57 protein-coding genes (2 of these 57 running past the window's edge) are annotated in these 56,347 nt (G+C 68.2%); 24 read left to right on the top strand and 33 right to left on the bottom strand.

All coding sequences use genetic code 11. The annotated features are described in order from the left end of the window. Positions 1 to 659 carry the 3' portion of a polysaccharide deacetylase family protein gene (locus G3I17_RS05730; RefSeq protein ID WP_164594788.1) on the top strand. It extends 148 nt beyond the left edge of the window, so 659 of the gene's 807 nt are visible here — the last part of the coding sequence; its start codon lies off the left edge, out of view; its stop codon occupies positions 657 to 659. Positions 660 to 673: 14 nt separating this feature from the next. Here the strand turns inward: G3I17_RS05730 and G3I17_RS05725 are convergent, their stop codons facing one another. Further along, complete coding sequence (locus G3I17_RS05725; protein ID WP_164594787.1) at positions 674 to 1,300, bottom strand: hypothetical protein; 627 nt, start codon at positions 1,298 to 1,300, stop codon at positions 674 to 676. 294 nt (positions 1,301 to 1,594) lie between these two features. Beyond that, positions 1,595 to 2,785 (bottom strand): homogentisate 1,2-dioxygenase domain-containing protein, encoded by a 1,191-nt coding sequence (locus tag G3I17_RS05720; protein WP_164594785.1) that lies wholly within the window; start codon positions 2,783 to 2,785, stop codon positions 1,595 to 1,597. 90 nt (positions 2,786 to 2,875) lie between these two features. On the opposite strand from G3I17_RS05720, the gene G3I17_RS05715 reads away from it, so the two are divergent. The 3 genes from G3I17_RS05715 (at position 2,876) to G3I17_RS05705 (ending at position 8,853) form a co-directional block, all read left to right on the top strand. Beyond that, positions 2,876 to 3,727 carry a hypothetical protein gene (locus G3I17_RS05715; RefSeq protein WP_164594784.1) on the top strand — a complete coding sequence of 284 codons (852 nt, stop codon included), beginning with the start codon at positions 2,876 to 2,878 and terminating at the stop codon, positions 3,725 to 3,727. Then, positions 3,724 to 4,923 (top strand): fumarylacetoacetase, encoded by a 1,200-nt coding sequence (gene fahA, locus G3I17_RS05710; RefSeq protein WP_164594782.1) that lies wholly within the window; start codon positions 3,724 to 3,726, stop codon positions 4,921 to 4,923. The genes G3I17_RS05715 and fahA overlap by 4 nt, the downstream gene beginning before the upstream one ends. A gap of 144 nt (positions 4,924 to 5,067) precedes the next feature. Further along, positions 5,068 to 8,853 (top strand): endo-alpha-N-acetylgalactosaminidase family protein, encoded by a 3,786-nt coding sequence (locus tag G3I17_RS05705; RefSeq protein ID WP_203589784.1) that lies wholly within the window; start codon positions 5,068 to 5,070, stop codon positions 8,851 to 8,853. Positions 8,854 to 8,919: 66 nt separating this feature from the next. On the opposite strand, the gene G3I17_RS05700 is transcribed toward G3I17_RS05705, so the two are convergent. The 7 genes from G3I17_RS05700 to hppD all read right to left on the bottom strand — a co-directional run bounded on the left by G3I17_RS05700 (position 8,920) and on the right by hppD (position 15,442). Next, positions 8,920 to 9,348, bottom strand: a complete 429-nt coding sequence (locus tag G3I17_RS05700; protein WP_164594780.1) for a hypothetical protein — start codon at positions 9,346 to 9,348, stop codon at positions 8,920 to 8,922. A gap of 83 nt (positions 9,349 to 9,431) precedes the next feature. Beyond that, entirely contained in the window at positions 9,432 to 10,607 is a 1,176-nt protein-coding gene (locus G3I17_RS05695; protein ID WP_203589783.1) for a HAMP domain-containing sensor histidine kinase, read from the bottom strand. Between the two features lie 70 nt (positions 10,608 to 10,677). Continuing rightward, positions 10,678 to 11,343 (bottom strand): two-component system response regulator CseB, encoded by a 666-nt coding sequence (gene cseB, locus G3I17_RS05690; RefSeq protein ID WP_203589858.1) that lies wholly within the window; start codon positions 11,341 to 11,343, stop codon positions 10,678 to 10,680. A 39-nt stretch (positions 11,344 to 11,382) separates the two neighbouring features. Continuing rightward, the gene (locus tag G3I17_RS05685; RefSeq protein ID WP_164594774.1) at positions 11,383 to 12,012 is read right to left on the bottom strand and encodes a hypothetical protein; all 630 of its coding nucleotides are present in this window, start codon (positions 12,010 to 12,012) and stop codon (positions 11,383 to 11,385) included. A 150-nt stretch (positions 12,013 to 12,162) separates the two neighbouring features. Further along, entirely contained in the window at positions 12,163 to 13,536 is a 1,374-nt protein-coding gene (locus G3I17_RS05680) for an FAD-linked oxidase C-terminal domain-containing protein (protein ID WP_164594772.1), read from the bottom strand. 40 nt (positions 13,537 to 13,576) lie between these two features. Further along, positions 13,577 to 14,047 carry a DUF2690 domain-containing protein gene (locus tag G3I17_RS05675; protein WP_164594770.1) on the bottom strand — a complete coding sequence of 157 codons (471 nt, stop codon included), beginning with the start codon at positions 14,045 to 14,047 and terminating at the stop codon, positions 13,577 to 13,579. Between the two features lie 192 nt (positions 14,048 to 14,239). Then, positions 14,240 to 15,442, bottom strand: a complete 1,203-nt coding sequence (hppD, locus tag G3I17_RS05670) for a 4-hydroxyphenylpyruvate dioxygenase (protein WP_164594768.1) — start codon at positions 15,440 to 15,442, stop codon at positions 14,240 to 14,242. A 152-nt stretch (positions 15,443 to 15,594) separates the two neighbouring features. Between hppD and G3I17_RS05665 the strand changes: the two genes are divergently transcribed. Further along, the gene (locus G3I17_RS05665; protein ID WP_164594766.1) at positions 15,595 to 16,065 is read left to right on the top strand and encodes an Lrp/AsnC family transcriptional regulator; all 471 of its coding nucleotides are present in this window, start codon (positions 15,595 to 15,597) and stop codon (positions 16,063 to 16,065) included. 31 nt (positions 16,066 to 16,096) lie between these two features. Here the strand turns inward: G3I17_RS05665 and G3I17_RS05660 are convergent, their stop codons facing one another. Continuing rightward, positions 16,097 to 16,741: a helix-turn-helix domain-containing protein gene (locus G3I17_RS05660; protein WP_012919439.1), complete on the bottom strand. Its 645-nt coding sequence runs from the start codon at positions 16,739 to 16,741 to the stop codon at positions 16,097 to 16,099. Positions 16,742 to 16,795: 54 nt separating this feature from the next. Between G3I17_RS05660 and G3I17_RS05655 the strand changes: the two genes are divergently transcribed. Beyond that, positions 16,796 to 17,530 (top strand): hypothetical protein, encoded by a 735-nt coding sequence (locus G3I17_RS05655; protein ID WP_203589782.1) that lies wholly within the window; start codon positions 16,796 to 16,798, stop codon positions 17,528 to 17,530. Between the two features lie 73 nt (positions 17,531 to 17,603). Here the strand turns inward: G3I17_RS05655 and G3I17_RS05650 are convergent, their stop codons facing one another. Both G3I17_RS05650 and G3I17_RS05645 read right to left on the bottom strand, forming a co-directional pair. Beyond that, on the bottom strand, positions 17,604 to 18,839 hold the full coding sequence (locus G3I17_RS05650) for an MFS transporter (protein WP_164594762.1): 1,236 nt from the start codon (positions 18,837 to 18,839) through the stop codon (positions 17,604 to 17,606). Positions 18,840 to 18,888: 49 nt separating this feature from the next. Continuing rightward, a complete protein-coding gene (locus G3I17_RS05645; protein WP_164594760.1) occupies positions 18,889 to 19,611 on the bottom strand; it encodes an SDR family oxidoreductase in 723 nt (240 codons plus the stop codon). Positions 19,612 to 19,724: 113 nt separating this feature from the next. Here G3I17_RS05645 and G3I17_RS05640 point away from each other — a divergent pair, with 113 nt between their 5' ends. Further along, the gene (locus tag G3I17_RS05640) at positions 19,725 to 20,600 is read left to right on the top strand and encodes a helix-turn-helix transcriptional regulator (protein ID WP_164594758.1); all 876 of its coding nucleotides are present in this window, start codon (positions 19,725 to 19,727) and stop codon (positions 20,598 to 20,600) included. A 144-nt stretch (positions 20,601 to 20,744) separates the two neighbouring features. On the opposite strand, the gene G3I17_RS05635 is transcribed toward G3I17_RS05640, so the two are convergent. After that, a complete protein-coding gene (locus G3I17_RS05635) occupies positions 20,745 to 22,526 on the bottom strand; it encodes a DEAD/DEAH box helicase (RefSeq protein ID WP_343238215.1) in 1,782 nt (593 codons plus the stop codon). Positions 22,527 to 22,598: 72 nt separating this feature from the next. Continuing rightward, a complete protein-coding gene (locus G3I17_RS05630) occupies positions 22,599 to 23,168 on the bottom strand; it encodes a Uma2 family endonuclease (RefSeq protein ID WP_164594754.1) in 570 nt (189 codons plus the stop codon). A gap of 191 nt (positions 23,169 to 23,359) precedes the next feature. Here G3I17_RS05630 and G3I17_RS05625 point away from each other — a divergent pair, with 191 nt between their 5' ends. Further along, positions 23,360 to 23,581, top strand: a complete 222-nt coding sequence (locus G3I17_RS05625) for a DUF3039 domain-containing protein (protein ID WP_239062274.1) — start codon at positions 23,360 to 23,362, stop codon at positions 23,579 to 23,581. A 48-nt stretch (positions 23,582 to 23,629) separates the two neighbouring features. Here G3I17_RS05625 and G3I17_RS05620 read toward each other — a convergent pair whose 3' ends face one another. The 4 genes from G3I17_RS05620 to G3I17_RS05605 all read right to left on the bottom strand — a co-directional run bounded on the left by G3I17_RS05620 (position 23,630) and on the right by G3I17_RS05605 (position 27,286). Continuing rightward, positions 23,630 to 24,187: a YqgE/AlgH family protein gene (locus G3I17_RS05620; RefSeq protein ID WP_164594750.1), complete on the bottom strand. Its 558-nt coding sequence runs from the start codon at positions 24,185 to 24,187 to the stop codon at positions 23,630 to 23,632. Between the two features lie 7 nt (positions 24,188 to 24,194). Beyond that, a complete protein-coding gene (locus G3I17_RS05615; RefSeq protein WP_203589780.1) occupies positions 24,195 to 24,593 on the bottom strand; it encodes a hypothetical protein in 399 nt (132 codons plus the stop codon). A gap of 25 nt (positions 24,594 to 24,618) precedes the next feature. Continuing rightward, on the bottom strand, positions 24,619 to 26,055 hold the full coding sequence (locus G3I17_RS05610) for an NAD-dependent malic enzyme (RefSeq protein ID WP_164594748.1): 1,437 nt from the start codon (positions 26,053 to 26,055) through the stop codon (positions 24,619 to 24,621). An 85-nt stretch (positions 26,056 to 26,140) separates the two neighbouring features. Continuing rightward, complete coding sequence (locus G3I17_RS05605) at positions 26,141 to 27,286, bottom strand: CoA transferase (RefSeq protein WP_164594746.1); 1,146 nt, start codon at positions 27,284 to 27,286, stop codon at positions 26,141 to 26,143. Between the two features lie 55 nt (positions 27,287 to 27,341). On the opposite strand from G3I17_RS05605, the gene G3I17_RS05600 reads away from it, so the two are divergent. Continuing rightward, complete coding sequence (locus G3I17_RS05600) at positions 27,342 to 27,740, top strand: DUF6855 family protein (protein ID WP_164594744.1); 399 nt, start codon at positions 27,342 to 27,344, stop codon at positions 27,738 to 27,740. Here G3I17_RS05600 and G3I17_RS05595 read toward each other — a convergent pair. The 3 genes from G3I17_RS05595 to G3I17_RS05585 are packed head-to-tail and all read right to left on the bottom strand — an operon-like array spanning position 27,737 to position 31,385. Continuing rightward, entirely contained in the window at positions 27,737 to 28,759 is a 1,023-nt protein-coding gene (locus tag G3I17_RS05595) for an alpha/beta hydrolase (protein WP_203589779.1), read from the bottom strand. The genes G3I17_RS05600 and G3I17_RS05595 overlap by 4 nt on opposite strands. Continuing rightward, positions 28,756 to 29,577 (bottom strand): SDR family NAD(P)-dependent oxidoreductase, encoded by an 822-nt coding sequence (locus G3I17_RS05590; protein WP_164594743.1) that lies wholly within the window; start codon positions 29,575 to 29,577, stop codon positions 28,756 to 28,758. The genes G3I17_RS05595 and G3I17_RS05590 overlap by 4 nt, the downstream gene beginning before the upstream one ends. Then, positions 29,574 to 31,385 (bottom strand): hypothetical protein, encoded by a 1,812-nt coding sequence (locus tag G3I17_RS05585; protein ID WP_164594741.1) that lies wholly within the window; start codon positions 31,383 to 31,385, stop codon positions 29,574 to 29,576. Before G3I17_RS05585 ends, G3I17_RS05590 begins: the two co-directional genes overlap by 4 nt. Before the next feature lie 115 nt (positions 31,386 to 31,500). Here G3I17_RS05585 and G3I17_RS05580 point away from each other — a divergent pair, with 115 nt between their 5' ends. Continuing rightward, complete coding sequence (locus tag G3I17_RS05580; protein WP_164594739.1) at positions 31,501 to 32,259, top strand: MerR family transcriptional regulator; 759 nt, start codon at positions 31,501 to 31,503, stop codon at positions 32,257 to 32,259. On the opposite strand, the gene G3I17_RS40435 is transcribed toward G3I17_RS05580, so the two are convergent. Beyond that, the gene (locus G3I17_RS40435) at positions 32,211 to 32,825 is read right to left on the bottom strand and encodes a TetR/AcrR family transcriptional regulator (RefSeq protein ID WP_343238214.1); all 615 of its coding nucleotides are present in this window, start codon (positions 32,823 to 32,825) and stop codon (positions 32,211 to 32,213) included. The two genes, G3I17_RS05580 and G3I17_RS40435, sit on opposite strands and share 49 nt — an antisense overlap. 53 nt (positions 32,826 to 32,878) lie before the next feature. Between G3I17_RS40435 and G3I17_RS05570 the strand changes: the two genes are divergently transcribed. Further along, positions 32,879 to 33,448 (top strand): GNAT family N-acetyltransferase, encoded by a 570-nt coding sequence (locus G3I17_RS05570; protein WP_164594729.1) that lies wholly within the window; start codon positions 32,879 to 32,881, stop codon positions 33,446 to 33,448. A 47-nt stretch (positions 33,449 to 33,495) separates the two neighbouring features. Continuing rightward, complete coding sequence (locus G3I17_RS05565) at positions 33,496 to 35,049, top strand: fibronectin type III domain-containing protein (protein WP_164594727.1); 1,554 nt, start codon at positions 33,496 to 33,498, stop codon at positions 35,047 to 35,049. On the opposite strand, the gene G3I17_RS05560 is transcribed toward G3I17_RS05565, so the two are convergent. The 3 genes from G3I17_RS05560 to G3I17_RS05550 form a co-directional block, all read right to left on the bottom strand. Then, a complete protein-coding gene (locus tag G3I17_RS05560; protein ID WP_164594725.1) occupies positions 35,012 to 35,215 on the bottom strand; it encodes a hypothetical protein in 204 nt (67 codons plus the stop codon). The two genes, G3I17_RS05565 and G3I17_RS05560, sit on opposite strands and share 38 nt — an antisense overlap. Beyond that, on the bottom strand, positions 35,212 to 36,528 hold the full coding sequence (locus tag G3I17_RS05555) for a hypothetical protein (protein WP_203589778.1): 1,317 nt from the start codon (positions 36,526 to 36,528) through the stop codon (positions 35,212 to 35,214). The genes G3I17_RS05560 and G3I17_RS05555 overlap by 4 nt, the downstream gene beginning before the upstream one ends. A 91-nt stretch (positions 36,529 to 36,619) precedes the next feature. Then, positions 36,620 to 38,068, bottom strand: a complete 1,449-nt coding sequence (locus G3I17_RS05550; RefSeq protein WP_164594723.1) for an NAD(P)/FAD-dependent oxidoreductase — start codon at positions 38,066 to 38,068, stop codon at positions 36,620 to 36,622. A gap of 72 nt (positions 38,069 to 38,140) precedes the next feature. Between G3I17_RS05550 and G3I17_RS05545 the strand changes: the two genes are divergently transcribed. The 10 genes from G3I17_RS05545 (at position 38,141) to G3I17_RS05500 (ending at position 47,171) form a co-directional block, all read left to right on the top strand. Beyond that, positions 38,141 to 38,791: a TetR/AcrR family transcriptional regulator gene (locus G3I17_RS05545; RefSeq protein WP_203589777.1), complete on the top strand. Its 651-nt coding sequence runs from the start codon at positions 38,141 to 38,143 to the stop codon at positions 38,789 to 38,791. Between the two features lie 70 nt (positions 38,792 to 38,861). Continuing rightward, complete coding sequence (locus tag G3I17_RS05540) at positions 38,862 to 39,716, top strand: EamA family transporter (RefSeq protein ID WP_343238213.1); 855 nt, start codon at positions 38,862 to 38,864, stop codon at positions 39,714 to 39,716. 268 nt (positions 39,717 to 39,984) lie between these two features. Beyond that, complete coding sequence (locus G3I17_RS05535) at positions 39,985 to 41,394, top strand: glycosyl hydrolase family 18 protein (RefSeq protein WP_164594719.1); 1,410 nt, start codon at positions 39,985 to 39,987, stop codon at positions 41,392 to 41,394. Between the two features lie 172 nt (positions 41,395 to 41,566). Continuing rightward, positions 41,567 to 42,466, top strand: a complete 900-nt coding sequence (locus tag G3I17_RS05530) for an ABC transporter ATP-binding protein (protein WP_164594717.1) — start codon at positions 41,567 to 41,569, stop codon at positions 42,464 to 42,466. Beyond that, entirely contained in the window at positions 42,463 to 43,197 is a 735-nt protein-coding gene (locus tag G3I17_RS05525; RefSeq protein WP_164594715.1) for an ABC transporter permease, read from the top strand. The genes G3I17_RS05530 and G3I17_RS05525 overlap by 4 nt, the downstream gene beginning before the upstream one ends. Before the next feature lie 24 nt (positions 43,198 to 43,221). After that, positions 43,222 to 44,364, top strand: a complete 1,143-nt coding sequence (locus tag G3I17_RS42000; protein ID WP_203589776.1) for a histidine kinase — start codon at positions 43,222 to 43,224, stop codon at positions 44,362 to 44,364. After that, positions 44,361 to 44,969, top strand: coding sequence for a response regulator transcription factor (locus G3I17_RS05515; protein ID WP_164594713.1), 609 nt, complete (start codon positions 44,361 to 44,363; stop codon positions 44,967 to 44,969). Before G3I17_RS42000 ends, G3I17_RS05515 begins: the two co-directional genes overlap by 4 nt. 53 nt (positions 44,970 to 45,022) lie before the next feature. Continuing rightward, positions 45,023 to 46,117, top strand: a complete 1,095-nt coding sequence (locus G3I17_RS05510; protein WP_164594711.1) for a sulfite oxidase — start codon at positions 45,023 to 45,025, stop codon at positions 46,115 to 46,117. A gap of 93 nt (positions 46,118 to 46,210) precedes the next feature. Continuing rightward, complete coding sequence (locus G3I17_RS05505; protein WP_203589775.1) at positions 46,211 to 46,450, top strand: hypothetical protein; 240 nt, start codon at positions 46,211 to 46,213, stop codon at positions 46,448 to 46,450. Positions 46,451 to 46,616: 166 nt separating this feature from the next. Beyond that, positions 46,617 to 47,171 (top strand): TetR/AcrR family transcriptional regulator, encoded by a 555-nt coding sequence (locus tag G3I17_RS05500; protein ID WP_164594707.1) that lies wholly within the window; start codon positions 46,617 to 46,619, stop codon positions 47,169 to 47,171. Here G3I17_RS05500 and G3I17_RS05495 read toward each other — a convergent pair. Further along, positions 47,152 to 47,493, bottom strand: coding sequence for a hypothetical protein (locus G3I17_RS05495; RefSeq protein ID WP_164594705.1), 342 nt, complete (start codon positions 47,491 to 47,493; stop codon positions 47,152 to 47,154). The two genes, G3I17_RS05500 and G3I17_RS05495, sit on opposite strands and share 20 nt — an antisense overlap. A 37-nt stretch (positions 47,494 to 47,530) precedes the next feature. Further along, the gene (locus G3I17_RS05490; protein WP_164594703.1) at positions 47,531 to 48,097 is read right to left on the bottom strand and encodes a GNAT family N-acetyltransferase; all 567 of its coding nucleotides are present in this window, start codon (positions 48,095 to 48,097) and stop codon (positions 47,531 to 47,533) included. Between the two features lie 230 nt (positions 48,098 to 48,327). Here G3I17_RS05490 and G3I17_RS05485 point away from each other — a divergent pair, with 230 nt between their 5' ends. After that, a complete protein-coding gene (locus G3I17_RS05485) occupies positions 48,328 to 49,107 on the top strand; it encodes an ABC-2 family transporter protein (RefSeq protein WP_164594701.1) in 780 nt (259 codons plus the stop codon). Between the two features lie 4 nt (positions 49,108 to 49,111). Here G3I17_RS05485 and G3I17_RS05480 read toward each other — a convergent pair whose 3' ends face one another. The 6 genes from G3I17_RS05480 to G3I17_RS05455 form a co-directional block, all read right to left on the bottom strand. Further along, positions 49,112 to 50,473 (bottom strand): extracellular solute-binding protein, encoded by a 1,362-nt coding sequence (locus G3I17_RS05480; protein ID WP_164594699.1) that lies wholly within the window; start codon positions 50,471 to 50,473, stop codon positions 49,112 to 49,114. Between the two features lie 10 nt (positions 50,474 to 50,483). Continuing rightward, complete coding sequence (locus G3I17_RS05475) at positions 50,484 to 51,365, bottom strand: carbohydrate ABC transporter permease (protein ID WP_164594697.1); 882 nt, start codon at positions 51,363 to 51,365, stop codon at positions 50,484 to 50,486. After that, positions 51,362 to 52,204 carry a sugar ABC transporter permease gene (locus G3I17_RS05470; RefSeq protein ID WP_164595118.1) on the bottom strand — a complete coding sequence of 281 codons (843 nt, stop codon included), beginning with the start codon at positions 52,202 to 52,204 and terminating at the stop codon, positions 51,362 to 51,364. The genes G3I17_RS05475 and G3I17_RS05470 overlap by 4 nt, the downstream gene beginning before the upstream one ends. 115 nt (positions 52,205 to 52,319) lie before the next feature. Further along, a complete protein-coding gene (locus tag G3I17_RS05465) occupies positions 52,320 to 54,446 on the bottom strand; it encodes an alpha-galactosidase (protein WP_164594695.1) in 2,127 nt (708 codons plus the stop codon). Positions 54,447 to 54,544: 98 nt separating this feature from the next. Beyond that, on the bottom strand, positions 54,545 to 54,691 hold the full coding sequence (locus G3I17_RS05460; protein ID WP_203589774.1) for a hypothetical protein: 147 nt from the start codon (positions 54,689 to 54,691) through the stop codon (positions 54,545 to 54,547). A 36-nt stretch (positions 54,692 to 54,727) separates the two neighbouring features. Continuing rightward, entirely contained in the window at positions 54,728 to 55,708 is a 981-nt protein-coding gene (locus G3I17_RS05455) for a nucleotidyltransferase domain-containing protein (protein WP_343238212.1), read from the bottom strand. A gap of 136 nt (positions 55,709 to 55,844) precedes the next feature. Here G3I17_RS05455 and G3I17_RS05450 point away from each other — a divergent pair, with 136 nt between their 5' ends. Further along, on the top strand, positions 55,845 to 56,347 hold the 5' portion of the coding sequence (locus tag G3I17_RS05450) for a helix-turn-helix domain-containing protein (protein WP_164594693.1). It continues 100 nt past the right edge of the window; the window shows 503 of its 603 coding nt (coding positions 1-503); it begins with the start codon at positions 55,845 to 55,847; its stop codon lies off the right edge, out of view.

Below are 56,347 nucleotides of genomic sequence, written 5' to 3'. Positions count from 1 at the left end.
TTTCGGCGAAGTTCTCGCGGCAGAAGCTGACGTCTACGCGCGGGCACCGGACCACCGCCGCTGGGCGGAAGAACCAGCGGACGGGCACAGCGGCCACCGCGGACGACTGGACGCTGGGCAACGACGGCAAGGTCATCTACCTGACCTTCGACGACGGGCCGCAGGAGGAATGGACGCCGAAGGTGCTTAGCGTGCTGGCCCGGCACCACGCGAAGGCGACGTTCTTCGTCCTCGGCCGGGAGGCGGCCGCTCACCCGGAGCTGGTCGAGATCGAGCGGAGCCTCGGGCACCACGTCGGCAACCACACCTGGGACCACCCGATGCTCACCCACCTGACCCCTCAGCGGGTCAAGGAGGAGATCTTCAGCGGCGTGAAGTCCAAGTGCTTCCGCCCGCCGTACCGCGACACGAACGCGCTGGTCGAAGCAGTCGCCACGGCCAACCACCAGCGGCAGGTGCTCTGGGACGTCGACACGAACGACTGGAAGAAGCCCGGCGCGGCCAAGATCGAGCGCGCGATCCTCCGCGGCGCCTACCCCGGCGCCATCATCCTGATGCACGACGGCGGCGGCAACCGCGCCGAGACCGTCGCGGCGCTGGAGCGGTCCCTGACCCAGCTGACGGCCCGCGGCTACACCTTCCGCGCGCTCCCCTGCTAGCTAGCTAGCTGGCTCTAGCTGGCGACTGAGGCTTTGCCTCCGGAGAAGTGTTTCAAGGCTTGATCTATGACATGGACCGGCTGGTCGAGGGACTTCACCAGGTAGAGACCGGTCGGTTTGAGCAGCGGGCTCGGCTTGACTACCGAGCGGACGGCCGGCTGATCGAGCCCGCGTACGCCGGCGGTGGTCGCCCCGATCCCCGGCTGCAACTGCAACTCGAGCACGAACTGCCCGAAGATCTTCACCTGCTTGAACCCCTTGACCGCAGTCCACGGCAAGATCACCGGGTACGCCGCCCCCTCGCAGGCCAGCTCCAGCCCCTTGGGCGACATCCGCATCGCCACCGGCGGCAACTCGTTCGCCGCGAACCAGTGTTGCCGCTCCTTGTCCAGCTTGAGCGCCAGCAGCGTACTGAGCACCAGCGGGACCATTGCCGCAATCAACAACAACGAGAACGGCCACATCCCGGCCCCCCGGAAGGCGATCAGCGCGAACAGCGCCAGCCCGATGCCCAAGGCCCCGATCACCAGCGTCGCCCACGCCCCCCGCCGCTGCACCTTACTGACCACGGCCCGACGCTGCACCACAGCATCCCGATCGATGCTGACGACGAACGTCTGCACCGGAACTTGATCGCTCATCCCCCAACCCTCTCAGCCCCGAGGTCCGCCTGCCCCTCGACACCTACAACTCCTCACCCTCTGATACTCCCCACGCCCGTTCCTACGCCGCTCCCTCCGCGACTGACTCCCACCCGAGCGCAGGCTCCTCCGTCGCCCGCTGACCTCTGAAACCGGCGACTTTGTGCACGGCGTGAGTGTTTTTTGGGGTTGCTGGTGCTCAGGTGGCGCACAAGGTGGGCTGACAGGTTGGTGTGGGTGGCGACTTTCGCGAGCTCGACGCAGGCGCGAGCGTTGCGGCAGGCGTGGGGGTTGTTACAGGTGGCGGCCGGCCCACGTCCACGCGTAGACGCCGTCGTCTACTGCTGCGCCGCCTTCGCCTAGTTCGAGGGGGCGGAAGGTGTCGACCATGACTGCTAGCTCTTCGAAGGATTCGGCGCCGAGGGAGGCTTCGATGGCTGACGGCTGGGGGCCGTGGGCGTAGCCGCCGGGGTGGAGGGAGATGGAGCCTAGGGCGATACCGGAGCCCTTGCGGGCTTCGTAGTCGCCGCCGCAGTAGAACATGACCTCGTCGGAGTCGACGTTGGAGTGGTAGTAGGGCACCGGAACCGAGAGCGGGTGGTAGTCGACCTTTCGGGGGACGAAGTTGCAGATGACGAAGTTGTTGGCTTCGAAGACCTGGTGGACCGGTGGTGGCTGGTGGATCCGGCCGGTGATCGGTTCGAAGTCACTCACGTTGAAGGTGTAGGGGTAGAGGCAACCATCCCAGCCGACCACGTCGAAGGGGTGCGTCGCGTACGTCATCCGGCTGCCGACGATGCCGCTCGCGCCGTGCCCGCGATGCTTGACGAGCACCTCGATATCGTTGCCATCGACAACAAACGTCGATCCCGGTGCGTGCAGGTCGCGTTCGCAGTACGGGGCGTGTTCGAGGAACTGGCCGAAGCGGCTCAGGTAGCGCTTCGGCGGGGCGATGTGGCTGTTCGCCTCGATGCAGTACGCCTGTACGCCGTCCGCGCCCGGCAGCCAGCGATGCGTGGTGGCGCGCGGGATGATCACGTAGTCACCCTCGGCCGCCTCCAGGACGCCGAAGACGGTCTCGACGGTCGCCGAGCCGCGCTCGATGTAGACGCACTCGTCGCCGATCGCGTTGCGGTAGTACGGCGAGACGGCGGCGGCGATGACGTACGAGATCCGGACGTCGCCGTTGCCGAGGACCAGCCGGCGATGCTCGACCACGTTGTTGCCCTCACCGGACAGGAACAGGTCGTGCAGCTTCAGGTGCCGGGGCGTCAGCGGGTGGTTCGCCGTCGTGGCCAGGTCGGGCAGCTCCCAGATCTGTGAGTCGACGATCGCCGACGGCACACCCGCGTGGTAGAGCAGCGACGAGTCCGACGAGAACCCCTCCTCGCCCATCAGCTCCTCGTAGTACAGCCCGCCGTCCGGTTTGCGGAACTGCGTGTGCCGCTTCGGCGGAATCTGCCCTGCCTGCCGGTAGAACGCCATGCCTCTACTTCCCCTGCGCTAAATGTCTTCTGGCTCCGATTATCGAACACATGTGTCCGCTTACCGAAAGCATCCGTTAGGCTCGGGGCCATGTCAACCATCCCTGCCCTGTTCCGGCACCTGGTCGACGACGCGGCGATGTTCCCGCCCGGCGACCTCCCGCTGGTGGAGGCGGTCGCCGCCCACCGTGCCCACCGCCAGGCGCCGTACGCCGATCTCGTCGGTCCCCTGATCTGTACCGACGACAACCTGATGAAGGTCGCCGCCGAGGCCGCCAAGGGCGGGTCCCCGCTCGAGGTCGCCGTCGTGATCACCGGCGGCGCCGGCGGGATCGAGCCGGCCATCCGGTACGGCGACCGCTCGGCCGACCTCGTCGTCAAGACCATCGAGGTGCGCCTGCGCGACGAGGACGACCTGTCCCGCAACGCGCTGCGCGTGGTTCGCGCCTGCGACGACTGCCTGGACGAGGAGACCGCCTTCGTCGAGATCGGTCTGAACGGCGCCTGGGAGCGCGCGCTCGACGTCGTCGCCGACGCCGGGTACGCCGCCAAACTGCGCACCGGCGGCCTCGACGCGTCGCTCTTCCCGACAGCCGGCCAGATCGCAGCCTTCATCACTGCCTGCCTCGATCGCGAAGTCGCCTTCAAGTGCACGGCGGGCCTGCACAATGCCGTTCGCCACACCGCCACGGACACCGGTTTCGAGCATCACGGTTTCCTCAACGTGCTGCTCGCCACCCGCGCCTCCCTCGATGGCGCCGGCCAGGACGAGGTGGCCGCAGTACTGGAGAGCCGCGAGGGTGAAACCCTGGCGGCGACGGCGGCGGAGCTGTCCGAGGAGCAGGCGAACGGGACCAGGCGATGGTTCACGAGCTTCGGTTCCTGCAGCATCGACGAGCCCCGCCACGACCTGACCGCACTGAAGCTGCTGGAGACCCCGTGACCTGGATCGACATCCCCGCGAACTCCCAGTTCGGCGCCGAGAGCCTGCCGCTGGGCATCTTCCGGGTCGGCGACGAAGAGCCCAGGATGGGCGCGGCGATCGGCGACCAGGTGATCGACCTGGCCCCGGTCGCGTCGGCGCAGATGCTCGACGGCGCACACTTCGCCGAGCCGACGCTGAACGCCTTCCTCGCACTCGGCCGGCCGGCCTGGCACGCGACCCGGGAGTGGCTGCTCGACCTGGTCCGCAACGAGAACAACCGCGACGCCGTCGAGCCACACCTGATCCCGCAGTCCCAGGTGACCATGCAGCTGCCGTTCGAGGTCGCCGACTACGTCGACTTCTACGCCTCGGAGCACCACGCGAGCAACGTCGGCAAGCTGTTCCGCCCCGACGCCGAGCCACTGCTGCCGAACTGGAAACACCTCCCGGTCGGGTATCACGGCCGGGCCGGCACGGTGGTTGCCAGTGGCACCGACATCATCCGCCCGAGCGGTCAGCGCAAGGCGCCTGCCGACAGCGACCCGACGTACGGGCCGTCACTGCGGCTCGACATCGAGGTGGAGCTCGGGTACGTCGTGGGCGTGCCGTCGACGCTCGGCAGCCGGGTCGCCGTCGACGACTTCAAGGATCACGTGTACGGCGTGGTCCTGCTGAACGACTGGTCGGCGCGCGACATCCAGGCCTGGGAGTACGTCCCGCTCGGCCCGTTCCTCGGCAAGTCCTTCGCCACCTCGATCTCCCCGTGGGTCGTCTCGCTGGAGGCACTCGAACCGGCCGAGGTTGCCCTGGGCAAACAAGAGCCCGCCGTACTTCCGTACCTGGCGAACGATCGCCTGACCAATCTCGACATCACCTTCGAGGTCTACTGGAACGGCGAGCTGGTCAGCAGCCCGCCGTACCGGGAGATGTACTGGTCGGCCGCGCAGATGCTCGCCCACCTCTCCGTGAACGGCGCCTCGGTCCGGACCGGCGATCTGTTCGCCTCGGGCACCGTCTCGGGCGCGGAGAAGAACCAGCGCGGATCGTTCCTCGAGCTCAGCTGGGGCGGCCGCGAGCCGATCACCGTGAAGGGCGAGGAACGCACCTTCCTCGCCGACGGCGACGAGGTCACCATCACCGCCACCGCCGCCACTCCCGGCGGCACCACGATCGGCCTCGGCTCGGTCACCGGCCGGATCCTCCCGGCGATCTGAGTCGTGCAAGCACTGGATCATTCAAGCGACTGAGCTACTTAATCGTTCACCAATTTTGTTCATTAGTGTTCGTTTCTCTTGACTTGTTAGCGGTTACGAACGCAGAATCCGTGGCACAGTGACCCGCCCGTCAGGAGTCCTACCGTGTCCCGACCCGTACTTCCGTCCTTGGCGGCAGCCGCGCTGGCTGCCGGCCTGCTAGTCGCCGTCCCGCCGTCCGCGGCCACCGCAGGGCCCTCAGCGGCCGGCACAGCGGCGGCCGACCTCACGCTGGCTTCAGCCGAGCTCACCGTGACCGTCGCCGCCGACTTCCCCCGCGTCATCCGGTACGCCGACAACGCGTCCGGCAAGGCGCTCGGCGGTCAGCCCGACGCCATCTCGACCGTCACCGTCAACGGTGTCGCCCGAGCCGCCCACCTCACCGGCCCGCCGACGGTCGCCACCGGCAAGGCGCAGTACCGGCTCGCCTTCGACGCGCTGCCCGGCGTCGAACTCGACGCCAGCCTCGCGCTGAGCGGACGAGTGACCACCTTCAGCATCGACGCGGTCCGCGACACCGAGGCCTCCCGCGTCAAAACGATCGACATCCCCGACCACGACCTGGTTTCCGTCGCAAGCAGCGATCCGGGCGCGACCACCGCGTTCACCACGCTCGACCCGGACTCGACCCGGACCGCCGACAAGATCACCCCGGTGACTTCGGCGACCGCGGCCGAGCCCGCCGCCACCGGAGCGGCGTACGCGTTCGTGAACACGAGCGGCCTGGCCGCCGGTATCGAGTCGAACTCGACCTACGACAAGCCGTCCGGGCAGTCCGTCGACGACGGCGCGCGGTTCTGGCACCGGGCCCGTAAGGCGGCCGACGGTACCAGCCGGGTCGGCGTCTGGAGCGGTCAATGGACCTACCGCGCCGACACCTCGCCGTACACAGAACCGTTGCCGTGGGCAAAGGTCGTGGTGACACCGGACGCCAACGCCGACCAGACCGTCGACTGGCAGGACGGCGCGATCGCGTTCCGCTCGATCATGGTCGAGCCGAAGGGTGGTGACCAGGTCAAGGACCGGGTGATCACGCACATCCCGTTCAACTTCGCCAGCCAGGCGACGCACCCGTTCCTGCGCACGCTGGACGACGTCAAGCGGATCTCGCTGGCGACCGATGGCCTCGGGCAGCTGGCAGTACTCAAGGGGTACGGGTCCGAAGGCCACGACTCGGCGCACCCGGACTACGGCGGCAACTACAACGTGCGCGCCGGTGGTCTCACCGATCTCAACACGCTGCTGAAGCAGGGCAAGGGCTACAACGCCGCGTTCGGCGTGCACGTGAACGCGACCGAGTCCTACCCCGAGGCCAACGCCTTCAGCGAGGACCTCGTCGACAAGACGAGCAAGGGCTGGAACTGGCTGAACCAGAGCTACTACATCAAGCAGCGCCCTGACCTTGCCTCCGGCAACATCGTCCAGCGGTTCCAGCAGTTGCGCGACGAGACGGACAAGAACCTGCAGGAGCTGTACATCGACGTGTACTACCAGTCCGGCTGGCTGGCCGACGGCCTGACCCGGCAGCTCGCCGGCCAGGGCTGGCAGATCGCCACCGAGTGGGCCGACCGGCACGAGCGCACCTCGCTGTGGTCGCACTGGGCCAACGACCTGGACTACGGCGGTCCCACCAACAAGGGGCTGAACTCGCAGATCATCCGGTTCGTTCGCAACCACGAGAAGGACGTCTGGAACGCCGACCCGATCCTCGGCCAGTCGTCGATCGTCGAGTTCGAGGGCTGGACCGGCGAGACCGACTGGAACGCCTTCTACCAGAACATCTGGCAGCGCAACCTGCCGGCCAAGTTCCTGCAGCAGCAGCAGATCCTGGACTGGAACACCAACCAGATCAGCTTCACCGGCGGCGTCAGCGGCGCTGTTGCCAACGGCAAGCGCAGCCTCAGCGTCAGCTCTGCCAAGGTGCTCGACGGCGACAAGTACCTGCTGCCGTGGGACGGCAACAAGAAGCTCTACCACTACAACCCCGCCGGCGGCACGACCACCTGGCAGGTCCCGGCGGCCTTCACCACGGACCGTTTCACCGTCTACAAGCTGACCGACACCGGCCGCGTCCGGATCGGCACTGCGCCCGTCCGCAACGGCGCCGTGACGCTGACCGCCGTCGCCGGCCAGCCGTACGTCCTGTACCCCGAGCAGGCACCGCGTCTCGCGGACGCGAAGTGGGGCGAGGGCAGCCACCTGGAGGACCCCGGGTTCAACGCCGGTGACCTGAGGGCCTGGAAGCCGACCGGCAACGCGTCGATCGCCACCCTCGAGAACGGTCAGCACGTCGCCGAACTCGGCCCGGAGCAGACCACGCTCAACCAGCGGATCCACGACCTCACCCCGGGCCGCACCTACAGCGCCTCCGCGTGGATCGAGGTCGAGCCGGGCAAGTCCCGTCAGACCACGCTCGACGTCAACGGCACCTCGGTGGTCGTCAACCGGTCGACCGCGATGAACCGGGTCGCCTCCGACGACAAGCAGGGCCTGTACTACCAACGCGCCCGGGTTGTCTTCGAAGCCAAGGGCACGACGGCCGACTTGACCCTTGGTGCGGTGAGCGGAGCGGCCAAGGTACGTCTGGACGACGTACGCGTGGTCGAGACGAAGCGTCCGGGTGCCGGGCTCGTGGACGACTTCGAGAACGTCGACCAGGGGTGGGGCCCGTTCACGAAAGGCGACGCGGGTGGCACCACGGATCCCCGGACCGTCCTGGCGAAGAAGCACGCGCCGTACACGCAGGCCGGCTGGAACGGGAAGCTCGTCGACGACGCGCTCGACGGCGACTGGTCGCTGAAGTCGCATGAGGAGAACGAGGGGCTCGTCTACCGGACGACCCCGGCGACCGTGCCGTTCACTCCGGGCCACAAGTACAAGGTCAGCTTCGACTACGAGAGTGGTCTGGCCGGTCAGTACACCTGGGTGCAGGGCGTGGACCGGCCGCAGTCAGTCGAGGTGAAGGCGACTCCGATCGGTGCGCAACGGACCAAAGCGACCTTCAGCCAGGAGTTCGTGGCCGGTTGCGGCGGCGACTACTGGGTCGGTCTCCGCAAGCTCTCTTCGGGCGGCGACCAGGCCGACTTCGTGCTTGACGACTTCGCCGTCACCGACCTGGGCGCATCGAGCGAAGCAGCAGACTGTACTTCGCTGAGCCTGGCCGGCGCCGGTCTGAACGGCATGGTCTCCGGCGAGGAGAACACCGTCGTCAGCACCTTCACCAACAACGACGTGGTTGCCGTCGACAACATCACGCTGGCGCTCACCGCGCCGGCCGGCTGGACGGTCGAGGCGACCACTCCAGCCACGCACGCGACGGTTCCCGCTGGTACCAGTGTCACGACTTCGTGGTCGGTCACTCCGCCTGCCGGGACGCCCGAGGGCAAGTACGTGCTCACGGCAACGGGTGGCCAGGCGACCACGTCAGCCGAGGCGACCCTGCTGCCGCCGGGGATCGTCCCGCAGTCCCGGATCAAGGTGGCCGACGTCAGCAGCGAGGACGTCGCCACCGACGGCGCCGCCACCGAAGCACTGGACGGAAACCCTTCCACACTTTGGCATTCGGCCTGGTCGCAGGTTTCGACGCCTGCCGCCTACCCGCACCACATCACGCTGGACCTCGGTACGACGTACCAGGTGAACGGGTTCAGTTACCTGCCCCGGCAGAGTGGGACGAACGGGATGTTCAAGGGTTACGAGCTCTATGTCAGCACGGACGGGCAGAACTGGGGTGCGCCGGTGAAGACCGGGCAGTTCCCCAACTCCACCGCGGTCCAGCGGGTGGACTTCACCGCGAAGCCCGGCCGGTACCTGAAGTTCGTCGGCACCAGTTCGCTGAACGGCGCCGTCTTCGGCTCCGCGGCCGAGCTGAACGTCTACGGCGTCAAGTAACCGGAAGCGAGGAAAGCGGCGCCATCTCCCCCGAGGGTGGCGCCGCTTTCCCTTGTTGCACTGGGATCACTTGGTGATGTTGACCGAGACCGCAGCGCTGGTGGCCTTGGCGGTGATGACGCGGAACTTGTTCACGCCGACCCGGCCGCTCTGCACCCAGACCGAGTAGGTCGACTTGCTGGTCACCTTGGTGGTGGCCGGGAAGTTGACCCACTTGCCGGCCTGCAGGCGCTGGACCTGGACGACCGAGTTCTTCGCGATACCGGTGGTCTTGCCGGTGAAGGAGACCTTGGCCCACGCCTTCGCGGTGGCCTTGTCCGACTTGATCGTGATCGCCGGCTTGGCCGCGACGGTGCCGGCGGCAACGGTACCGACGTGGGTGTCCGGCGTCGCGTTGGCCTGCAGGGCGCCGGCGATGCCGACCCCACCGGCGGCCAGAGCGATGCCCGCGACGACGGCGGCGGAACGGCGAACGACCTGAGAGCGAGTGCGCATGATGTGGTGGTTTCCCCTCGTGTGTATGGGGTTCTGGTGAACCCGACATCATGGGAGACGCCGCCACTTCGCGAAAGGTTGTGTTACGACTCCATCTCAGGACTATCGGGCAGAACCAGCCGCGCACAGGCACCGCCGCCGGGTGCCGTGCCGAAGGTCAGCTCGGCGCCGAGCACCTTCGCGTGGCCGGCCGCGATGGTCAGGCCGAGGCCATGGCCGACGCCGCGCTCGGCCATCCCGGACCGGAACCGACGGGGGCCCTCGGCAATCAACTCCTCGGGGTAGCCGTTGCCGTGGTCGACCACCTCGATGGTCCGGCCGTGCACGGTCACCTCGATCGGCGGCTTGCCGTGCCGCAGGCCGTTGACGATCAGGTTCGCCAGGATCCGCTCGATCCGGCGGGAGTCGGTCGAGATGGTCTCCTCCCGGCCGATCCGGTGGACGACGACGCTGTCCGGCGCCAGCGACTGCTGCATCCGCAACCGGCCGACCGCCGAGCCGACGAAGGCGCCGATCCCGACGTGCTCGAGATCGGCCTGCTCGACGCCCGAGTCGAACCGGGCGATCTCGAGCAGATCCTCGACCAGCCGCCGCAGGACCTTGGCGCGGTCCCTGACGAGCTCGCTGGGGCGTCCTGGGGGCAACAGCTCAGCGGCGGTCAGCAGGCCGGTGACCGGCGTCCGGAGGTCGTGGGCGACGTCCGCGGTGAAGCGCCGCTCGGCTTCCAGTTGACCGCGCAACGAACTGGCCATCGTGTCGAGAGCCGTGGCCAGCGCCTGGACCTCGTCCTTGCCCTTACCCGCGGCGCCCGCGGCCGAGGCGTCCAGGTCCCCCGCCGCGATGCGGCGCGCAGTACCGGCGACGGCGACGATCCTCCGGGACAGGCTGCCCGCCGCGATGACGCTGCCAAGGGCGACCAGCGCGACCGTACCGATGCCACCGAGGATCAGGGCCTGGCGCAGCGCGTTCATCGACGGGTCATTGGCGTCGTAGTCCTGGACGATCGACAGGATCTTGCCGTCCTTGACGCCCACCGCCGCCCACATCTTGGCGTTCGGCGACGCCGTCTTGAAGGTCGCTCGCTTACCGTTCATGACAGCGTCCCGCAACGACGGCGGCAGATCCGGATCGTCCAGCCGCGCCCCGAACACCGGGATCTCGTTGCTTTCGTAGCTCTGCGCCGCCGCCTGGATCCGCTCGTCGGCGAAGCTGCGCGTACGGTCCAGCCGGGCCGACTGGGCCTGGGTATAGACCGCCACGCACAACACCAAAATCGCCAGCGACGAAACCAGAACGAAGATCAGGCCTAGTTTGCTTCTAAGGCCCACATCAGGCCCGCAGCTTGTATCCGAATCCGCGCACGGTTTCGATCCGGTCCGCGCCGATCTTCGTCCGGAGCCGTTGCAGGTGGACGTCGACCAATCGGCCGTCGCCGCCCCACTCGTAGTCCCAGACGCGTTGCAGCAGGGTGGACCTGCTCAGCACTACGCCGGGGTTGTTGGCGAACTCGATCAGCAGCTTGAGCTCGGTCGGGGTTAGCTGGACGGTAGTACCGGCCCGCCGCACCTCGAGCGCCTCGCGATCCAGCTCCAGATCGCCGAACGACTCCACGCTCGCGCCGGTCGCCTGGGTCGGCCGTTCGGGATCGGCCACCGCACGCCGCATCACCGCGCGCAACCGGGCTACCAGCACCTGGGTGTCGAACGGCTTGGTGACGTAGTCGTCGGCGCCGGCCTCCAGGCCGAGCACCACGTCCAGCGCGTCACCGCGGGCGGACACCATCACGATCGGGACCGTGCTGGTCTCCCGGATCCGGCGGCACACGGAGATGCCGTCCAGGCCGGGCAGCATGATGTCGAGCATCACCGCGTCCGGATGGATCTTCTCGAAACTCTCGATTGCCTCGAGGCCGTCCTCGGCCGTCGTGACGTCGTACCCATGGCGTTCAAGGGTGAGTTGGGTCGCCTCACGGATCACCGCGTCGTCCTCGACCATGAGGATGCGCGCTGCCGGTTCTTCCGGTACCACTGAAGTTCAGTCTCCCTTTTGTTCCTTCGTGCTCACCTTGGTCACCTGCCCACCGGCCCAACGGTAGACCTCGACCAGGCGTCCGGACGGACAGCAAGGCGCGTCCTCCGGGTTGAATATCTCCGATTCGGCCACCAGATCGCCCTGTCGGCTGGGAATGATCTTCAACTGCTCGGCCTTCAAACTCCAAACCCGCCGCGGTCCCTTCGGCGAGTCGGCCATCAGAACGGCCCCGACGACGAAGCTCTCGACCGTGTGGATCAGCACCACCAGTTGCGGCTGACCGCTCTTCAACACGTCGACGGAGGCGCCCCGGGTGAGGCAGCGCTCGACGATCGTGCACTTAGCGACGATGGTCTTGAAGAACGGGTCCAGGGCCGTGTCGGCCTGGAGGCTGCTGCGGACCTGCGGCAGCGTCATCTTCGACTCCGCGACCTTGACCGCGGGCGTCGGCGCGGCCGTGGGCGTGGGCGTCTGGGCCGGCCCGAAGCCGCGGTTCGTCGATACCGAAGGCCTCGCCGGGGTCGCGGCCGGCTCGGCGCCCTCGACCCGCAGGCCACTGCCGTTCGCGCAGCCGGACAGCACGACGAGGACGGTCAGCGCCAGCGCGGCCGGCAGCAACTGCCTTGCTCGCATGGGTGACCTCCAGCCTCGCCTCACGGTATCTCCCCCGGTTTCAGACAACTGCCTTCCATAGTGCGGCCGGCACGTCACATTCGACGGCCGTGAACGTCGAATGGCCTCGGCAGTTGCGTTGCGGTTGAGTCACAGAACTTAGAAGAACCCTCACGAAACGACCTTGCCCGGATTCAGGACGTTTTTCGGGTCCAGCGCGGCCTTGATCGCGCGGTGCACCGAGACCGCCACCGGACCGATCTCCCGGACCAGCCAGTCGCGCTTGAGCATCCCGATCCCGTGCTCGCCGGTGATCGTGCCGCCGAGCTCCAGACCGACCTCCATGATCTTGTCGAAGGCCACCTGGGCGCGCGCCGCCTGGTCGGGATCGTCCGCGTCGAACACGACGGTCGGGTGCATGTTGCCGTCACCCGCATGGCCGAGCACGCCGACGGTGATGTCCAGGTCGACCGCGATCTGCTCGACCGCGCCGATGAAGTCCGCCAGCCGGGAGCGCGGGACGCACACGTCGTCGATCATCGTCGTACCGAGCTGCTCCAGCGCGACCAGTGCGGCCCGCCGAGCCTCCAGCAGGAGCTCGCCCTCGGCCGGGTCGTCCGCCTCGATGCACTCGATCGCGCCGTACTGGCGGCAGAGCTTGGCCACGGTCGCCACGTCGGCGGCACCTGCCTCGCCGCCTGCGTCCGACTGGGCGATCAGCATCGCCGCGGCCTCGGTCGGCAGGTCCATCCGCTTGTAGTCGTTGACCGCCTTGATCGTGGTCCGGTCCATGATCTCCAGCAATGAGAGCGAGACGCCGCTGCGGATGATCTCGACGATCGCCTCGCCGGCCGCGACGCCGGAGTCGAACAGCGCCGCCATCGTCCGCGGCCGGGCTGTCTCCGGGCGCAGCGCGAGCGTGGCCTCGGTGATGATCCCGAGCGTGCCCTCGCTGCCGACGATCAGCTTGGTCAGGTCGTAGCCCGCGACGCCCTTGACGGTGCGCCGGCCGGTTCGCAGGATCTGGCCGTCGGCCAGCACCACCTCGAGCGCGAGCACGTAGTCGGTGGTCACCCCGTACTTGACGCAGCACAGCCCGCCCGAGTTGGTCGACAGGTTGCCGCCGATCGAGCAGAACTCCCAGCTCGACGGGTCGGGCGGGTAGAACAGGCCCTGCTCGGCGACCGCGCGCGACAGGACGGCGTTGAACACGCCGGGCTGGGTCACGACATACCGGTCGACGGGCTCGATCTCGAGGATCTTGTCCATCTTCTCGAGGGAGATCACGATGCAGCCGTCGAGCGCGTTCGCCGCGCCCGACAGCCCCGAGCGGGCACCTTGGGGCACGACGGGGACGCCCGCGTCGGCGGCGATCTTCACCGCCGCCTGGACGTGGGCCGTCTCCCGCGCGAGCACCACCGCGATCGGCTCGCCGGCCGGGCAGAACATCGCCCGGTCGTACCGATAGCTCTGGATCCGGTCGTGATCGGTCACCAGCGCCTCCGGCGGCAGCGCTTGCCGGAGACGCTCGACTAGATCGTTCATATGACCGAGCCTAGGCGGTTTTCTGTTGTGTGGCAGGTGCTCAGCGGGTCCGGGAGGTGGCGTTCTCCGAGATCTCCGTGAAGCCGCTGCCGTAGTTCTGGAACTCGCGGGCGATCGAGACGAACGTGACGCCACCGTCGGTGGACTTCACCTTCGGCGTCCGGCAGGTTCGCTGCCCGGCGGTCACGGCGCCGTTGCCACCGCTGCTGTCACACGACAGCGAGCGGCCGGCGTTGTTGCCGCCGTACTGGACCAGGTAGGCGTTCGCCTTCTGGTTGCTCTTCAGCCGCGGGTTCATGGTGATCTCGGCCCAGTACTGCGAACAGCTGTCGCGGACGAGCCGGACACTGCCCCAGGTGGGTGGTCGGTGGTCGCGCAAGATACTTGCGGACGAGATGGATGTCGCACCCCGGCAGCTCGCGGCTGGTGCCGCCTGAGCTGATGTGGCCAAGGCGATCACGCCTACCCCGGCCAGTCCCGCGGTGCTGAGCACAATGCCCAGTGTCTTCATCGGAAAACCCTTCCTGAGCGTACGCCCCGACGCACACTCATTGGGCACAGTACGCGAACCTCCCCTGACCTGACAGTCAATCCGGTAATCGGACGCACATACGCGTCCGTACGGTGTGTCGCGGGCGTGTCACAGTGGGTATAAGAAACCTGCCCCTCACCCCGAGAGGGTGAAGGGCAGGTCGTTGCGGCCTCAGAGGTTGCCGCGGCGCTCCTGCTCGCGCTCGATCGCCTCGAACAGCGCCTTGAAGTTGCCCTTGCCGAAGCCGAGCGAGCCGTGCCGCTCGATCAACTCGTAGAACACCGTCGGCCGGTCGCCGATCGGCTTGGTGAAGATCTGCAGCAGGTAGCCGTCCTCGTCGCGGTCGACCAGGATCTTGCGCTTCTGCAGCTCCTCGATCGGCGCCCGGACGTTGCCGATCCGCTCCCGCAGCTCCGGGTCCTCGTAGTACGAGTCGGGCGTGTTCAGGAACTCGACGCCGTTGGCGCGCATGATGTCGACGGTGCGCAGGATGTCGTTGGTGGCCAGCGCGATGTGCTGGGCGCCGGCGCCGTCGTAGAACTCCAGGAACTCGTCGATCTGCGACTTCTTCTTCGCGATGGCCGGCTCGTTCAGCGGGAACTTGACCCGGTGGTTGCCGTTGGCCACCACCTTGCTCATCAGCGCGGAGTAGTCGGTGGCGATGTCGTCGCCGATGAACTCCGCCATGTTCACGAAGCCCATCACCTTGTTGTAGAAGGTGACCCACTCGTCCATCAGGCCGAGCTCGACGTTGCCGACGACGTGGTCGACGGCCTGGAACAGCCGCTTCGGGTGCCCCTCGGGCCGGACGACCAGGGTCTTCGCCTCGACGAAGCCCGGCAGGTACGGTCCGTCGTACTTGCTGCGGTCGATCAGCGAGTGCCGGGTGTCCCCGTACGCCGCGATGGCGGCCCGGCGAACCGTGCCGTGCTCATCGGTCACGTCGTGCGGCTCCTCGAGCACGGTGGCACCCTGGGCGCGGGCGTGCGCGATGCACTTGTCGACGTCCGGCACCTCGAGCGAGATGTCCGAGACACCGTCGCCATGCTTGCGGTGGTGCTCGTTCAGCGAGCTGGCCGGGTTCACGCCGCCGGTGATGACGAAACGCGCCGAGCCGGCCTTCAGTACGAACGCCTTGTGGTCCTTGTTGCCGTTCTCCGGACCGGAGTACGCGACCAGGTCCATCCCGAACGCGAGCTGGTAATACTTCGCGGTCTGGGTGGCGTTGCCGACCACGAACACCACGGCATCCATCGCCGTGACGGGGAACGGGTCGGTGCTCTCGTCGTACGGAACCAGCCCGACGAGCTGCTTCAACTGGTCGAGGTCGAGATCCGCGTCGAGCTCTGCAGGGGTGAGGTCGGTGCTGGTCATCGGGGTCCTCCCGGTTGGTGTCGGCTTCTGGGTGAGCTTCTCCGGGTCAGGACAGGTTGCGCAACAGATCCGTTTTTCTCTGAACAGTCTGACTAGTATTCTCAGCCTTCTATTGGACTATTTGGTCACCCTGACCACCCCTGGAGGACCCCATGCCCGGAGTGGACGCGCTCGACGCCCGCATCCTCGACCTGTTCGCCGCCGAGCCCCGAGTCGGCGTCCTGGAGGCCTCCCGCCGCCTGGGCGTCGCCCGCGGCACGGTCCAGGCCCGCCTGGACCGCCTCTCCCGCGACGGCGTGGTCCGAGGCTGGGGCCCGGACGTCGACACGACCCAGATCGGCTACCCGGTCACGGCCTTCGCCACCCTGCAGATCGAGCAGGGCTCAGGCCACAAGACGGTCGCCGCCGCACTGGCCGCCATCCCGGAGGTACTGGAGGTCCACACGATCACCGGCGCAGAAGACCTCTGGTGCCGAATAGTGGCCCGCTCCAACGCCGACCTCCAACGGGTGATCGACCAGGTAGTCATCGTCCGAGGCATCCAACGAGCCTCAACCGTGATCGCCCTGGCCGAACAGGTCCCCCACCGAGTCCTCCCGCTACTCCACGCTGCCAGTCGTTAGTACTCGTAGGCGCTGACGTCGTAGGGGGCGGTTAGGCGAGGCGTTTGGCTACTTCTACTGCGGCTCGGGCTACTCGGGGGCCTACGAAGTCTCGATCTAGTTTGCCTAGGACCACTACGCCGATGGAGGCTTCTACGCCTGGTACGCCGAGGACCGGGGAGGAGACGCCTTGGGCGCCGGCCTGGAGTTCGCCGGCCGTGATGACGAAGGGGCGGCCGGCTGGGTCTGGTTTGCGGCGGCCGGCCAGGATCGCCTTGCCGGCGGCGCCCTGGTCGAGTGCGTGCCGGGAGCCCATCCGGTAGGAGACGTGGAAGTCGGTCCAGCTCGGCTCGATCACCGCGATCGCGAGTGCCTCGTCACCGTCGGCCACGGTGAGGTGAGCCGTCGCGCCCGTGTCCTCCGCCAGCGAGCGCAGTACGGGGAGAGCGGCGTCGCGCAGGGTCGGCTGAACGCGGCGGGAATAGTGCAGTACCGCAAGCCCGAGGCGGGCGCGGCCTTCACTGTCGCGGCGGACGAGGCGGTGGAGCTCCAGCGTGTTGACCAGGCGGTAGACGACCGTCCGGGAGACGCCCAGCGAGGCGGCCAACTCGGTGATCGAGAGGCCGTCCGGGGCGTCCGCCAGCAACTCGAGGACCGTCAGTCCCCGGTCGAGCGTCTGGGACGTCTCAGCGGGCACAGGCGAAGCGTAACCTTTTTCGGCCGCGGCCCGATGTCCCCGTATCTTGCTGCCGTGCGAAATTACTGGGCGCTGCTCCCCGCGATCGCCATCTGCGTCGGCCTCCTCCTCCTGTACGCCGTACCGACGCTGGTCAATCCGCAGTGGACGAGCAGCATCCTGGGCCTGTTCAAGCAGCTCCCCGGCGGCGACGAAACCGAGGAGCCGGCCCCGCTCGGCCCGAAGCAGATCCATTCCCGGCGGATGCTCGCCGGCGCCCTGGTGCTCGGCGCGCTGGCGCTGATCGGCTTCAACGTCTCGCTCAACCGGGAGGCGAACGGCTGCTACCAGGTGGCCAAGGCGTGGGGTGCCGCCGACGACCGGAAGAAGGACGCCGATCCGTGCGTCGACAAGATCTTCGGCGCGTTCCTCAGCGACGGCAACGGCGAGGTCCTGGAGGATTCGCAGCAGCCTGTTCCCGGCTACCAGGTGGTCAAGGGCAAGCAGCCGACGTACCTGAAGTGGATCCAGAACCCGCCGAAGCGGGACGGGGTGAGCCTGGTGTTCGGCGTCGGCTTCAACTGCTCGAGCGATCTGAAGGTGACGGAGGCCGACGACAAGATCACCGCCGTGATCGACAACACCGAGCCGTGCCCGCCGGACGGCCAGATCGAGGTCATCACGATCAAGCTCAAGAAGCCGGTCGGCGACCGGCCGATCGTCACGGTCGACGGTAAGCCGATCCCCAAGATCGACCCCGACCTGCCGTCCTGGGGCACGGTGCTGAAGGAGCTCGCGACCGGCGGCTGAGCCCAGCGCAGCGGTCCTGAGCACAGGACCAGGGCGTCAGCAACGCGCGAACCTGCGGGTCGTACCAGGGGCGTCAGCGCAACGCGCGGACCTGCGAGTCGTACCGGCGGAAGGGCTTGTTCCAGGCGAGCAGGATCAGCAGGCCGACGATGCAGACCCCGGCCCCGCCGAGCAGCGCGATCGTCGGGGTGCTGAGCGACGCCGTAGTACCGGCCACGAAGTCGCCGAGCCGCGGCCCGCCCGCGACGACCACGATGAAAACCCCCTGCAGCCGCCCGCGCATCGCGTCCGGCGCCGCCGACTGCAAGACAGTGTTCCGGTACGCCGAACTGACCATGTCCGCCGCACCCGACAACGCCAGCAGCGCGACGCCGAGCCAGATCGTGCGCGACAACCCGAACAGCCCGACCGCGGCCGCGTAGACGGTGATCGCCGCGACGATCGCCACTCCTTGCCGCCGGACCCGGCTCACCCAGCCGGAGAACAGCACGCCGATGAGCGCTCCGATCGCGGGCGCGGCCTGCAGCAACCCGACCGTCTTCACGCCGCCCGCGAAGAACGCACCCGCGACGGCCGGGAACAGCGCCCGCGGCTGGGCGAACACCATTGCGAGAATGTCGGCGACAAAGGTCGCCAGCAGCGCCGGAGCGGACCGGAGGAAGGTGAAGCCCTCCAACACCGAGCGCAAGCCGGCCCGGCGTACCAGGCCGGTCGGCGGCACCGGAGGCAGCCGGAACAGCGCGTAGAGCGCGGCCGTGAAGGTGATGACGTCGACCAGGTACGCCGCGCCGAACCCCTGCCACGCGATCACCACGGCACCCAGCAGCGGGCCCGCGGTGAAGCCGAGGTTGAACGCGGCCTGGCTGAGCGTGTTGGCAGCCGGCAGCAGTTCGGGCCGGATGAGTCGCGGGATGATCGCGGACCGCGCCGGGTTGTTCACCGCGAAGCAGGCCGACTGGACGGCGACCACGGTGTACAGGAGCCAGACCTGGTTCCAGTGCAGCTCGGACTGGGCGACCAGCACCATCGAGAGCAGCCAGAGGCCACCGGATGAGGCGAGGGCGAGCGTACGGCGGTCGATGACGTCGGCCATCGCGCCGCCGTACAGGCCGAAGACGACCAGTGGTACCAGCGCGGACAGTCCGACCAGGCCGACCGAGAAGGTCGAGTGGGTCAGCGCGTAGACCTGGATCGAGACCGTCACCGCGGTCATCTGCTGACCGAGCTGCGAGACCGTCGACCCGATCCATAACCGGCGGAAATCGGCCGATTCCTTGAGCGGACGAATATCGGTCAGCAGACGGGCCACGGAGCTGAACTTATGTCACGACTTATTCCTCAACACAGCAGCCCGGGTCTCACCAGGGCAGGCGGCCGCTCTCGGCGTGGACCTGACCGGTCGGGCCATCAGCAGCCAGCGTTGCCAGCTGGACGGCGACGGCCGCACCCTGGGCCGGCGTACGGGCCGTGTCCCAGCCGCCCATCTCGGTCGCGCACTTGCCCGGATCGGCGGCGTTGACGAGGATGCCCGAGCCGCGGAGCTCGTTGGCGAGCATCACGGTGACCATGTTGACCGCGACCTTGGACGAGTTGTAGCCGAGCGTACGGACGGTCGACATCCGCGATTCGGGGTCGCCGACGAGCGTGAAGGACGCGAGCGAGGTGGACAGGTTGACGATCCGCGCGGCGGGCGCCTTTCGCAGTACCGGGAGCAGCGCGGTGGTGACTTCGATCAGGCCGATCACGTTGGTCTCGAAGCCAGCCCGCAGTACGTCGGCGGCAACCTCCGTCACGCCCGCGTCGCCGTCGGGGATGATCGCGGCGTTGTTCACCAGTACGTCGAGCCGCCCGTGCTCGGCCGCGATCCGGGCGGCGGCTTGGCGTACGGACACGGGGTCGGTCACCTCCAGCTGGATCGTCTCGGCTTTGATGCCGTCAGCAACGAGTCCCTTGGCCGCCAGCTCACCGCGGGCGTGATCCCGGGAGCCGATCAGCACGGTGTAGCCGGCCTCGCCCAGCTGGCGGGCGATCTCCTTGCCGATTCCCTTGTTGGCTCCGGTGATGAGTGCGACTTGGTTCATGGCTTGGTTCATGCCTTCGAGCTTTGCCTTGTTTCACCGTCGCAGGCAGAGCGGGCCGAACCTGGGACCGGCGGTCCCTGGTTGGCATGCGGCGGACTTGAGATGCTGGGGTCATGGACAGGGCACAGCTGGCGGAGTTCCTCCGCATCCGGCGGGAGCGATTGCATCCCGACGATGTGGGCCTGCCCGCCGGGCTCCGGCGCCGCACTCCGGGCCTACGGCGCGAGGAGGTCGCTTCGCTCGCCACGATGTCGACGGACTACTACACCCGCCTGGAGCAGGGGCGTGGCCCGCGACCGTCGCGGCCGGTACTGACCGGGCTGGCCCGGGCGTTGCGGCTGTCCGACGACGAGCGGGCTCATCTGTTCCGGCTCGCTGGCGAGCAGCCCGCGCCTCCGCCGGGTCCGCCCGCGGACGTGCGCACCGGAGTACTGCGGATGCTGGCGCGGCTCGATGTTCCCGGCTTAGTTCTCGACGCGAAATATGACGTACTGGCGTGGAATCCGTTGGCGGCGGCGCTGATCGCCGACTTCTCCGCCCTGCCACCGCGGCAGCGGAACTTGTTGCGCCTGCGGTTCCTGTCCGGGTCGCGGCAGCGGGAGCGGTTCGGGGAGTCGCAGACAGTGGAGTTCGCGCGGGAGTCGGCGGCGGATCTGCGGGCTGCGACCGGACGCTATCCGGAGGACCCGTCGATCGCTGCGCTGGTGCGGGAGCTGGTCGAGGGCAGCGAGGAGTTCGCGCGGATCTGGGCGCTACATGAGGTCGCGACGCAGCAGAGCATGTGCCAGACGATTCTCCACCCGACGGTCGGGCAGATAGACGTGATCTGCGAGGTGCTCGTCATCCCTGACCGCGACCAGCGCGTGGTGCTCTACACCGCAGACCCCGGCTCCCCCTCCGACCAGGCGATCCGCCTACTGGAGGTCGTCGGCACCCAGTCCCTCACGAGCCCACCAGTGGTGGGCTCGGACAGGAAACGGCGGGCTTGAAACCGCCCAGGGCACACCTTGTTCAAGCCCACCGTTTGGTGTTCAAGGTCGCCCGATAAGTCGTCGGCAGCCGGCACATCGGCCGAGGTCGTCCGTGCGAGGTGGGTGGCTCAGGCTCGGTGTGTGGTGCGCGAGGTGGGTGGCTCAGGCTCGGCGTTGGGTGGCCCAGTCGCGGATCAGTTCTATCCGGTCCCGGAGTTCCGTTGAGGAGGCGTGGGCTGCCGCGGGGCCGCCCAGTTTGCGGCGGAGATCGTTGTGGATGACGCCGTGCGGCTGGCCGGTGCGGTGGTGCCAGGCGGCGACCAGGCCGTTGAGCTCGCGGCGGAGGAGGGCCACCTGCTCGTGGGTGGCCAGCTCGACCGGGGTCGGGTCTTCGCGGTCCGAGGAGTCGCCGCGCTGGGACTTCTTCTGCCGGGCGAGCGACTTCGCCTGCCGGGTGCGGAGGAGCTCGCGGACCTGGTCGGGCTCCAGCAAACCGGGCAGGCCGAGGAAGTCGAGCTCCTCGTCGGACCCGATATCACCACCCGTGCCGTAGTCGCCGCCGTCGAAGACGACCCGGTCGAAACTCGCGTCCGACCCGAGCGCCTCGAACTTGCCCTCCAGGTCATCGCTCGCGCCTTCAGCCTCGTTGGCCTTCCGCAGCAGGTCGTCCTCGAGGCCGAAGATGTCGCCGTCCTCGTTCGAGTTCTTCCGGCCGAGCACGTGGTCGCGCTCGACCTCCATCTCGGCCGCGAAGCTCAGCAGCCGGGTCACCGACGGCACGAACACCGACGCCGTCTCACCCCGCTTGCGGGCCCGGACGAACCGGCCGACGGCCTGGGCGAAGAACAGCGGCGTCGAGGTCGGCGTCGCGTAGACCCCGACCGCCAGCCGCGGTACGTCGACGCCCTCGCTCACCATCCGGACGGCGACCATCCAGCGCTGCTCGCCGTCGGAGAACTTCTGGATCTTCTTGCTCGACGCCTTCTCGTCGGACAGTACGACGGTCGGCGCCTCGCCGGTCAGCTCACGCAGGACCTTCGCATAGGCCCGGGCCGTGTTCTGGTCACCCGAGATGACCAGCCCGCCCGCGTCGGGCATGTGCCGGCGTACCTCGGTCAGCCGCTTGTCGGCGGCAGCCAGTACTGCGGGCATCCACTCGCCGGCCGGGTCGAGCGCGGTCCGCAACGCCTGGGCGGTCAGGTCCTTGGTCAGCGGCTCGCCGAGGCGGGCGGCGATCTCGTCACCGGCCTTGGTGCGCCAGCGCATCTCACCGGAGTACGACATGAAGATGACCGGCCGTACGACGTGGTCGCGGAGCGCGTGCCCATAGCCGTAGGTGTAGTCGGCCTGGCTGCGCGCGGCCCCGTCATGGCCGTACTCGTAGGTGACGAACGGGATCGGGTTGTCGTCGCTGCGGAACGGCGTACCGGTCAGCGCGAGGCGGCGGGTCGCGGGATCGAAGGCCTCCCGCACGCCCTCGCCCCAGCTGAGCGCGTCACCACCGTGGTGCACCTCGTCGAGGATCACCAGGGTGCGGAACTTCTCGGTCCGGACCCGGAAGGCGAGCGGATTCACCGCGACCCCGGCGTACGTGACAGCGACGCCCTGGAAGTCCTTGTTCGTCCTGCCCTTGCCACCGGAGAACGTCGGGTCGATCGCGATCCCGGCCTTGTCGGCGGCGTCGGCCCACTGGACCTTCAGATGCTCGGTCGGCGTCACCACGGTGATCCGGTCGATCACCCGGCGATGCAGCAGCTCGGCGGCGACGGTCAGCGCGAAAGTGGTCTTACCGGCACCCGGCGTCGCGACCGCCAGGAAGTCCTTCTGTTGCTTGTCGAAGTAGAGCTGGAGTGCTTCCGCCTGCCAGGCCCGCAGCTTGCTCGCAGTTCCCCACGCGGCGCGGTCCGGGTAGGCCGGAGGTAGCACGGCTGGTGCTGCAGGCACGTGCGAATCCACGGACGGCATACTCCCCCGATAGTCGACTGTCGGCCGTACAGGAACGTTACCCGAGATCCCCTACAAGGTCAGATCGGCGGGCGCCACCGAGACGACGAACGGCAACGACAGCTCCACGACCTGGTCCCCGACGACCTTCGCCACCTGCGCATATGCCCCGTCCCGCATCTCCCACGCGATCAGCTCCGGCGTGTCGGGATCGATCACCCAGTAGGACTGGCACCCGGCCGCCTCGAACCGGGAGAACTTCAGCATCACATCGATCCGGCGAGTGCTCGGTGAGAGCACCTCGACGGCGAGCAACGGCGCCTGCGGCAGATCCCGCTCGGTGAAGTCCTCACGCCGCGCGACCAGCACATCGGGCTGCATGATCGTGTCCTGGCTGATGGCGACATCGGTGGGCGCGATCATGACCTTCAAGTCGGGGGGACATGCGGCCTTGAGCTCGAGGGCAAGATTCAGCACCACATCCTGATGTCGGATCGAGGGCGCCGGTGTCATGATCAGCGCCCCGTCGATGAGCTCGTAGCGGTGTCCGTCATCGGGCATCCGGTCGAGATCGTCCCGGGTCAGCGGCCCGCTCCGTCGCCAAGGCGGCGGGTACTGCGGCTCGGGTTCCATGACTGCCATGGTGCCTCCTTTTGTGGTCCATACCTACAAAGTGCCGTCATCTGCCCTGGGCTTCCCCAGTTGTCCACAGGGCAATCTGCGGCGGCCGGCTGTGGAGAAGTTCTGGGAGTTGGACGGTCGGGCGACCTACACTCGTGGCTATGAGTACTCAGCTGAGCCCCGGCGCAGAGACGGTCATCGACGAGCGGACCATGCCGTCGCTGGACGAGGGCGATCACGAGCGGTTCTCGCACTACGTGCCGAAGGACAAGCTGACCGAGGCGATGGTGATGGGCACCCCGGTCGTCGCGCTGTGCGGCAAGGTCTGGGTGCCGAGTCGCGACCCGCAGAAGTTCCCGGTCTGTCCGGAGTGCAAAGAGATCTGGGAGACCCTCCACCCCGGTGACGGGGACGGCGAAGGCGACAAGGAGTAACCCGCCCCGAGAGCTCGGAGCGCTCCAGGAACGCGGGGCGCTCCAGCTCTAGTTCTGGGTCGGGTCGTCGGGGTAGGTGGCCAGGTAGGCCAGCTGGTCGTGCTGGCGGCGCAGGACGCGTCGCCACAGGCCCTCCGGCTGCAGGCTGAAGACGTCGTCGGGTTCGGACGGTACGACGTACCAGGCGCCTTCGCTGATCTCGCCTTCGAGCTGGCCGCTCGACCAGCCCGCGTAGCCGGCGAAGATCCGCATCCGCTGGATGGCGCCTTCGAGCAGCGCGGGCGGTACGTCGAGATCGATCAGCCCGATCCGGCCGAAGCACTCCCGCCACCCGGGCGGGTCGGCCGACTCGATCACCTCGGCGACCGCGAGGGCGCTGTCGGTGCCCACCGGGCCGCCCATGAAGAGCACGCCGGGCTCGCTCACCGTCTCCGACCAGTCGGCCAGCACCCGATCGACCTCTAGGTCGGCGGCGCGGTTCACCACCACGCCCAGCGCCCCATCCTCGTCGTGATCCAGCAGCAGGATCACCGACCGCCGAAACGGCGGCTCGTCGAGCAACGGGGTCGCCACCAGCAGCGAGCCGGTCAGGGTCGTGGCCGTCATGCACCCATCATGGCGTGCCCGGCACCTTTTTGGGCACACGAAGCTGGGCACGGATCGCGCGGAACCCGAGCCAGGCGCCCAGCGCCAGCCCGCACAGGTCGGCCACGGTGTCGAACGGATCGCCACTGCGGAACGGCAGCCAGAAGTACTGGACCACCTCGCTGATCACCGCGTTCGCCGCGATCACCGGCAGCAACCAGTGAGCCGGTACGCCGCTGCGCAGGCCGAAATAGGCCACGGATCCGAACAGGAACAGATGCGCGAGCTTGTCCGAGTACGGGAAGTCCACGTCGGAGCCGGCCTGATGCGGCGAGTACACCCCGTACAGGTGGATCAGGCAGGCCACCACGAAGGCGGCCCGCCACACCCACGTACTGCGGGAAGTACGGACTTCGGTTGAGGTCAAGATGGTGTCAATCAAAGCAAACGACTCAAATCAGCGCGCCGGGTGAGTCGTCCGGGAACATCTCCGCCGCCGGCGCCTTGCCACCGGCCGCGTCGCGGACGGCGTGCGCGACCCGGGTGTGCACCTCCGGGTGGAAGACGCTCGGCACGATGTAGTCGGCGTTCAGCTCATCGTCGGTGACGACACTGGCCAGCGCCTTCGCGGCCGCCAGCTCCATCTGGATCGAAACCTTCGATGACTGCGCGTCGAGCAGACCGCGGAAGACGCCCGGGAAGACCAGCACGTTGTTGATCTGGTTGGGGAAGTCGCTGCGCCCGGTCGCGACGACGGCCGCGTGCTCGTGCGCCGCCGCCGGGTCGACCTCCGGGTCCGGGTTGGCGAGCGCGAAGACGATCGAGTCCTTGTTCATCGTCGCGATGTCGGCGCCGTTCAGGATGTTCGGCGCCGAGACGCCGATGAACACGTCGGCGCCGGCCAGCGCGCCCTTCAGGTCGCCGCTGTACTTCGCGGCGTTGGTGTTCTCCGCGATCCAGCGCAGCTCGGGCGACAACCCCTCGCGCTCGGTGTGGATGACGCCGGCGATGTCGGCCACGATCGCGTCCTGCAGACCGGCCTCGATCAGCAGCTTCAGGATCGCCGTACCGGCCGCGCCCGCGCCCGACAGCACGACCCGCACCTCGCTGATGTCCTTGTTGACCACGCGCAGCGCGTTGAACAGGGCGGCCAGGACGACCACCGCCGTACCGTGCTGGTCGTCGTGGAAGACCGGGATGTCGAGCTCCTCGCGCAGCCGGGCCTCGATCTCGAAGCAGCGCGGCGCGGAGATGTCCTCCAGGTTGATCCCGGCGAACCCGGGAGCGATCGCCTTGACCACGGCGATGATCCCCTCGGTGTCCTGGGTGTCCAGGCACAGTGGCCAGGCGTCGATCCCGGCGAAGCGCTTGAACAGCGCGGCCTTGCCCTCCATCACCGGCAGCGCGGCCTCCGGACCGATGTTGCCCAGGCCCAGGACGGCGGATCCGTCGGTGACGACCGCGACGGTGTTGCGCTTGATGGTCAGCCGGCGGGCGTCCTCGGGGTTGGCGGCGATCGCCAGACAGACCCGCGCGACTCCCGGGGTGTAGATCATCGAGAGGTCGTCACGGTTGCGGATCGGGTGCTTGGCCTCCATCGAGATCTTGCCGCCGAGGTGCATCAGGAAGGTCCGGTCGGAGACCCGGCCGATCTCCACGCCCGGTACGGCGCGCATCGCCTCGACCAGCCGGCCGGCGTGCTCGGTGTCGGCGGCGGCACACGTCACGTCGATCCGCAGCCGCTCGTGCCCGGAGGCGGTCACGTCGAGCGCGGTGACGAGGCCACCGGCCTGCTCGACCGCGGTCGTCAGTTTGCTCACCGTGGAGCCACCGGCAGGCACCTCGAGGCGGACGGTGATGGAGTAGGAAACGCTCGGCAAGGCAGTCACGCGGGTGATCCTCTCACGTCACTGGTAAGGCCCGGAGGTTCTGTACTTAAAGTGCAGAAGGAGGCGCCGGTACTGCGACGCGCGGCTACTCCTCGAGCCAGGCGCGGACGGAGTCGTCGTGCTCGCCGAGGCGGGGTGGGGGCAGGTTGGTTTCGCGCGCGCCGGCGTACGGGTTGTCGTCGAAGCGCAGTGGCGGGCCGGGGAGCTGGATGCGGCCGAGGGTTGGGTGGTCGACGTCGATGAGCAGGCCCTGCGACTGGGTCTGCTCCCATTCGTAGACCTGCTGGAAGTCGCGGACCTTACCGGCCGGGATGCCCGTCTCCCCGAGTCTGCGCAGCCACTCGTCGGCGGGCTCGGTGCTGAAGGCGGTCTCGATGGCGGCGGTCAGCTCGTCGCGGTGGGCGACCCGGAGGGGGTTCGTGGCGAAGCGCTCGTCAGCAGGGTCGAGCCCGACCACAGGAGCGAAGGTCTGCCATTGCGACTCGCTGCCGACTGCGACCTGCACGATGTCGTCCTTGGTCCGATACATCCCGTACGGAGCGATCTGCGCGTGGTGATTGCCGACCCGCTCAGGCAACTCCCCCGCAACGGTCCACTTGGTGCCGTGGAAGGCGTGTACTCCGACCACCGACGCCAACAGCGAAGTCCGGACCACCCGGCCGCGCCCGGTGACGCCTCGCTCGTGCAACGCGGCGAGCACGCCATACGCGCCGTACATCCCGGCCAGCAGATCAGCGATCGGTACGCCGGTCTTGGTCGGTTCGACGGCACCCGTGATGCTCATCAGTCCGCCCTCGCCCTGCGCGATCTGGTCGTACCCGGCGCGCCCGCCCTCCGGCCCGTCGTGCCCGAACCCGGTGATCGACAAGATCACCAGTCGCGGATTGAGCTCGTGCAACCGCTCGACCGAGAACCCGAGCCGATCCAGCACCCCCGGCCGGAAGTTCTCCAGCAACACGTCGGCCTTGCCCACCAGCTTGGTCAGGAACTCCTTGCCCTCGGCCGACTTGAGGTCCGCCGTCACCGACTCCTTGTTCCGGTTGGCCGACAAGAAATACGTCGACTCCCCCGCCACGAACGGCGGCCCCCACCCCCGGCTGTCATCCCCGCCGGCGGGTGTCTCCACCTTGATCACCCGAGCGCCCAGATCCCCCAGCATCATCGCCGCATGAGGACCCGACAACGCCCGAGTCAGATCCACAACCACCAGGTCAGACAGAAGGTTCTGCACCAGCTCACCCTAGGCGTAGCCTGCGACTCAAGGGCCACGAAACGAGGGGGTTGTGATGGCGTTCACTGGGACAGGGACCAAGGACGATCCGTGGGTGTTGAGTACGCCGCCCGGCGGGTCGCAGTACCAGATGCATCGGGAGGACGACCTGCTGGTCTGTCAGGTCGGGAGCACCAGGTTGAGTTATCAGGCGCGGTGCGTCGAGGATCTGCACGCGATGCTCAGCAAGCACGGTGACTGGATGTTGCTGGGGAACGCGGACGAGCAGAAGCCCGCGGCGCCGGGGACCGTGGAGGCGTGGGCGCGCGCGGAAGACAACCCCGTCGGTGGGTGGTACGGGGTGAAGAAGGGGTTCCGCGGGCGGTTCGCGAACTACGTGCCGCCGGTGCTCGAGGCGCTCGGGCTCGCCGAGGTCGAGCACAACGCGCGCAACAACCGGATGCGGGCGCTCTAGGCGCGGACCTTCCGCACCAGGGACGCCAGGCGCTGGGTCACGTCCCGGGGCCGTTCCTGCATCAGCATGTGGCCGGCGCCTGGGTACATCCACAGTCGCGCGGACGGGATCAGCTGCGCCATCCGGTTGCCGTGCCGCGGCGCGATCAGCCGGTCGCGGGTGCCGTGCATGATCTCCACCGGGATCTGGTCGAGCACCGCCAGCGCGTGCCCACGGTCGTGCCGCACGATCGCTTCGAAGAAGCCACCGAAGGACGCCCCCGGCAAGACCGCCAGATCCGCCATCAGGATGTCGACCTCGGCCGGATCGACCTTCTTCCCGAACACCAGTTGCCGCAGCGCCGGCCGCCGCGCGGCAGCCGATGCTCCCTGCAACCAGGACGACGCGCTTTGCGGAGACACCGCTCGTACTGCGCCGGCCGCACGCCGCTCCATCCGCCTTCCGGCGAGGTGCATCGCCCGAGGGGCCAGCACCGACGCGGGGCCGTCGAACCGGGCGGGCAGTCCGAACGCCCGCGAGCTCAGCTGACCCGACGAGGTGGCGACCAGAGCCGCCGCCGCGATGCGAGAGCCGAACAGTTCCGGCCGCCGCTCGGCCAGCGCCATCAAGGTCATTCCGCCCATCGAGTGCCCGGCATAGACCACCGGCCCGTCGCCGACGATTTCGTCGAGTACGAAGGCCAGGTCGTCCGCCAGTTGCTCGATCCGCGTCGTGCCGGCCGGCGCGGCCTCCGACCGTCCGTGCCCGCGATGGTCATAGGCGACAACCCGCACGTCGGACGAACCCAGCACCCGGGGCAGCCCGGCCAGTTGGTGATGCCAACTCCGTGTCGAGCAGGTCCAGCCATGGGCGAGCACGACCGTCACCGGCGCGTCCGCCGATCCAGTCGTCTCGACATGCAGCCGCACCCCGTCGGGCGTGACCACCGCAGAGCGTTCCGCCTGCCGCGCCCTCTCGCCCTCGGACCGCTTCATCTGCTTCGTCTCATCGTCCCCGGCCAGCTCTGCTTGCACCGTCATATCTTCCCCAGTCGGTCTTTCCACTCGCCCAGCCCACCCTTGCGGCGCTGCTGGTTCGTCCGCAACCGGACCACCCGGTCGGCCACCGACGGCAGGTGCCGCGCGACAGCGACGGCCAATCCGGTCGACCGGGTGGAAGCCCGGTTCCGCGGCGGTCGCGCAGCCCCGGCCACGTCGACGATCGTCCCGACCACCTGCGCGACGCTCTCGGCCGGCACGAAGAGTCCGAGGTCGACTCCACGCGCGAGCGACGCGTCATGGATCGGCGTCGGCACATAGCCCGGATAGATCACGCTCACGTCGATCGCGCGGCCGTTCTCGATTCGCAACGCGTCCGCGTAGGTGTCGATCGCCCGCTTGGACACCAGGTACGACGCGGCGAGTGGGAGCGTGACGTACGCCAGCCCGGAGGACACGAAGATCACCCGGCCGCGTGCGGCCCGTAGTACCGGCAGAGCCGCCGCGGTGACACCCCAGCCGGCGAACAGGTTGACCTCGATCACCTTGCGGGCAACGGCATCCGGCACTTCCCCGGCGAGTGCCGGTACGCCGATGCCCGCATTGTTGATCAGCAGGTCCAGCCCGCCGAGCCGCTCGATCGCCTCAGCGACGGCACCCGGGATCTGGTCCGGCTGGGTCAGGTCGCACTCGATGACGTCTTCGCTCTTCTGCAGGTCGAGCCCGATCACCTCGGCGCCACGAGCGCGCAACTGCTCGACCGTCGCCGACCCGAACGCTCCGGCGGCACCCGTCACCAGCGCCTTCTTGCCGCGCAGATCCCAAGCGCGACCCTTGCGCAGACCAGCCCTGCCCGTCATGCGGTCTCCTTCTCACGCCGAGAACCCTGTGCCTCCAAGTGTGCGGCGCGGAGCCGCCCGCCGCGAGCGCCGCGGCCGACGAGCCAGGCGATCCCGACGAGCTCCAGTGACCCGACCACGGCGAGCAGTGCGTAGCCGCCGTTCCACATCCAGCGCGGTACGTCGGTCCGCTCCTCGCGCCGCAGCGTCTGCTGCTCGGCGATGAAGTCGACCGTCTCCCCGTTGGAGACCTGGACGGCCGGCTTCTCGATCTTCAGGTCCTCGGGTGCGTAGACCCACATCGCGACCATGTCCCGCGCACCTCGGTGCAGCCGGATCATCGACTTCCATTTGCCGTACATCGGCAGCGGTTCGGTCGAGCGATAGGTGCTGTCAGCAACCTTCTCCATCGCGTGCGTCATCTGCCCGCCACCCTGCCACGCCAGCGCCTCGAACCAGCGCGCTCCGTCAGCCGCATCACCGGGCTGCAGCTTCACCGTCACGTACGCCGTCGGCTCCGACCCGGTCGCGACCGGCTCCAGCGACACCGTTGCAGTCACACCAGGGTCAGCCGAGCGAGGTACACAGAAGAACAGCGCAGCCAGTACTGCGACCAGCCCGACCGCGCCGAGCTGATGCGTCAAGCGAACCGGTGGGGTGTGGCGCACCTCGCCCGCCACCTCGGCGTACCGGGTGGCAAGCCATGCGCCGACGAGCCCAGCGCCCAGACCCGTGACCAGCCCGAAGCCCAGCGCCGACGGGAGCATCGAGGAAGGCCAGTGGATCGGCATCCACAGCTGGCTCCACCCGTACTCCGCGACCACGCCGACGGTACCGATCAGCGCACCCGCGACGAGTCCCAGCCGGAAGCGATTCCTGTTGCCCAGGGCAAGTGCCGTCAATTCGACCAGGACTGCTTCGGCGATCAGTAGCGGGAAGTGGCCGAGGATCTGGCCGAGCGGCTGGTCCACCGCCCAGGCGATGCCGCCGCGGATCACCAGATAGGTGGCCAGCGCGCCGAACGTCGTACCGGGACCGCGTCGCGACCGGAGCAGCGTGAAGGCCAGCGTCGACCCGAAGACGATCAGGATCGGCTGCAGGATCAAGGGAAACTGCGGTACGCCGTAGTTGAACTCGGTGCTGAACAGGTCCCAGGCGATCAACAGCGCGCCGACGGCGATGATCTCCTGAGCCCGCCGGCGCAGGTTGAGGCCGACCAGTTGCTCGACCTCGGCCGAGGCGAGCAGCCGGGCGAAGATCGAGAGGACGACGCCGCCGATCATCAGCAAGTGGGTCGGCCCCCAAAGCGTGACGTCCTCACCGAACAGCCGGTGCCAGACGTCGTCCAGCGGGAAGCCGACCAGGGCGAACGTGCCGCACACCGTCACCAGCGCCGCGCTGCACGGGATCCGCCAGCCCTTGGTCAGTTTGATCGTCCGGGCCGGCAGCGGTTTGCGGGCCAGCGCGATCGGCAGCACGCCGGAGATGATCACGCCGAGGATGCCGAAGAAGATCGGGTAGTGGGCCGGCGTCCCGAACGGGCCGGTGTCGCGGCCCTTGTCGATGTGCACCGCGATGTCCCACCAGACGCCGAACGCGCAGGCGAGCAGCGAGACGGCGTGCAGGTAGGGGGTGAGCGCGGCCCATCGGGGGACTCCGTCCAGTCTCCCGATGGTGTCCGCGAGGCGCCCTACCAGCGTCACCCGTCCGGTGCGTTCCCGCCACAGCAACACGGCGAGTGCGAGATACATCAGCGAGACGAGCCCGGTGACGATCGCGATCTGGCCGAAAGACGCGGTTCCGGTGCTGGCCGCCAAGGGGACGGTCATACGGCACTCCTTCGTTCGAGCCAGGGCGGCGCGGCAGGACAGGCATACGCCATGAGTGATGTTACATAAGATATGTAACGTGGAGTCTGGAAGACTGTCAAGGGTGGGAGGACAGATGCCGGCCGAGTCGGGCCCAGACGAGGAATTCACGGTCGATCAGCTAGCCGCGAAGGTGGGCATGACCGTGCGGAACGTGCGCGCGTACGCCGGCCGCGGGCTGATCCCGCCACCCCGCCTCGCCGGCCGCACCGGGTACTACGGCGCCGACCATGTGGCGCGCCTGACCCTGGTCCGCGAGCTGCTCGACAAGGGCTACACGCTGGCGGCGGTCGAGCGGATGATGAGCGAGCTGCCCGACGGCGCGCTGGCGCTCGGGGTCTTCGAGACGCTGGTCAGCCCCTGGTCGCCGACCGAGCCCGAGATCATCACCGAGCAGCAGCTGGCCGAGCGCGCGGGCATCCCGCACAACGAGGACACCATCGCCAAGCTGGTCGAGCTGGGCATCGCCGAGCGCCAGGACGACGGCCGGCTCCGGATCCCGAACCCGGACCTGCTCCGCACCGGCCTCGAGGTGATCAAGCTCGGCGTCCCGCTGGAGGCGATCTTCGAGATGCTGCCGAAGCTGTTCAGCCACGCAGACGCGGTCGCAAAGATCTATGTCGAGCTGTTCCGCAGTACCGTCTGGCGCGAGTTCGCCAACGCGGGCCTGCCCGCCGACGGCTGGCCGGAGATCCAGCGCACCCTGGAGAACATCATCCCGCTGGCGGGCCAGGCGCTGGTCGCCGCCTTCCGCGAGTCGATGGGCCGCGAGATCGAGGTCGTCGCCTACGAGGAGCTGGGCCTCGCCCCGGACGCGCTACCTTCCACCGGCTGAAGGTAAGCCCGGACACCTCGCAGGAAGAGCTCCAAGCCAAAAGGGAAAAGGTCAGGGCCCGAGAGGGGTTCGGCGGCGACTGCCGCCATCGTCCAGCGGGCGCAGGTTTCGAAGATCTGGCGCGCGACCGGCTCAGGGATGCCGAGGGTGACCAGCGCATCCAGCTGAGCGCGAACCAGGGCTGAGCGCGAGCCGTCACCCTCATCCCGGTACGGCGTGGCCCTGGCCTGGATGAGCCTTGCCAGTCCGGGATGGCCGGCGTAGAACTCGCGCAGCCGCAGCGAGCCCGCCGTCGTCACCGCGATCCAGTCGTCGAGCGTCTCGACCTGCTGATAGGCGAGCCGGTCGCCCTCGAACGAATCGAACGCATTGCGGGCAACCAGTTCCAGCAACTCGTCCTTGTTCCGGACGTGGTGGTAGAGCGAGGGCGCCCGGACCTTCAACCGCTCGGCCACCGAGCGCATCGTGAGCCCCTCGACCCCGCGCTCCCGGATCACCGCCAGCGCCGCGGCGACGATCGCCGTGACGGAGATCCCCGCGGCCGCATGGGACGACGCATCGCGCACCGCGACCCCTCCGGTATGTTGACTGCCTAACGCCATTAGACAGGAGCGTACCGGTGTCCCTGCACCCCGCCTACCCGATCAAGACCGACCGCCTCGACCTCCGGCCGCACCGGATGGACGATCTGGATGACCTGCTCGCCTTCCACTCGGACCCCGACGTGGTCCGGTACGTGCCGTGGCCGGTGCGCGATCGCGAGCAGACCCGCGTCGCGCTCGAGGCGAAGCTGACCCAGGACGCCCTGACCGAGCCCGGCCAGTGGCTGGTGCTGGCGATGGAACTCCGCGAAACCAGCACGGTGATCGGCGAAGTACTCCTCAAATGGGCCAGCGACACCAGCCGCCAGGGCGAGCTCGGCTTCGCGATGCACACCGGGTACCACGGCCGCGGCCTGGCCGCGGAGGCAGCTCGGGCCGTTCTCCGGCTGGGCTTCGAAGATCTCGGCCTGCACCGCATCTACGCCGACGTGATCAACGGCAACGCCGCCTCCGCCAAGCTGCTGCAGCGGCTGGGCCTGCGCCAAGAGGCCCACCTGGTCGAAAGCGTCTATTTCAAAGACGAGTGGTGCGACGAACTCGTCTTCGCCCTGCGGGCGCAGGAGTGGCGCGATCAGCCGCTGAGCTGAGCCGCCGTAACTTCCGCCCACGCCGAGAGTTATCGTTTGGTCGCAGAATGTCACGATCGGTCGACTCGGTTCTGAGGACGTTGATGAAGAAGGCAGTACTGGTACTGGTCACCGCTGTGGCCGTGATCGCCGCGGCGTTGATCCCGTCGGGACGTCCGGTGGAGGCCGCGACGTCCGGGTTCGGGTCGGCGCTGTCCGCGGTCAAGCAGGTGTCGTGGCAGACCAACTCGAGCGTGAACGCGCTGGCCGTCGCGGGAAACACCGTGTACGCCGGTGGGCTGTTCACCCGGATCCGGCAGCCTGGTCAACCCCTCGGGCAGGGTGACGCGGCCCGGAGCTACATCGCCGCCTTCAACCGGACCACCGGGGTGCCGACGAGGTTCGCACCGAAGCTCAACGGGCCGGTCTGGTCCATCGCGACCAGCCCGGACGGCAAGTGGGTCGTGATCGGCGGCGACTTCACCACCGTGGACGGCGTCAAGCGCAGCCACCTCGCGATGTTCAGCGTCGCCACCGGCAAGCTCGTCGCCGGTTGGGACCCGGTGGTCGCCTACCGCGTCTCCGCGATCGCGATCGGCGGCAACAGCGTGTACTTCGGTGGCTCGTTCGGGCGGGTCGACAACACCGAGCGCAACAACGTGGCCGCGGTCACGCTGTCCACCGGCGTTCTGCTGCCCTGGGATCCGGACGCGGACGACGACGTCTACGCGATCGACCTGTCCGACAACGGCACCCGCGTCTTCGTCGGCGGCGGCTTCAGCGAGCTCAAGAACAACGACCACTACGCGCTGGCGATGGTGAACACGACGACCGGCGACGCCTACACGATGCCGGCCGCCGCGGCGATCCCGGAGCCGGACCTGGACTGCCAGAGCCGGGTCAAGGACATCGACACGCTCGGCAGCAAGGTCTTCGTCTCCAACGCCGGCAGCGGCCGCGGCTGCTACGACGGCGTCCTGGCCGCCGACGCCACCTCCGGCAAGCTGCTCTGGCAGAACAACTGCCTGGGCGCGACCGAGGCGATCAAGGCGATCGGCAACTGGCTCTACAAGGGCTCCCACGCGCACGACTGCAGCCGTGACGGCGGCTTCAAGGACGGTACCGGCAATCACCACCTGCTGGTCGAGAGCACGACCACCGGCAAGCTCGGGCCCTGGTATCCGAACACCGACTACGGCGGCGAGACGGAGGTCGGCCCGCTCGCGTTCGCCTCAGGCGGTAACGACCTCTGGGTCGGCGGCGACTTCACCCGCGTGAACGGCGGCGCCCAGCAAGGGCTCACGCGCTTCACCAACACCCCGGGTGGCGCTCGGCCGACGCTCCCCGCGGCGCCGGCTGCGTCCAGCACGCGCGCCGGCAAGGCCACGGTCAGCTTCCCGACCGTGGTGGACGCGGACAACATCGCGTTGACCTACACGCTTTTCCGCGGCTCCACCAAGCTCGCCAGTTGGAAGCGCAGTTCGTACTCCTGGGTGAAGCCTGCCGTCACCACCTTCAGCGACACCAGACTGCCGAGCGGCAAGACCGTGAGCTACCGCGTCCAGGTCAGCGACGGCCGCAACGTCAGGAGCGGTGCGGCAGTCGCGGTGAAGATCCGCTAGAGCTGGTCACGTCTCCGAGGTCGCCGAGGTCGGCATCCCAGTCGTCCTCGTCGTCGACCGCGTTCGCGTCGTTGCGGCGGGCGATCCGGACGAACGCGATGATCAGCAGGATCGGCCCGAGGAACATCGCCAGCTCCGGCACCCCGCCCAGGTGCAGCGCGATCATGAGGCCGTCACCAGCGCGATCCCGCCCGCGGTGAAGGCGACCATCGCCGCCAGCATCGGGTACTGCGCCCGCCGCAACTGACGCCGCCTGAACAGATGGGTCGCGCGATCGTGCGCGGACACCACCCCGAGGACGTGTCCGAGCACGATCGCGCCGATCTGGACGGCCGCGATCAAACCGGTACCCAGGAAGGCGTAGTCGATCCGCGTCGTACCGACCCCGAGCAGATCCCAGCCGCGGCCGAACGGATCCGTTGCCAGCAGCAACCCTTCCTGCCCCTGGAACATCGCGAACGAGAAGTAGTGCGCGACGGCGTACCCGATCGCGATCGGCACCAGCGAATGCACGAACGCACCCGGCAGACCGGCGTTCCCGAGCCCGCCTGGCCGGATCCTGGCCGAGCCGGTCGCCCGCGCCGCAAGGAGGAAGAGCGTCGAGACCACACCGACCGCGACCAGCAGGCCGAGGGTGTAGACGAGGAGGTGCGCGGTCCGGCCGAGCTCACCGGTCAGATTGGTCCACGCTGACCAACGGCTGATGCCGTCGAACGCGGTCGATCCGAGCAGCAGGCAGAGCAGCCCGACCATGCCACGCTCCTGCGGGATCGTGGCGAGCCCGGCGAGCGGGTTGCGCAGGACGAGCCGGTGCTGGGCGTCGCGGCCGAGCGGGCTGAGCTTGGCGAGCACCTCGGCGTACACCTCGAAGCTGTCACCGATCGCGAACCAGCGCGGCCCGTAGATGATGCCCGCGGCAACATTCACCAGCGAGTAGCCGGTCACGAAGATCGCGACGACGAGCGGCTCCGAGCCATCGGGGAAAACGAGCTCAAGCCAGAGGAACCCGAGCAGGCCGGCAACGGCCGGCCAGTACGCGATCCCGGCCGGCAGTGCCCGGTACGACGTCCGCGGCACCAGCCCGGCGACGGTGCGGAGCGGGTTGGCGAGGCGCCAGACCGGCCCGAAGAGCAGGGAGACCGGGATGATGCCGACCCAGATCCAGACGTAGAGCCAGGTCGGCGCCGGGTTGAGGCCGGGCGAGCTGCTGCCGAACCACGATGCCCCGAGCAACAGTGCCAGCGCCGCCAATCCGCTTGCCTCGAGCAACCAGTTGGTCGGCCGGGCGTCGACCACCCGCGTCAGCCCGCGCAACGGCGTACCGGCGGTGAGTTCGAAGCGTGGTTTGGACCAGAAGGCAGCGAGGGCGAAGAACGAGACTGCCACTGCGGCGGCGGCCGAGTAGCTGGCCAGCCAGAGCGGTACGGGCAGGTCGCCCCGGCCACCGACGCCGTGCAGCGGGAGCAGCAGCAGCGCCACGGCGCCTCCGATCGACTCGCTATCTGACCGATCGAATGTAACACGCTCGATGTCGCATAGCGAGACCTCGCTGGAGCGGGCCGGGCGCCGCTCAGCGAGTGCTGTACTGCGAGGGGTCGAAGCGCCTGGTCAGCTGCCGGAATTTGAAGGTGAACGACGGCCAGAGGGTGGTGTTTCGCCCCTCGGAGTCCAAGTACCAGCTCGTGCAGCCGCCGCGAGTCCAGATCGTGTTGCGCATCGACGACCGGACGCCGTCGACGAACTCCCGCTGCACCTCCGGCCGCACCTCGACCTCGCGCAGCCCGTCAGCGTCCATCGTGCGCAGCGCGTCCAGGATGTAGGCGACCTGCGACTCGATCATGAACACCATCGAGCTGTGACCGAGCCCCGTGTTGGGCCCGATCAGCAGGAAGAAGTTGGGGAAGCCGGCGATCGCAGTACCGAGATGCGCTTCCATCCCGTTGACCCACGCCTCGCGCAGCGTCTTGCCGTCACGGCCGTGCAGCATGTCCATCACCGGCAGGTCGGTGACCCGGAAGCCGGTGCCGTAGATGATCGTGTCGACCTCGTGCTTCACGCCGTCGTCGGTGACGATCCCGGTCGGGGTGACCTCGGTGATCGCATCGGTGACGACGTCGACGTTCGGTTGCGCGACGGCCGGGTAGTAGTCGGCGGACAGCAGCACCCGCTTGCAGCCGAGAGTGAAGTCCGGCGTCAGCTTCGCGCGCAACTCGGGATCGCGGACCTGCTCGCGCAGGTGCCGTTCGGCGACCCGCTGCCCCAGCTTCATCAGGCGGGGCAGCTTGGCGAAGGCGAGCACGGTCGACTCACGACTCCAGTAGACGGCAGCCCGGGCCGCCTTCTGCGCCAGGGGAAACGCCCGGTAGATCCGCCGCTCGAGGGCAGTGATCTTGCGATCCGGCCGCGGCATCAGCCACGGCGGCGTCCGCTGGAACAGGTGCAGTTCCTCGACGTCGGGCTGGATCGCCGGCACGAACTGGATCGCCGACGCGCCGGTCCCGATCACCGCCACCTTGCGGCCACTCAGGTCCAGGTCGTGGTTCCACTGCGCGGAGTGGAAGACCTCGCCCTCGAACGACTCGATCCCGGGCAGCTTGGGGATCGACGGCTCGGCCAGCGGGCCCATCCCGGATAGCAGTACTTCAGCCGTGAAGTCGCCCTGGCTGGTGTGGATCAGCCAGTGGTCGCCCTGCCAGTGCGCCGACTCGACCGCATGCCCGAAGCGGATGTGCGGGCGGACCCGGAAGCCGTCGGTCACCTTCTGCAGGTACGCCTCGATCTCCGGCTGCGGCGAGAACGTGCGGGACCAGTCCGGGTTGGGCGCGAATGAGAAGGAGTACAGGTGCGACGGCACGTCACACCGGCAGCCCGGATAGGTGTTGTCCCGCCAGGTCCCACCGACGTCGTCGGCGCGCTCCAGTACGACGAAGTCGTGATAGCCGGCCTGCTTCAGCCGCACAGCCATCCCGATCCCGGCGAACCCGGTGCCGATCACCACGATCCGGTGCTGAGCGGTCATGAGGAACCCTCCAGAGGCCGACGACTTGAACTTACTCCCAGTAAGTTACTCCGAGTCAGTTAGAGTGTGCAAGTGACCTCGACCACGGACAGCGCAGTACCGGCGAACGGCAGCGCGGTGCCGGTGAAGCGCCGGCGGGATCGGGCGGCGCGCGAGCGGGAGATCCTGGATGCGGCCGAGCGGATCTTCGGCGAGCACGGCTACCAGGGCACCTCGATGGACGACATCGCCGCCGCGGTCGGCGTCTCCAAACCGCTCGTCTACCAGTACTACGGCTCGAAGGACGGACTCTTCCTCGCCTGCCTGTCCCGCCTGCGCGCCCAGCTCCTGGACGCCGTCTCCGACGCGATCGTCGCCGCCCCGGACGCCGAACAGGCCATGTACGCCGGTTTCGTCGCCTGGTTCACCTTCCTGGACGAGCACCCGCGGACCTGGTCGGTGATGGTCGACGAGGGCATGTTGTCGGCCGGCCCGGCCGCGCAGGCCGCCGACGAGGTGCGCGCCGAGTTCGTCGGCCTGATCGCCACCATGGTCCGGCTCAACCTGCCCGCCGGCCGCCCGGTCGACGAGGAGGAGATCCAGATCGTCGCCCAGAGCGTCTCCGGCGCCACCGAACGCCTGGCCGTCTGGCGCACCCGCAACGGCGGCACCCCCTCAGCCGAAAAGCTCGCCCGCACCCTCCAAGAGCTCCTCTGGCGCGGCCTCGACTCACTCCGCGGGTAGGGCCCCGAACCGCCACCCACGGAGCCCCGCGGTTGATGGGCTGGCGGTTCGGCGTGATGTGATTCCGTTTGTGCGTACATTCCGGCCGCCCCCGACGGCGATGGTCCTGGGCGGCGTGGTGTCCGTGCAGTTCGGCGGTGCCCTGGCCGCCAAGCTGATCGAGGACCTGGGGGCCGCGGGCACCGTTTCGCTCCGCCTCGCGCTCGCGGTGCCGATCCTCTTGCTCATCGCCAGACCCAGCCTGCGGAACCGCACCAAGCGGGACCTCCTCGCAGTTGTTGCCTTCGGCGTCGTCCTCGGCCTGATGAACCTCTCCTTCTACCTCTCGCTGGAGCGGCTCCCTCTGGGTGTCGCCGTCACCATCGAGTTCATCGGGCCACTCGGCCTGGCCGCAGCGATGTCGCGTAAGCGAAGAGACGTGTTCGCCGTCGCGGGCGCCGCGCTGGGCGTAGTACTGGTGAACGGGCACGAGTTGTCCGCGGTCAACTGGCTTGGCGTCGGGTTCGCCGCGCTCGCCGGCGCCTTGTGGGCCTGCTACATCTTGCTCAGCGCCGAGACCGGCCGGCGGTTCGCCCAGCTCGACGGCCTTGCTCTGGCCATGGTCATCAGCACGCTCATCACTGCCCCAGCCGGTCTCATCACCGCGGGCAGCGAACTGCTGCACTGGCACTCCCTCGCGATCGGACTCGCGATCGCCGTCCTCTCGTCGGTCCTCCCCTACTCGCTCGAGACGCTCGCGCTGCGCCGGATGAAGCCTGTCGTCTTCGGCATCCTGATGAGCATCGAGCCCGCGGTCGGCGCCACCGCCGGCTTCCTGATCCTCGGCCAGCGCCTCGCAGCCATCCAGCTGGCCGGCATGGCCTGTGTCGTGGCCGCCTCGATCGCGATCACCAGGACATCGAGGTCAGAGGCACCGGATATCTAATTCATGGGATCTCCACCGCGAGAATGCGCATTCTTACCTCTCGCGACGTCTTGACGACGGTGAGACATCCGAGCAAACTTGCCATGACTTCGGTCAGATCTCTTCTATATTCACCTTCGCAACAGCCGCCCCCGGAAGGTGCTTGAGAAGACGACACCGTCTGTTCGCGCCTGCCGCGACCGGACGGCTTTCGTCGATCTGTTGAGCCAGCCGGGTGCGGCGCGAGGGTCCATCCGAAAGGACAACCGCCCCCATGAAGTCGTCAAGGATGAAGCTCCGAAGTCGAGTGGCCGTCGCGGCCCTCGCACTGGCTACCGGCACCGCCGGCCTGATCGCGACCTTCGCGCCGGCGCCTCACGCCGACGCGTCCCAGGCCGCCGCAGCCGCCCCCGCTGCCGCCAGCGCCGCCGCCGCGCTGCCCGCCGGTTTCAAGAGCGTCGGCTACATGCCGTCGTGGTCCGGCAGCGTTACCGCCATCCAGTACAGCAAGCTGACGCACATCAACTACGCGTTCGCGCTGCCGAACTCCAACGGCACCCTGCAGGGCATCGAGAACACCGCGAAGCTGTCCCAGCTGGTCAGCCTCGGCCACCAGAACGGCGTCAAGGTCTCGCTCGCGATCGGCGGCTGGAACGACGGCAACGACTCGAACTTCGAGACGCTGGCCGGCAACTCCGGCGCCCGCACCACCTTCGTCAACAGCGTGATGGGCGTCATCAACCAGTACGGTCTCGACGGCGTCGACATCGACTGGGAGTACCCGGACCCGGGCACCTCCGGCAACAACTACACCGCGCTGATGCAGCAGCTGAGCAACACCCTGCACGCCAACGGCAAGCTCCTCACCGCCGCGGTCGTCTCCGAGGGTGGTACCGCCAACGGCGTCCAGCCGGCCGTCTTCGGCTACGTCGACTGGCTGAACATCATGGCGTACGACGGCGGCAGCCCGCACGCCAACTACGACTGGTCGATCGCTTCGGCGAACTTCTGGAAGAACCGTGGTCTGCCGAAGGCCAAGACCGTGCTCGGCGTCCCGTTCTACAGCCGGCCCGGCTACCTGACCTACGCGCAGATCGTCGCGATGAACCCGGCCAACGCGAACGTCGACTGCATCAACAGCGGCGGCCAGCAGTGCTACAACGGCATCCCCACGATCAAGCGCAAGACCACCTGGGCAGTGGCCAACGCCGGCGGCATCATGAACTGGGAGCTGTCCCAGGACACCACCGGCAGTACCTCGCTGGTCAGCGCGATCTTCGACGCCGCGGGCGGCACCACCACCCCGCAGCCCGGTAAGACCGGCCCGATCAAGGGCATCGCCGGCAAGTGCGTCGACGTCGCCGGCGGAAGCTCCGCGAACAGCACGGCAGTCCAGCTGTGGGGCTGCAACGGCAGCGCCGGTCAGACCTGGACGGTCGGCACCGACAACACCATCCGGGCCCTGGGCAAGTGCCTGGACGTCAGCGCAGCTGGTACCGCCAACGGCTCACTGGTTCAGCTGTACGACTGCAACGGCACCGGCGCCCAGTCGTGGCAGGCGCAGTCGAACGGGAACCTGCTCAACCCGTCGTCCGGCAAGTGCCTGGACGCCACCGGCCAGAGCTCGGCCGACGGCACCCGGCTGCAGATCTGGACCTGCGCAGGCAGCGCCAACCAGCTCTGGACCCTTCCTGCCTGACCTGTACCACCCCGAGAAGCTCCCCGCCGTCCTGGCGGGGAGCTTCTCCCTTTGAGACGACACTGCCGGACGACCCTGATCACCGACCCTGAGCGATGGCTGACGGATGTCATGGCTGGGTCGTGACGCCCGATCCAGGGCCGGTCCGCCGTCCGGCGGCAGTCTTCTCGGTATGACGACAACGACTGCGGTCACCCTGAGCGGCGTGACCAAGAGGTACGGCGAGGTACAGGCCGTGGCGGGGGTGGACCTCACCATCCGGACGGGCGAGGTGGTCGCGATGCTGGGCCCCAACGGCGCCGGCAAGTCGACCACGATCGAGATGCTGCTCGGTCTGGTCCGGCCGGACCAGGGCACCGTCGAGGTCTACGGTTCGACCCCGGCCGAGGCGATCGCCGCGAGCAAGATCGGTGTGATGCTGCAGAGCGGCGGCATCATCGAGGACGCCAAGGTCGGCGAGCTGCTGAACCTGGTCGCCGGGTTGCACCAGGACCCGATGCCGGTCGCCGAAGCGCTCAACCGGGCCGGTATCGCCGACCTGACCGGCCGGAAGATGAAGGGCCTGTCCGGCGGGCAGAAGCAGCGCGTCCGGTTCGCGATGGCGATCATCCCGCAGCCCGACCTGATCGTGCTGGACGAGCCGACCACCGGGATGGACGTCGAGTCCCGGCGCGACTTCTGGGCCTCGATGCACGCCGAGACCGCGCGCGGCCGGACCGTACTGTTCGCGACCCACTACCTGGAAGAGGCCGACGCGTACGCCGACCGCGTGGTGCTGATGCGGTCCGGCAAGGTCGTTGCCGACGGCACCGCCGCGCAGATCAAGGCGAGCGTGTCCGGCCGGACGATCCGGGCGACGATCCCCGGTGCGGATCTGGCCATGCTGGCGTCGCTGCCTGGCGTCGACAACGTCGAGACGCGCGGCGACGTGGTACTGCTGAAGTGCGCTGACTCCGACGACACGCTGCGCTATCTGCTGAGCAACACCCCCGCCCATGACATCGAGGTGACCTCGGCCGACCTCGAGGACGCCGTCCTGGCGCTCGGCGCCGAGCAGGAGGCACTCGCATGAATCTCGACTACCTGAAGTTCGACATCAGGCGCACGCTGCGGAACCGGCGGGTGGTGATCTTCGCGATCCTGATGCCGGTGATCCTGTTCGCCATCTTCGGCCTGACCATCCCCAAGGACGCCAGCCAGAGCGGGATCTCCGCGATCGCCTATGTGATGGTGAGTATGGCGATCTTCGGCTCGATGTCGGCAGCGATGAGCAGCGGCGGCATCATCGCCGCCGAACGCGACGGCGGCTGGAACCGCACCCTGCGACTCACCCCGCTGAAGCCGCAGGCCTACGTGATCAGCAAGGTGATCCTGTCGCTGCTGCTGGCGATCCCGCCGCTGGTGGTCGTCTTCCTCTTCGGTATGACGGCCGGGCACGTGCACCTGAGCGCCTCCCAGTGGATCTCCGTCGGGCTGGTCTCCTGGCTGGGCGCGCTGCCGTTCGCCGCGATCGGTCTGGTCATCGGGTACGTCGCCAAGCCGGACAGCGTGCAGCCGATCACCGGCCTGAGCACGATGCTGATCGCGGCCTTCGGCGGACTGTGGCTGCCGGTCGACTCGATGCCGTCGGTGATGAAGCACATCGCCCAGCTGACCCCCGCGTACTGGACCGGACAGAGCTCCCGTAGCGCACTGTCGCAGAACGGGCTGGACCTGAACGCGGTGTACGTCGTGCTGGGCTGGACCGTCGTCCTCGGCTGCATCGCGCTGCGGCGATTCCGCGCCGACACCGCCCGCGCCTGAGCACCGAACGGCTAGCGTGAATCCGTGAGCAACCAGGACCAGTACGAGGCACCCGGCACCGTTGTCGACGACCCTCGCGGGCGCCCGGCCTGGCGCTGGGGCTGGCTGACGGTGGGAGTGTGGCTGTTCTTCCTGAACAAGCCGTTCGAGGACATCCTGCGGCACGACGACCTGACCGAACGGGCCCTCGGACTGGCCGCCGTGTTCCTGTTCGTCGTCGCCTACATGTCGTTCTTCTGGTACGCGCGCTCCAAGAACATGGCCCGGGTGAAGTCGCCGCTCGGGCTCCGGCTCGCCTTCGTCCTGACCCTGCTCGCGCTCGGCGCGCTGATGCTGCCCGCGGCCGGCGAGAGCTCGCTGACCACCCTGGTGTACGCCGAGGCGATGGGCATGATGGTGCTGCCGCTACGGGTCGGCGTCGCGCTCGGAGTGGGACTGCTGGCGATCGCCGAGATCGTGATGCGAACGGTTCCGGGGTGGAGTGACGACGGCAGCTACAGCCTGGCGATCGTGCTCGGCGGGCTCGCGGTGTTCGGTATCCGCCGGGCGATGCTGCGCAGCATCGAGTTGACGGCGGCCCGCAAGGAATTCGCCGAGCTCGCGGTGCAGGAAGAAAGGAACAGGTTCGCCCGGGACCTGCACGACATCCTCGGGCACTCGCTCACGGTGATCACGGTGAAGGCCGAGCTCGCCGGGCGGCTGATCGAGGCCAATCCGGAGCGCGCCGCCACCGAGGTCGCGGATGTCGAGCAACTGGCCCGAGCGGCGCTCGCCGACGTACGGGCCGCCGTCGCCGGGTACCGGGAATTGAGCCTGGCCGGCGAGCTGGTGTCGGCGCGGACCGCGTTGCAGGCGGCCGAGATCAAGGCCGACCTGCCGACGGTGGTCGACGAGGTGCCGGAGGCGAATCGCGAGTTGTTCGCCTGGGTGATTCGCGAGGGCGTGACGAATGTGGTCCGGCACTCCGGGGCGAAGAAGTGCACGATCAAGCTCAGCGCGCGGCAGATCGAAGTACTGGATGACGGCAAGGGGCCGGCGCCCGGTGGCGGAGCGTCGGGACACGGGCTGGTCGGGCTGCGCGAGCGCGCCGACGAGGCGGGGGCGAGCCTGCAGCTCGGGACCGCGCCCGAAGGCGGCTTCCGGCTGGCTGTCAGAGTTGGCCCGTGACGATACGGCTGCTGATCGCTGACGACCAGGCGCTGGTCCGTGGCGCGCTGGCCGCGCTGCTCGATCTCGAACCCGACCTCGAGGTGGTCTCCGAGGTCGGCCGCGGCGACGAGGTGGTCGAAGCGGTCCGGACGACGAAACCCGACGTGGCGCTGCTCGACGTCGAGATGCCCGGCCTGGATGGGATCGAGGCGGCGGCCGCGTTGCGCCGCGCAGCACCGGGGGTTCGAGTGCTGATGGTGACGACCTTCGGCCGGCCGGGCTACCTGCGTCGGGCCATGGAGGCCGGAGCCGCCGGCTTCGTCGTCAAGGACACTCCGGCTGCCCAGCTAGCCGAGGCCGTACGCCGGGTCCATCAGGGCCTGCGCGTAGTCGACCCATCACTCGCCGCCGAAACCCTGGTCGCCGGCACCAGTCCCTTGACCGCCCGCGAATCCGACGTACTCCGCGCTGCCCGCGAAGGCGGAACCGTCGCCGACATCGCCCGCGAGCTCCACCTGTCCGAAGGCACGGTCCGTAACCATCTGTCCGCCGCCATCGGCAAGACCGGGGCCCGTACCCGGGCCGAGGCCGCCCGGATCGCCCTCGACAACGGCTGGCTCTGATGACTCCAACCCGCGCGTGAATTAGGCTGCCGCGTGGGGGAAGGGGATCAGACATGTCGATCGAGCAGTTCAGTGCCAAGGGGCGGTTGGCCGATACCGGCGAAGGGATCACCGGGGACGAGTTGCAGTTGGCGGCTCGCAACCACGGGATCCCGCTGGAGGCGTTGCGATACGACCTGACGCCGCCCGGGTTGCACTACGTGCTGGTGCACTACGACATTCCCGCCGCGAGCGCGGCGACCTGGCGACTGACGGTTGATGGTTGCGTTGAGCAACCATTGTCGTTTGGGATGACGGAGCTGCGGGCGATGGGGCGGGAGACCGTCCGGGTCACGCTGGAGTGCGCGGGCAACGGCCGGGCCGGCCTGCAGCCGCGGCCGATCAGCCAGCCCTGGTTGATGGAAGCGGTCGGTACGGCGGAGTGGACCGGCGTGCCGCTGGCCGCTCTGATCCGCGCCGCCGGGGTCCGCAAGGACGCCATCGACGTGGTCTTCACCGGCGCGGACCACGGTTTCGAGCGGGGTGTCGAGCAGGACTACCAGCGCGGGCTGACCGTGACCGAGGCGCTCGACTCCGGCGCGATCGTCGCCTGGGAGATGAACGGCACGCCGTTGCCGCCACAACACGGGTATCCCCTGCGACTCGTCATGCCAGGCTGGTACGGGATGGCCAGTGTGAAGTGGTTGCGTTCGATCGAGCTGATCGATCACGAGTTCACCGGTTACCAGAACGCGGTCGCCTACCGGATCAGGCAGGAGGCCGACGAGGTCGGCGTCGGGCTCACCCGGATCGAGCCGCGCGCGCTGCTGATCCCGCCCGGGCACCCGGACTTCATGAGCCGGCACCGCTTCGTCACCGCGGGATCCGTCACCCTGCAGGGGCGCGCCTGGTCCGGCTGGGCGCCGATCGAGCGGGTCGAGGTCAGCGTCGACGCCGGGGTCAGCTGGAGCGACGCGAAACTCGATGCTGAAAGCAACGACCTGTCCTGGCGCGGCTTCACCTTCGACTGGGACGCCGGCGCCGGCGAGCACGTACTGACGGTCCGCGCCCACGACCGCAGCGGACGCGTCCAGCCGATCGAGGCTCCCTGGAACCGCGGCGGCTTCGCGAACAACTCGGCCCAGCGGATCACCGTCCTCGTGCTTTGAAACGACCCGCGTGTCGAGTAGGGGATTCGGCCTGTAGCCGTTTCATGATGGAGATCGGCAACGCACGGTTTCTCTACTCACGGGATGCGGGCGATGAGCGATCTTGGTACGGAGATCCACCTGCACGCGCGCGTCTTCCGCACCGGCTGCGACTGGTACGCCGATATCGATGACCACGCGGATCCACAGCCAGACGACCCCTACTGGTACGGGTACTACGGTTCGCAACGGGCCGCCATCGACGCGGCCTGCGAGCGGATCGCCGCCCTCAACCGGGCCCGCTGCGAACGAACGAGCCGCCAACTGTTGTCAAGAGCAACCAGTTCGGCCTGATCTCACTATTTGAGCATTTTGTCGACCCACTGACCCCGCGCCCGTCAGCACGACAGCCAGGGCTGCCTCCACTTCTGCACCTGACGGCCGCGGCGACAGTTGCTCCCGTAGGATCCGGAGTGATCCTCCAGTTGAACCCTGTCGTGAGCCAGAAGGAGTCCGGACGGTGCGAGCTGACGCGCGGGCCAAGCGGGACGCGATCCTGGCGGCGGCGGTCGAGGTGTTCGCCGAGCGCGGGGTCGACATCGCGCTCGACGAGGTGGCCCGCCGGGCCAAGGTCGGGATCGCGACGCTGTACCGGCACTTCCCAACCCGCGAAGCGTTGATCACCGGCGCCTACCTGCAGGAGATCAGCACGCTGGCCGGCGGGGTCGAGGAGTTGCTCGCCGAAATGCCGGCCGACGAGGCACTCGTGGCCTGGATGCAGCAGTTCATCGGGTACGTGTCGAACCGACCGGGGATGGCGCAGGCGGTGAAGGCGGTCGTGATGGCCACCGACGCGGACGCAGTACGGGTCAGTCATCTGAGGGTCTATGGCGCGTTGGAGAGCCTGCTCGAGGCGGGCGTCGAGGCGCGGCTCTTCCGTTCCGACGTACCGGTGGACGACGTGGCCGGCGCATTGAGCGGCTTCAGCCTCTCGGTCGGTACGCCGGGATCGAAGGAGCGGGCCGATCGGCTGGTGCGCTTGATGGTCGACGGGCTCAAGTACGGCGTGTCCTAGTACGGGGCGCTAGTTGGTCTTCAGCGCAGTGATGATCCGGTCGGCGTTGTCGGTGCAGTCCAGGTCGGCGGGACAGCTCGCACCGCGCCCCGTCACCCGGCCGGGCGACCTTGACCGTCACGTCGTGCGACCTGGACGCCTCGACCTTCTCCACCGAGACCACGACGGTCTGCTGGACCGAGCCGGAGCTCGCGAGGTGCTGTGCTTGCAGACCAGCGCCGATCCCCACCGGAATGATCGCCAGCGACGCCAGGATCATCAGCACGCCCAGAACCTTCCGGGGTACGGAAGTGGTTGCGGCCTTGCGGTGGTCGTCGTTCATCTCCCCCAGTAGACGACACCACCGGGCCGCTGGTTCCTCAGGTGATCGTCTTGGTGACCACCCAGGCGTGTTTGCCGATCTGGCGGGCGCGGGTGAAGCCTTGGCGTTCGAACATGGCGAGGTTGCCGTTGTGGAGGAACGAGCCGGAGGTCTTGCGGTCGGTGGTGTCCTCGGGGTAGCTCTCGACGACCCCGCCGCCGGCCGCCTCGATCTGCTGCAGGGCACCGGCGAGCGCCGCTGACCCGATGCCGTTGCGTCGGCGGCTGTTGGCGACGAAGAAGCAGGTGATGCGCCAGTCGGGCAGCGCGGCCAGCTCCTTCTCGTACGCCTTCCGGTGCTTGATCCTGGTCAACTCGTCCGTCGGCCCGTACTGGCACCAGCCCACGCAGTCATCCCCGTCGAAGACGAGCGCGGCGTGCGCGTGGCCTGCCTTCACCCGTTCTTCCTTCTCCGACCGGTTCTGCTCCGCGGTCTTGCCCTTGAGCCCGTCGGGATGGAAGCCCATGCACCAGCACCCACCCCAGACGCCCTTGTGATCCTCGACCAGCCGGGCGAAGTCCGGCCAGGTGCCCGGATCGAGCGGCTTGGTGGTCAGCTCCGTCATGATCCAGAACTATAGAACGATCCATTTCCACGGATCAATAGCTGTTGCTGTAGCCGGCCCCGATCGTCGTGCCGTCCTCGGCATCACTCGCGATCGTTTCCGCTGGAGGTTCTGCTGGGCGACCCGTCGGCCGGCAGTTTCGCCTGGCAGGCCGGCTGGTTCGCCGCCTTCCTCGGAGCGGCAGTCCTCACCTGGCGGCTCGGCTTGCGCAGCTACCAAGGCGCCGGCGCATGAGGCGGTACGGGCGGCTGTGGTGGAGTTGCCTGCAGCAAGCGATCCGGCGCGACCTGCAGTTCCGCAGCCAGACGATCATCAACGCGATCGCGTCCGCCGCCGAGCTGGTACTAGGGCTGATCCCGGTCCTCGTCCTCGCCGGCATGTCGACCACCGCGACCGGCTGGAACAGTCCGTTGGCGCTCGTGGTCGTCGGCCTGTACGGCGCCTGCACCGGCCTGATGGACTGCTTCGTCACGCCGAACCTGCGACGCATCGACAACTACGTCCGGCAGGGCGAGCTCGACCTGATCCTCATTCGCCCGGTGAACGCCCAGCTCTTCGCGCTGTTGCGGTGGATGGAGCCCGCGGAGTTCGGGCGGGTCATCACCGGACTCGCCCTGGCCGCGGCCGGCGCACACGCGGCGCACCTGTCGATCGACCCAGCGCTGCTGGCTCAAGCCGCGATCTGGACCGCCACCGGCTTCATCGGCTACAGCCTGCTCTGGGCGAACCTCGCGTACGTGGCGTTCTGGACGGAGAGCGCGGCACCCATCAACGACGTCGCACTCCAGGCCCGCGAAGCCGGGAAGTACCCGCAGACGTACTTCCCCAAATCCGTTCAGCTCGTCCTGGCGACGATCGTGCCGGCCGGGCTGATCGCGGCGGTACCGGTCGGAGTCCTGACCGGTACCACCGCCGCTCTCTCAACTGCTGCGCTGCTGCTGACGGCCGGCTTCCTGCTCACCGTCCTGCACTGGCAGGTCGCCAGTCGTCGCTACAGCAGCGCCAGCTAGCCGGTCAGGAGTTGGCCGAGAGGATCTGGTTGACGTCGTTGTTGGCCTTGATGAGGGAGGTGGGGTCGGACTGGAAGCCCAGCACCGACTCCATCGCCGGGGTCATCACCGCGGAGACGTCGGCCGCGTTGGGGTTGGCTGGGTAGGGAAAGACGTTGCCCGCTTCAACGGGTTCGAGAAAGGGAGTGATGTCCCACCCTGCCTTGGCGAAGGATGCCTTCGCGGCCGGCATGCTGGCGGTGACCGCGGGGAAGACGACGCCGGCCTTGGCGACGATGTCCTGGGCTTGTTGTGAACCAAGGAACTTCACCCACGCCCAGGACGCCTCCTTGCGGGTGGTGCCGGCCCAGATGCTGTCGGCGAGGCCGTTCATCATCGACATCCGCTTGCCGTTGGGGCCTTGCGGCAACCGGGCCAGTTTCGTCTTCACCTGCTTGAGCTGGGCGTAGGTACCGAGCATCCACGACCCGTTCGGGGTGATTCCGTACCTGCCCGCGCCGAAGGCCGTCGTCGCCGAACTGTCGATTCCCGACTTCGCCTGCGCGAAGCTCGGCATGTACCCCTTGGTGATGAGTCCGCGCCACCACCTGATGGTGTCGGTGAACTTCGGGTCGCCGTAGAAGAACTTGGTCCCCCACGGCTCGCCCTCGGAGTACTTCCAGCCGTTCGTCGCGGCGTACCAGCTCCAGCTGGTCTGCCCGTCGGCGCCACCCGCGTCACCGAAGCCGAGTCCGTAGACCTTCACGTTGCTCTTGTCGAAGCCGGGCTGGTCGCCGCGACGCCCCTTGCCGTCGACGGTGAGCCGGGCGACGATCTGCTCGAAGGTGCCGCCGTCCTGCGGATTCCACGTCATCGAATTCAGCTGCCCGGTGCTGATCCCAGCCGCCTCGGTGAGCGCGCTGTTGTAGAAGTAGGCCTCGGTGTCGAAGTCCTTCGGCAGGCCGTACCGCTTGCCGTCGGCACCGATCCACCGGTCGGCCAGGGTCTTCTGGTAGATGCCGAGGTCAACGTTGTCCTTGGCGACGAAGTCGTCGATCGCGAGCACCTGCAGCTTGTCCGCGAACAGCGGGTACTTGGCCGAGTGCGACGTGAACACGTCGGGCGCGGTACCGGAGATGAAGCCGATGACGAGTTTGTTCCAGTAGTCGCCCCAGCCGTTCTGCTCGATCTTCACCGAGTACTGCGGGTTCTGCTGCTGGAACAGCTTGGCGCACTCGGTGTACATCGGCAGCTGGGCCGAGTCCCACAGCCAGTAGGAGACCTCACCGTCGGGGCGGTCGGCGGCGCCGTTGTTGCAACCGGCCACCGCCGACGCGGCCAAGCCCGCGATACCGGCCTTCAGCAAGGTACGTCGGGACAGATTCATCGAGGCCACCTCACTTGATCCCGGAGAAACCGATGGAGTTGGTGATCTTGCGGGCGAACACCAGGAAGAGCAGGATCATCGGCAGCGCGGCGATCAGCGTCGCCGCCATCAGACCGGCCCAGTCCGGGCCGCCCTGCGGGGTCTGCGACCGGAAGATGCCGAGGGCAACCGTCAGGACGCGGACCTGCTCCTGCTGACCGACCAGCAGCGGCCAGAAGTAGTCGTTCCAGGAGTTGATGTAGGTCAGGATCGCGAGCGTGGCGATCGGCGCCGCGCTCATCGGGATGATCATCCCGAAGAAGATTCGCCGGTGGCCGGCGCCGTCGATCATCGCCGCCTCCTCCAGCTCACGGCTGATCCCGAGGAAGAACTGACGCAGGAAGAAGATCGCGAACGGCGTCATGAACGCGCTCGGCAAGATGATGCCGGCGAAGCTGTTCAGCAGCCCGAGGTTCTTGATCAGGACGAAGTTCGGCAGCGTGGTGAAGATCGGCGGCACCATCAGCGCCGCCAGGAACAAGGCGAACACCTTGTCCCGGCCAGGCCAGCGCAACCGGGCGAACGCGTACGCCGCCATCGCACTGAAGAAGACCTGGCAGACCGTCGTGATGGTTGCCACCACCAACGAGTTGCGCAGGTACAGCCAGAAGTTGACCGAGGCGCCGGAGCCACCTTGAGCCTGCGCCTCGGCGACGGTCGATAGGCCGAGTACCCGCTTGAAGGCACCGAGCGTCGTCTCGACCGGGAGCAACGAGTTCGGGTGGCCCGCCAGTTGGGTGTTGTTCGACAGCGCAGTACGGAGCATCCAGTAGAACGGGAAGAGGGTCAGGATCATCAGGACGATCAGGCAGGCCCAGGCGACGATCCGGCCCGGATTCAGCGGCTTCCTCATGACAGGTCACTCTCCTTGGCCCGCAGCAAGCGGAGCTGGAGCAGCGACACGATCGCGAGGATGGCGAACAGCACCATCGCCATCGCGGAGGCGTAGCCGAAGTCGAACCGGGTGAACGCCCGCTCGTAGATGTAGTAGTAGATCACCCGGGTGGCGTTGACCGGGCCGCCCTGGGTCGTCACCGCGACCGTGTCGAAGATCTGGAACGAGCCGATCATGGTGACCACCAGGACCATCACCAGGACGGGCCGCAGCAACGGCAGGGTGATCCGCCAGAACGTCTTGAGCTCGGTCGACCCGTCCACCTCGGCCGCCTCGTAGACGTACTTCGGGATCGTCTGCAGCCCGGCGAAGACGAGCAGCGCGGTGTAGCCCATGTGCCGCCAGACGTTGATCCCGGCGATGGTCGGGATGGCCCAGTGCGAGTCGCCGAAGAACGCGACCGGGTCGACCCCGATCCAGGTCAGGCCCTGGTTCACGATGCCGATCTGGAAGTCGAGCATCCAGTACCAGACGAGCGCGACCACGACGTTCGCCACCAGGTACGGCGCCAGGATCACCGCCCGGACCGTGATGGACTGGGTCAGTCGGTACATCAGCATCGCGATGCCGATCGCGAGGACGGTCTGCAGGCCGATGTTGATCACGACGTACTCGACGGTGACGCCGAGCGCGTTCCAGAAGAAGCTGTCGTGGATCATCCGGTCGTAGTTGTCCAGCCCGTTGAAGTCCGGCGCGGACAGCAAGCTGTACTCGGTGAAGCTGAGGTAGGCACCCCGCAACGTGGGCCAGACGTAGAACACCGCGAAACCCAGCGTCGCGGGGGCCAGGAAGATCATCGCGACCTTCAGATCCCCGTACCTTCGTCGTTTCCGTCGTACGCCGTCCGGCGTACTCGTCGTCGTGGTCACGGGGACGATCTCCTCCTCAGTAGGCGCCGTCCGTCGGACGGCTTCAGTCGATCGCTTGGACTCCCAGCAGAACAGCGCTCTCCGGCCACTGCGCCGGCACCTGTACGCCGACCGAGGCCAGCGCGGCGCCGTTGAGCTCGACCGTGCCGCCGTCGACCCACCAGGGCGCCGAGTTGCGCAGCTCCGGGCCCGGGGTCGCAACCTTGCTGACCCGGTAGACCCGGTCCTTGGTGAGACCCGGCAGCCGGACCCGGCCCAGGTCGGAGGTGATCGACTGAGCCAGCTGTACTGCGGAGAAGACCGCGCGGGAGCCGTCCTGTGCGACCACACCGTGCAGCAGGAAGTCGTCCGAGCCACGATCGGCACGGACCACCCGGCCGGTGTGCAGCAGCGGCCGCAGCTCCTTGTGCAATGCGACCCACCCTGCCAGCTCTTCGCGCTCCTCCGGCGATGCCGCGCTGATGTCCCACTCGATCCCGAAGTGACCGAACAGTGCGGTGGCAGCCCGGAAGCCCAGGCTCTGGGTACGACCGGTGGTGTGCGCCTTCGGCGGGCCGACGTGGCAGCCGATCAGCTCCGGCGGTAGCAGCAGCTGGGTGTAGCGCTGGATCTTCTGCCGCTCCAGCGCGTCGTTGCTGTCACTGCCCCAGACCCGGTCGGTCCGCTCGAGGATGGCGAGGTCGACCCGGGCACCACCCGACGAGCACGATTCGATCTCCAAGGCCGGGTGGCGGCGCTTGAGCTCGTCGAGCAGCCGGTACACGCCCAGTGTCTGCTCGTGGATCCCCGCAGTACCGGTCTGCTGGTTGCCGCCGTCAACGAAGTCGCGATTGTGGTCCCACTTCAGGTAACTGATGTCGTACTCGTTCAGCAGGCTGTCGAGCCGCTCCAGCAGGTAGTCGTACGCCGCCGGGATACCCAGATTGAGGCCCTGCTGGTGGCGCGCGGTCGGTGGCATCCGGTTGCCGGTGGCAAGGATCCAGTCCGGGTGCTCGCGGGCCAGGTCGGAGTCCGGGTTGACCATCTCCGGCTCGACCCAGAGGCCGAACTGCAGCCCGAGCCCGGTGACGTGGTCGACCAGCGGGTGCAGACCCTTCGGCCAGATGCCTTCGTCGACGTACCAGTCGCCGAGGCCCGCGTGGTCGTCGCGACGGCCCCGGAACCAGCCGTCGTCGAGCACGAAGCGCTCCGCACCGACCTCGGCGGCCGCGTCGGCGAGCGCCTTCAGCTTGTCGAGGTCCAGGTCGAAGTACACGGCCTCCCAGGTGTTCAGTACCACCGGGCGGTCGGTCTTCGGGTGCGTTTCGCGCGCCCGGAGGTACTCGTGGAAGCGGGTCGACAGCTGGTCGAGGCCGATGCCGTACGAGCCGTAGATCCACGGCGTGCTGTACGTCCCCTGCGGAGCCAGGCGCCCTTCGCCGGGAAGCAACAGCTCGCCGCCGCCGATCACGGCGAACCCGCTCATACCGCGTTCGGCGTACGAGCGGTGGTTGCCGCTCCAGGCGGTGTGCACGCCCCAGATCTCGCCGGTGCCGAAGTCGAAGCCCGGGGTACCGGCGATGAGCAGCAGAGTCGCGTCGGCGCCGGTGCGGCCACGGCGGTTGTCGCGGATGTGCGCGCCCTGGGTGAACGCGTGCCGCTGCGGGTGCCGCTCGCCGATGTGCCGGCCGGTCAGGTCGAGCAGCTCGGTCGCCTCGGTCGGCACCGGCAGCGCGAGCACCAGCCCGTCGACCGTGTACGCCGAAGTACCGGCGTTCGTCAGCTCGGCCTTGGCCCGGACGAGCCCGGACGCGGTCAGCTCGATCACGAGCGCCAGGCTGAGCCCGGCCTGCGGGTCGGCCGCGGTCACCTGGACCGTGTTGCCGGTCTGCGCGACCTCGTTGAGCTGGAAGGAGGCGGAGAAGTCCTGCCCGTCGCGGTGCCCGTTGAGCCCCGGCAGGCCGAACCAGCCCGCGGAGTACTCCGGGATGAGCGCGACCGGCAAGTTGTCGTCGAGCCCGTTGCCGTCCTGGACCGCTCCCACCCCGTGCCTGAGCCCAACCAGAGCGGCCTCGTCCAGCGGGCCGAGATCGGCACCCCAGTGCAGCACGGACGGAAGGGCCGGACCGGAGCAATCCAGCACAAGGCTGACACCCGCCGAGCGGAGCTGCAGCACCTTGATGTTCGACACTGTTGATTCACTCTGCTTTCTGATTGTTTTCAGGACGAAACTATTTACCCAAACAGAGCGGGTGTCAATAGCTTCACCTGGTTAAGTAAATACCGCAATCAGTCAGCGCTAGCAAGGCGCGTCCGCACGAGCAGATCGTGCAGTGCGGCATCGGCGGCGGACCGCTCAGCCAGCTTCGACTCGGCCTCCGCCTTGGCCGCCATCAAGTCCGGCAGGTAAACCGGCGCCTCAGCCAGCTCGAGCAATTCGCGCAGATCCGCCTGTACAACGCGGCCCAGTCGTCAGGCCGGCCACTTCCCCGGCCGGCAGGAGATGGACGCACCGATGCTCCTTCTCCGGACCGATCTCAGCCAGGCGTCAACCTTAGCCACGTCGGGCACCGCGGGCAGAACGGTTTTCTGCAAGGCATCCTCGAGTTGGGCGTGGAGGTCCAGGCGCCAGCGTTCGACCTCGGCCCAGGGCAGCTCGCCGCGCTTCACCGCCAGCAGGCGGTCGCGCTGGGGGCCGACGTCGACGACCAACTCGCCTTCGGTGAGCAAAGTACGGGCCGCTAGCAACAAGCGGATGAGGTGCATGACGTGCTTCCACTTGGGGGCGCCGTCGCGCCGGTAGTCCGCCTCGATCTTCTTGAACTGGCTCAGCACGTAGCCCGAGTAGGTCTGGTAGGCGAGCTGGGAGAGGAACGACCGCCGCAGAGCTAGGAGCTCCTCACCAAGGGGCGTCTGCTGCACGATGAGCGGCGAGTGAAGGACCTCGAGCAGGTTGGGGTTCGCCTTCAGCGCAAGCTCACAGAAGCGCTCGACCTCCCACGAGAACCATTCGTCCTCAGGCCCGTCGACATGCATCGGCGGCTTGCCGAGCGACCAGAACGCCTCCGTCGGCGCGACGTACACGCCACGCGTATCGGTGTCCGAGGCATCCGTGTCCAGCCCGAACGCCCGCGACCCCACCACCGCCGCGTAGATCGTGTGCTCGAGCACCAGCCGATCCCCATCCGGCTGATCCACCGCAATGGCTTCACTCTGGTATGCCGTCCGCAGGCTCAACTGATCGCGTTTCGCCGTCGCCTCACGCCCATCCACCAGCCGCACGACGTACTGCCCGTCAGCCGTCACCCCGCTGACCCGCCCAGTCGCACCCCGCTGCGCAGTACCGCCGGCCGCATCGCGCCGCTCGACCCGCAACACCACCTGCGTCCCCACCGGCAACTGCGGCCCTTCGATCACCATGCCGCCCATGCTCCCCGATTCCCGGTCCGCCACCACCCACCAACCTCCCGCCGCCCCGCCTCCCCCGCTCACCGCCGCCTGCCCAGCCTCGGCCGGGGCGACTTGGTGTGTGGTGGCGGACCGGCTCGCCTTATTGACAAATTAGACTGTCAATACAACAGTAGGCGGCATGAAGTTGCTGGAGGAGCCTGCGAAAGTGCGGGCCGCGCTGTCGCCGTTGCGGCGGCAGTTGCTCGAACTGCTGCAGGAGCCGGCCTCGGGGACTCAGTTGGCCGCGACCCTGGAGCTGCCGCGACAGCGGGTCAACTACCACCTGCGAGAGCTCGAGAAGGCTGGGCTGGTGGAGCTGGTCGAGGAGCGTCAGCGGCGGGGTTGCGTCGAGCGGATCCTGCGCGCGACCTCCGGCTCGTTCGTCGTGGACCCGGGCGTGATGGGCCGGAGCTTCAGCCGGATCGGCGATCAGTACGCGGCCGAGCATCTGGTGGAGGTTGCGGCCGGCACCGTTCGCGACGTGGCCCGGATGCAGAGCAAGGCAGATGCCGATGGCAAGCGGCTGCTGACCTTCACGCTCGAGGCCGAGGTGCGGTTCGCCGAGCCCGGCGACGTGCATCGCTTCACCGACGCGCTGACCGAGGCGGTCCGGCAGGTCGTCGAGACGTTCGACACCGAGGG

Origin of the sequence: Streptomyces sp. SID13031 (assembly GCF_010548305.1) — a bacterium.
In the GTDB taxonomy this organism is placed as follows: domain Bacteria; phylum Actinomycetota; class Actinomycetes; order Propionibacteriales; family Kribbellaceae; genus Kribbella.
The sequence above is the reverse complement of the archived record's forward strand: the minus strand, read 5'-3'. Positions and strand labels throughout refer to the sequence as shown.

Coding starts and splice junctions, on each gene's coding strand:
- G3I17_RS05480 (WP_164594699.1), bottom strand. CDS start 50,473: ATGAATCTGTCCCGACGTACCTTGCTGAAGGCCGGTATCGCGGGCTTG.
- G3I17_RS05560 (WP_164594725.1), bottom strand. CDS start 35,215: ATGATCGCGCTGCACCTGGGCGGGGTGCCGGAGCTGGCGATGTTCCTC.
- G3I17_RS05590 (WP_164594743.1), bottom strand. CDS start 29,577: ATGACGGGCAGGGCTGGTCTGCGCAAGGGTCGCGCTTGGGATCTGCGC.
- G3I17_RS05725 (WP_164594787.1), bottom strand. CDS start 1,300: ATGAGCGATCAAGTTCCGGTGCAGACGTTCGTCGTCAGCATCGATCGG.
- G3I17_RS05525 (WP_164594715.1), top strand. CDS start 42,463: ATGAATCTCGACTACCTGAAGTTCGACATCAGGCGCACGCTGCGGAAC.
- G3I17_RS05470 (WP_164595118.1), bottom strand. CDS start 52,204: ATGATCTTCCTGGCCCCCGCGACGCTGGGTTTCGCGGTGTTCTACGTC.
- G3I17_RS05530 (WP_164594717.1), top strand. CDS start 41,567: ATGACGACAACGACTGCGGTCACCCTGAGCGGCGTGACCAAGAGGTAC.
- G3I17_RS05485 (WP_164594701.1), top strand. CDS start 48,328: ATGAGGCGGTACGGGCGGCTGTGGTGGAGTTGCCTGCAGCAAGCGATC.
- G3I17_RS05550 (WP_164594723.1), bottom strand. CDS start 38,068: ATGACCGCTCAGCACCGGATCGTGGTGATCGGCACCGGGTTCGCCGGG.
- G3I17_RS05620 (WP_164594750.1), bottom strand. CDS start 24,187: ATGACGGCCACGACCCTGACCGGCTCGCTGCTGGTGGCGACCCCGTTG.
- G3I17_RS05665 (WP_164594766.1), top strand. CDS start 15,595: ATGCCCGGAGTGGACGCGCTCGACGCCCGCATCCTCGACCTGTTCGCC.
- cseB (WP_203589858.1), bottom strand. CDS start 11,343: ATGGTCGAGGACGACGCGGTGATCCGTGAGGCGACCCAACTCACCCTT.
- G3I17_RS05475 (WP_164594697.1), bottom strand. CDS start 51,365: ATGAGGAAGCCGCTGAATCCGGGCCGGATCGTCGCCTGGGCCTGCCTG.
- G3I17_RS05535 (WP_164594719.1), top strand. CDS start 39,985: ATGAAGCTCCGAAGTCGAGTGGCCGTCGCGGCCCTCGCACTGGCTACC.
- G3I17_RS05715 (WP_164594784.1), top strand. CDS start 2,876: ATGTCAACCATCCCTGCCCTGTTCCGGCACCTGGTCGACGACGCGGCG.
- G3I17_RS05580 (WP_164594739.1), top strand. CDS start 31,501: ATGCCGGCCGAGTCGGGCCCAGACGAGGAATTCACGGTCGATCAGCTA.
- G3I17_RS05700 (WP_164594780.1), bottom strand. CDS start 9,348: ATGCGCACTCGCTCTCAGGTCGTTCGCCGTTCCGCCGCCGTCGTCGCG.
- G3I17_RS05510 (WP_164594711.1), top strand. CDS start 45,023: ATGTCGATCGAGCAGTTCAGTGCCAAGGGGCGGTTGGCCGATACCGGC.
- G3I17_RS05720 (WP_164594785.1), bottom strand. CDS start 2,785: ATGGCGTTCTACCGGCAGGCAGGGCAGATTCCGCCGAAGCGGCACACG.
- G3I17_RS05645 (WP_164594760.1), bottom strand. CDS start 19,611: ATGAACCAAGTCGCACTCATCACCGGAGCCAACAAGGGAATCGGCAAG.
- G3I17_RS05495 (WP_164594705.1), bottom strand. CDS start 47,493: ATGAACGACGACCACCGCAAGGCCGCAACCACTTCCGTACCCCGGAAG.
- G3I17_RS05505 (WP_203589775.1), top strand. CDS start 46,211: ATGAGCGATCTTGGTACGGAGATCCACCTGCACGCGCGCGTCTTCCGC.
- G3I17_RS05565 (WP_164594727.1), top strand. CDS start 33,496: ATGTCACGATCGGTCGACTCGGTTCTGAGGACGTTGATGAAGAAGGCA.
- G3I17_RS05640 (WP_164594758.1), top strand. CDS start 19,725: ATGGACAGGGCACAGCTGGCGGAGTTCCTCCGCATCCGGCGGGAGCGA.
- hppD (WP_164594768.1), bottom strand. CDS start 15,442: ATGACCAGCACCGACCTCACCCCTGCAGAGCTCGACGCGGATCTCGAC.
- G3I17_RS05625 (WP_239062274.1), top strand. CDS start 23,360: ATGCCGTCGCTGGACGAGGGCGATCACGAGCGGTTCTCGCACTACGTG.
- G3I17_RS05680 (WP_164594772.1), bottom strand. CDS start 13,536: ATGAACGATCTAGTCGAGCGTCTCCGGCAAGCGCTGCCGCCGGAGGCG.
- G3I17_RS05490 (WP_164594703.1), bottom strand. CDS start 48,097: ATGACGGAGCTGACCACCAAGCCGCTCGATCCGGGCACCTGGCCGGAC.
- G3I17_RS05675 (WP_164594770.1), bottom strand. CDS start 14,047: ATGAAGACACTGGGCATTGTGCTCAGCACCGCGGGACTGGCCGGGGTA.
- G3I17_RS05600 (WP_164594744.1), top strand. CDS start 27,342: ATGGCGTTCACTGGGACAGGGACCAAGGACGATCCGTGGGTGTTGAGT.
- G3I17_RS05685 (WP_164594774.1), bottom strand. CDS start 12,012: ATGCGAGCAAGGCAGTTGCTGCCGGCCGCGCTGGCGCTGACCGTCCTC.
- G3I17_RS05595 (WP_203589779.1), bottom strand. CDS start 28,759: ATGACGGTGCAAGCAGAGCTGGCCGGGGACGATGAGACGAAGCAGATG.
- G3I17_RS05630 (WP_164594754.1), bottom strand. CDS start 23,168: ATGGCAGTCATGGAACCCGAGCCGCAGTACCCGCCGCCTTGGCGACGG.
- G3I17_RS05585 (WP_164594741.1), bottom strand. CDS start 31,385: ATGACCGTCCCCTTGGCGGCCAGCACCGGAACCGCGTCTTTCGGCCAG.